General features: G+C 66.1%; 55 protein-coding genes (2 of these 55 running past the window's edge). 29 read left to right on the top strand and 26 right to left on the bottom strand.

The window, feature by feature from the left end; all coding sequences use genetic code 11:
• Nucleotides 1–776 carry the 3' portion of a zinc-binding alcohol dehydrogenase family protein gene (locus AXW83_RS26065; protein WP_066619383.1) on the top strand. It extends 238 nt beyond the left edge of the window, so 776 of the gene's 1,014 nt are visible here — the last part of the coding sequence; its start codon lies beyond the left edge, outside the window; the stop codon is at nucleotides 774–776.
• A 60-nt stretch (nucleotides 777–836) separates the two neighbouring features.
• Here AXW83_RS26065 and AXW83_RS26060 read toward each other — a convergent pair whose 3' ends face one another.
• Nucleotides 837–2,282: an aldehyde dehydrogenase family protein gene (locus AXW83_RS26060; protein ID WP_066619380.1), complete on the bottom strand. Its 1,446-nt coding sequence runs from the start codon at nucleotides 2,280–2,282 to the stop codon at nucleotides 837–839.
• A gap of 110 nt (nucleotides 2,283–2,392) precedes the next feature.
• Entirely contained in the window at nucleotides 2,393–3,046 is a 654-nt protein-coding gene (locus tag AXW83_RS26055) for a glutathione S-transferase family protein (RefSeq protein WP_066619377.1), read from the bottom strand.
• A gap of 176 nt (nucleotides 3,047–3,222) precedes the next feature.
• Here AXW83_RS26055 and AXW83_RS26050 point away from each other — a divergent pair, with 176 nt between their 5' ends.
• The gene (locus AXW83_RS26050) at nucleotides 3,223–4,437 is read left to right on the top strand and encodes a polyhydroxyalkanoate depolymerase (protein ID WP_066619374.1); all 1,215 of its coding nucleotides are present in this window, start codon (nucleotides 3,223–3,225) and stop codon (nucleotides 4,435–4,437) included.
• Nucleotides 4,438–4,450: 13 nt separating this feature from the next.
• On the opposite strand, the gene AXW83_RS27620 is transcribed toward AXW83_RS26050, so the two are convergent.
• Nucleotides 4,451–4,603 (bottom strand): hypothetical protein, encoded by a 153-nt coding sequence (locus tag AXW83_RS27620; protein ID WP_168166159.1) that lies wholly within the window; start codon nucleotides 4,601–4,603, stop codon nucleotides 4,451–4,453.
• A gap of 240 nt (nucleotides 4,604–4,843) precedes the next feature.
• On the opposite strand from AXW83_RS27620, the gene AXW83_RS26045 reads away from it, so the two are divergent.
• Nucleotides 4,844–5,332: a pyridoxamine 5'-phosphate oxidase family protein gene (locus AXW83_RS26045; protein WP_066619368.1), complete on the top strand. Its 489-nt coding sequence runs from the start codon at nucleotides 4,844–4,846 to the stop codon at nucleotides 5,330–5,332.
• 14 nt (nucleotides 5,333–5,346) lie between these two features.
• Here the strand turns inward: AXW83_RS26045 and AXW83_RS26040 are convergent, their stop codons facing one another.
• The 4 genes from AXW83_RS26040 to AXW83_RS26025 all read right to left on the bottom strand — a co-directional run bounded on the left by AXW83_RS26040 (nucleotide 5,347) and on the right by AXW83_RS26025 (nucleotide 8,572).
• Entirely contained in the window at nucleotides 5,347–6,027 is a 681-nt protein-coding gene (locus AXW83_RS26040) for a phosphatase PAP2 family protein (protein ID WP_066619365.1), read from the bottom strand.
• 65 nt (nucleotides 6,028–6,092) lie between these two features.
• On the bottom strand, nucleotides 6,093–7,025 hold the full coding sequence (locus AXW83_RS26035; protein WP_082767413.1) for a diacylglycerol/lipid kinase family protein: 933 nt from the start codon (nucleotides 7,023–7,025) through the stop codon (nucleotides 6,093–6,095).
• 27 nt (nucleotides 7,026–7,052) lie between these two features.
• A complete protein-coding gene (locus tag AXW83_RS26030; protein WP_066619361.1) occupies nucleotides 7,053–7,949 on the bottom strand; it encodes a transglutaminase-like domain-containing protein in 897 nt (298 codons plus the stop codon).
• A 245-nt stretch (nucleotides 7,950–8,194) separates the two neighbouring features.
• Nucleotides 8,195–8,572, bottom strand: a complete 378-nt coding sequence (locus AXW83_RS26025; RefSeq protein WP_066619359.1) for a PRC-barrel domain-containing protein — start codon at nucleotides 8,570–8,572, stop codon at nucleotides 8,195–8,197.
• A gap of 246 nt (nucleotides 8,573–8,818) precedes the next feature.
• Between AXW83_RS26025 and AXW83_RS26020 the strand changes: the two genes are divergently transcribed.
• On the top strand, nucleotides 8,819–9,082 hold the full coding sequence (locus AXW83_RS26020) for a glycine zipper domain-containing protein (protein WP_066619358.1): 264 nt from the start codon (nucleotides 8,819–8,821) through the stop codon (nucleotides 9,080–9,082).
• Nucleotides 9,083–9,142: 60 nt separating this feature from the next.
• Here the strand turns inward: AXW83_RS26020 and hutC are convergent, their stop codons facing one another.
• Nucleotides 9,143–9,898 carry a histidine utilization repressor gene (hutC, locus tag AXW83_RS26015; protein ID WP_168166158.1) on the bottom strand — a complete coding sequence of 252 codons (756 nt, stop codon included), beginning with the start codon at nucleotides 9,896–9,898 and terminating at the stop codon, nucleotides 9,143–9,145.
• 11 nt (nucleotides 9,899–9,909) lie between these two features.
• Nucleotides 9,910–11,277, bottom strand: a complete 1,368-nt coding sequence (locus AXW83_RS26010) for a formimidoylglutamate deiminase (RefSeq protein ID WP_066619354.1) — start codon at nucleotides 11,275–11,277, stop codon at nucleotides 9,910–9,912.
• A 100-nt stretch (nucleotides 11,278–11,377) separates the two neighbouring features.
• On the opposite strand from AXW83_RS26010, the gene hutI reads away from it, so the two are divergent.
• From hutI to AXW83_RS25985, 5 genes are all read left to right on the top strand, one after another.
• Nucleotides 11,378–12,601, top strand: coding sequence for an imidazolonepropionase (gene hutI, locus AXW83_RS26005; protein WP_066619351.1), 1,224 nt, complete (start codon nucleotides 11,378–11,380; stop codon nucleotides 12,599–12,601).
• Nucleotides 12,598–14,133 carry a histidine ammonia-lyase gene (hutH, locus tag AXW83_RS26000; protein WP_066619349.1) on the top strand — a complete coding sequence of 512 codons (1,536 nt, stop codon included), beginning with the start codon at nucleotides 12,598–12,600 and terminating at the stop codon, nucleotides 14,131–14,133. The genes hutI and hutH overlap by 4 nt, the downstream gene beginning before the upstream one ends.
• A 247-nt stretch (nucleotides 14,134–14,380) precedes the next feature.
• Complete coding sequence (gene hutG / locus AXW83_RS25995) at nucleotides 14,381–15,187, top strand: N-formylglutamate deformylase (protein ID WP_066619345.1); 807 nt, start codon at nucleotides 14,381–14,383, stop codon at nucleotides 15,185–15,187.
• Nucleotides 15,184–16,851, top strand: a complete 1,668-nt coding sequence (gene hutU, locus AXW83_RS25990; RefSeq protein ID WP_066619342.1) for a urocanate hydratase — start codon at nucleotides 15,184–15,186, stop codon at nucleotides 16,849–16,851. Before hutG ends, hutU begins: the two co-directional genes overlap by 4 nt.
• 35 nt (nucleotides 16,852–16,886) lie before the next feature.
• Nucleotides 16,887–17,438, top strand: a complete 552-nt coding sequence (locus AXW83_RS25985; protein WP_082767552.1) for a HutD/Ves family protein — start codon at nucleotides 16,887–16,889, stop codon at nucleotides 17,436–17,438.
• Between the two features lie 81 nt (nucleotides 17,439–17,519).
• Here the strand turns inward: AXW83_RS25985 and AXW83_RS25980 are convergent, their stop codons facing one another.
• From AXW83_RS25980 to AXW83_RS25970, 3 genes are all read right to left on the bottom strand, one after another.
• Entirely contained in the window at nucleotides 17,520–18,305 is a 786-nt protein-coding gene (locus AXW83_RS25980) for an ABC transporter ATP-binding protein (RefSeq protein ID WP_066621317.1), read from the bottom strand.
• Nucleotides 18,302–19,075 carry an ABC transporter permease gene (locus tag AXW83_RS25975; protein ID WP_066621314.1) on the bottom strand — a complete coding sequence of 258 codons (774 nt, stop codon included), beginning with the start codon at nucleotides 19,073–19,075 and terminating at the stop codon, nucleotides 18,302–18,304. The genes AXW83_RS25980 and AXW83_RS25975 overlap by 4 nt, the downstream gene beginning before the upstream one ends.
• A gap of 145 nt (nucleotides 19,076–19,220) precedes the next feature.
• Complete coding sequence (locus tag AXW83_RS25970; RefSeq protein ID WP_442855260.1) at nucleotides 19,221–20,180, bottom strand: ABC transporter substrate-binding protein; 960 nt, start codon at nucleotides 20,178–20,180, stop codon at nucleotides 19,221–19,223.
• 251 nt (nucleotides 20,181–20,431) lie between these two features.
• Between AXW83_RS25970 and AXW83_RS25965 the strand changes: the two genes are divergently transcribed.
• Genes AXW83_RS25965 through nudC form a run of 3 tightly spaced genes read left to right on the top strand, consistent with a single transcriptional unit; the run spans nucleotide 20,432 to nucleotide 23,903 of the window.
• A complete protein-coding gene (locus tag AXW83_RS25965) occupies nucleotides 20,432–21,988 on the top strand; it encodes an acetolactate synthase large subunit (protein WP_066619337.1) in 1,557 nt (518 codons plus the stop codon).
• 29 nt (nucleotides 21,989–22,017) lie between these two features.
• Nucleotides 22,018–22,905 (top strand): 3-hydroxyisobutyrate dehydrogenase, encoded by an 888-nt coding sequence (gene mmsB / locus AXW83_RS25960; RefSeq protein WP_066619335.1) that lies wholly within the window; start codon nucleotides 22,018–22,020, stop codon nucleotides 22,903–22,905.
• Between the two features lie 41 nt (nucleotides 22,906–22,946).
• Nucleotides 22,947–23,903 (top strand): NAD(+) diphosphatase, encoded by a 957-nt coding sequence (gene nudC, locus AXW83_RS25955; RefSeq protein ID WP_066619333.1) that lies wholly within the window; start codon nucleotides 22,947–22,949, stop codon nucleotides 23,901–23,903.
• A 4-nt stretch (nucleotides 23,904–23,907) separates the two neighbouring features.
• On the opposite strand, the gene AXW83_RS25950 is transcribed toward nudC, so the two are convergent.
• Both AXW83_RS25950 and AXW83_RS25945 read right to left on the bottom strand, forming a co-directional pair.
• The gene (locus AXW83_RS25950; protein ID WP_066619330.1) at nucleotides 23,908–24,762 is read right to left on the bottom strand and encodes a prephenate dehydratase; all 855 of its coding nucleotides are present in this window, start codon (nucleotides 24,760–24,762) and stop codon (nucleotides 23,908–23,910) included.
• Between the two features lie 5 nt (nucleotides 24,763–24,767).
• Entirely contained in the window at nucleotides 24,768–25,511 is a 744-nt protein-coding gene (locus tag AXW83_RS25945) for a 3-deoxy-manno-octulosonate cytidylyltransferase (protein WP_066619327.1), read from the bottom strand.
• A gap of 228 nt (nucleotides 25,512–25,739) precedes the next feature.
• Here AXW83_RS25945 and AXW83_RS25940 point away from each other — a divergent pair, with 228 nt between their 5' ends.
• From AXW83_RS25940 to AXW83_RS25905, 8 genes are all read left to right on the top strand, one after another.
• Complete coding sequence (locus tag AXW83_RS25940; RefSeq protein WP_066621310.1) at nucleotides 25,740–26,276, top strand: c-type cytochrome; 537 nt, start codon at nucleotides 25,740–25,742, stop codon at nucleotides 26,274–26,276.
• A gap of 177 nt (nucleotides 26,277–26,453) precedes the next feature.
• Nucleotides 26,454–28,322, top strand: a complete 1,869-nt coding sequence (locus AXW83_RS25935; protein ID WP_066619324.1) for an extracellular solute-binding protein — start codon at nucleotides 26,454–26,456, stop codon at nucleotides 28,320–28,322.
• Between the two features lie 121 nt (nucleotides 28,323–28,443).
• A complete protein-coding gene (locus AXW83_RS25930) occupies nucleotides 28,444–29,535 on the top strand; it encodes a microcin C ABC transporter permease YejB (protein WP_066619321.1) in 1,092 nt (363 codons plus the stop codon).
• Nucleotides 29,536–29,539: 4 nt separating this feature from the next.
• A complete protein-coding gene (locus tag AXW83_RS25925; protein ID WP_082767412.1) occupies nucleotides 29,540–30,721 on the top strand; it encodes an ABC transporter permease in 1,182 nt (393 codons plus the stop codon).
• A 35-nt stretch (nucleotides 30,722–30,756) separates the two neighbouring features.
• The gene (locus AXW83_RS25920) at nucleotides 30,757–30,993 is read left to right on the top strand and encodes a hypothetical protein (RefSeq protein WP_066619318.1); all 237 of its coding nucleotides are present in this window, start codon (nucleotides 30,757–30,759) and stop codon (nucleotides 30,991–30,993) included.
• A gap of 7 nt (nucleotides 30,994–31,000) precedes the next feature.
• Complete coding sequence (locus tag AXW83_RS25915) at nucleotides 31,001–31,519, top strand: type II toxin-antitoxin system VapC family toxin (RefSeq protein WP_066619315.1); 519 nt, start codon at nucleotides 31,001–31,003, stop codon at nucleotides 31,517–31,519.
• A complete protein-coding gene (locus AXW83_RS25910) occupies nucleotides 31,516–33,147 on the top strand; it encodes an ABC transporter ATP-binding protein (RefSeq protein WP_066619312.1) in 1,632 nt (543 codons plus the stop codon). The genes AXW83_RS25915 and AXW83_RS25910 overlap by 4 nt, the downstream gene beginning before the upstream one ends.
• Nucleotides 33,148–33,149: 2 nt before the next feature.
• Entirely contained in the window at nucleotides 33,150–34,367 is a 1,218-nt protein-coding gene (locus AXW83_RS25905) for a phosphopentomutase (protein ID WP_066619309.1), read from the top strand.
• Nucleotides 34,368–34,374: 7 nt separating this feature from the next.
• Here the strand turns inward: AXW83_RS25905 and AXW83_RS25900 are convergent, their stop codons facing one another.
• From AXW83_RS25900 to AXW83_RS27615, 6 genes are all read right to left on the bottom strand, one after another.
• Nucleotides 34,375–34,830 carry an arsenate-mycothiol transferase ArsC gene (locus AXW83_RS25900; RefSeq protein WP_066621303.1) on the bottom strand — a complete coding sequence of 152 codons (456 nt, stop codon included), beginning with the start codon at nucleotides 34,828–34,830 and terminating at the stop codon, nucleotides 34,375–34,377.
• A gap of 74 nt (nucleotides 34,831–34,904) precedes the next feature.
• On the bottom strand, nucleotides 34,905–35,393 hold the full coding sequence (locus AXW83_RS25895) for a UPF0262 family protein (RefSeq protein WP_066619306.1): 489 nt from the start codon (nucleotides 35,391–35,393) through the stop codon (nucleotides 34,905–34,907).
• 40 nt (nucleotides 35,394–35,433) lie between these two features.
• Nucleotides 35,434–36,726: a histidinol dehydrogenase gene (gene hisD / locus AXW83_RS25890; protein ID WP_066619304.1), complete on the bottom strand. Its 1,293-nt coding sequence runs from the start codon at nucleotides 36,724–36,726 to the stop codon at nucleotides 35,434–35,436.
• 83 nt (nucleotides 36,727–36,809) lie between these two features.
• Entirely contained in the window at nucleotides 36,810–37,256 is a 447-nt protein-coding gene (locus AXW83_RS25885; RefSeq protein WP_066619302.1) for a DUF2948 family protein, read from the bottom strand.
• 31 nt (nucleotides 37,257–37,287) lie between these two features.
• Nucleotides 37,288–38,577, bottom strand: a complete 1,290-nt coding sequence (gene murA / locus AXW83_RS25880; RefSeq protein WP_066619300.1) for a UDP-N-acetylglucosamine 1-carboxyvinyltransferase — start codon at nucleotides 38,575–38,577, stop codon at nucleotides 37,288–37,290.
• A 54-nt stretch (nucleotides 38,578–38,631) separates the two neighbouring features.
• Nucleotides 38,632–38,793, bottom strand: a complete 162-nt coding sequence (locus tag AXW83_RS27615) for a hypothetical protein (protein WP_168166157.1) — start codon at nucleotides 38,791–38,793, stop codon at nucleotides 38,632–38,634.
• 476 nt (nucleotides 38,794–39,269) lie between these two features.
• Between AXW83_RS27615 and AXW83_RS25875 the strand changes: the two genes are divergently transcribed.
• The 5 genes from AXW83_RS25875 to AXW83_RS25855 all read left to right on the top strand — a co-directional run bounded on the left by AXW83_RS25875 (nucleotide 39,270) and on the right by AXW83_RS25855 (nucleotide 46,567).
• Complete coding sequence (locus AXW83_RS25875; protein ID WP_066619298.1) at nucleotides 39,270–40,232, top strand: enoyl-CoA hydratase-related protein; 963 nt, start codon at nucleotides 39,270–39,272, stop codon at nucleotides 40,230–40,232.
• A gap of 135 nt (nucleotides 40,233–40,367) precedes the next feature.
• The gene (locus AXW83_RS25870; protein WP_066619294.1) at nucleotides 40,368–42,710 is read left to right on the top strand and encodes a putative bifunctional diguanylate cyclase/phosphodiesterase; all 2,343 of its coding nucleotides are present in this window, start codon (nucleotides 40,368–40,370) and stop codon (nucleotides 42,708–42,710) included.
• Nucleotides 42,711–42,810: 100 nt separating this feature from the next.
• Nucleotides 42,811–43,632: a TVP38/TMEM64 family protein gene (locus tag AXW83_RS25865; RefSeq protein ID WP_236841776.1), complete on the top strand. Its 822-nt coding sequence runs from the start codon at nucleotides 42,811–42,813 to the stop codon at nucleotides 43,630–43,632.
• Nucleotides 43,629–45,098 (top strand): dihydrolipoyl dehydrogenase family protein, encoded by a 1,470-nt coding sequence (locus AXW83_RS25860; RefSeq protein WP_236841775.1) that lies wholly within the window; start codon nucleotides 43,629–43,631, stop codon nucleotides 45,096–45,098. The genes AXW83_RS25865 and AXW83_RS25860 overlap by 4 nt, the downstream gene beginning before the upstream one ends.
• Nucleotides 45,099–45,109: 11 nt before the next feature.
• Nucleotides 45,110–46,567 carry a sensor histidine kinase gene (locus AXW83_RS25855; protein ID WP_066619291.1) on the top strand — a complete coding sequence of 486 codons (1,458 nt, stop codon included), beginning with the start codon at nucleotides 45,110–45,112 and terminating at the stop codon, nucleotides 46,565–46,567.
• A gap of 4 nt (nucleotides 46,568–46,571) precedes the next feature.
• On the opposite strand, the gene AXW83_RS25850 is transcribed toward AXW83_RS25855, so the two are convergent.
• Nucleotides 46,572–47,201 carry a S24 family peptidase gene (locus tag AXW83_RS25850; protein WP_066619289.1) on the bottom strand — a complete coding sequence of 210 codons (630 nt, stop codon included), beginning with the start codon at nucleotides 47,199–47,201 and terminating at the stop codon, nucleotides 46,572–46,574.
• Between the two features lie 165 nt (nucleotides 47,202–47,366).
• Between AXW83_RS25850 and AXW83_RS25845 the strand changes: the two genes are divergently transcribed.
• Nucleotides 47,367–47,711 (top strand): DUF952 domain-containing protein, encoded by a 345-nt coding sequence (locus AXW83_RS25845; protein WP_066621294.1) that lies wholly within the window; start codon nucleotides 47,367–47,369, stop codon nucleotides 47,709–47,711.
• The gene (locus tag AXW83_RS25840; protein WP_066619288.1) at nucleotides 47,708–48,799 is read left to right on the top strand and encodes a quinone-dependent dihydroorotate dehydrogenase; all 1,092 of its coding nucleotides are present in this window, start codon (nucleotides 47,708–47,710) and stop codon (nucleotides 48,797–48,799) included. The genes AXW83_RS25845 and AXW83_RS25840 overlap by 4 nt, the downstream gene beginning before the upstream one ends.
• On the opposite strand, the gene AXW83_RS25835 is transcribed toward AXW83_RS25840, so the two are convergent.
• The 3 genes from AXW83_RS25835 to AXW83_RS25825 form a co-directional block, all read right to left on the bottom strand.
• Complete coding sequence (locus AXW83_RS25835; protein ID WP_066619287.1) at nucleotides 48,800–49,069, bottom strand: DUF6460 domain-containing protein; 270 nt, start codon at nucleotides 49,067–49,069, stop codon at nucleotides 48,800–48,802.
• Between the two features lie 68 nt (nucleotides 49,070–49,137).
• A complete protein-coding gene (locus AXW83_RS25830; RefSeq protein WP_066619282.1) occupies nucleotides 49,138–49,818 on the bottom strand; it encodes a response regulator in 681 nt (226 codons plus the stop codon).
• 119 nt (nucleotides 49,819–49,937) lie between these two features.
• Nucleotides 49,938–51,572, bottom strand: coding sequence for a cisplatin damage response ATP-dependent DNA ligase (locus AXW83_RS25825; protein ID WP_066619279.1), 1,635 nt, complete (start codon nucleotides 51,570–51,572; stop codon nucleotides 49,938–49,940).
• A 122-nt stretch (nucleotides 51,573–51,694) separates the two neighbouring features.
• Here AXW83_RS25825 and AXW83_RS25820 point away from each other — a divergent pair, with 122 nt between their 5' ends.
• On the top strand, nucleotides 51,695–52,462 hold the full coding sequence (locus AXW83_RS25820; protein ID WP_066619276.1) for an SGNH/GDSL hydrolase family protein: 768 nt from the start codon (nucleotides 51,695–51,697) through the stop codon (nucleotides 52,460–52,462).
• A gap of 7 nt (nucleotides 52,463–52,469) precedes the next feature.
• Here AXW83_RS25820 and AXW83_RS25815 read toward each other — a convergent pair whose 3' ends face one another.
• On the bottom strand, nucleotides 52,470–53,531 hold the full coding sequence (locus AXW83_RS25815; protein ID WP_066619270.1) for a ligase-associated DNA damage response exonuclease: 1,062 nt from the start codon (nucleotides 53,529–53,531) through the stop codon (nucleotides 52,470–52,472).
• Nucleotides 53,532–53,554: 23 nt separating this feature from the next.
• Between AXW83_RS25815 and AXW83_RS25810 the strand changes: the two genes are divergently transcribed.
• Nucleotides 53,555–54,514, top strand: coding sequence for a class I SAM-dependent DNA methyltransferase (locus AXW83_RS25810; RefSeq protein ID WP_066619267.1), 960 nt, complete (start codon nucleotides 53,555–53,557; stop codon nucleotides 54,512–54,514).
• Nucleotides 54,515–54,653: 139 nt separating this feature from the next.
• Here AXW83_RS25810 and AXW83_RS25805 read toward each other — a convergent pair whose 3' ends face one another.
• On the bottom strand, nucleotides 54,654–54,824 hold the 3' portion of the coding sequence (locus AXW83_RS25805) for a hypothetical protein (RefSeq protein WP_236841774.1). Its footprint extends 888 nt past the window's final position; the window shows 171 of its 1,059 coding nt (coding positions 889–1,059); its start codon lies off the right edge, out of view; its stop codon occupies nucleotides 54,654–54,656.

Here is a 54,824-nt window from a genome sequence, read left to right as displayed (position 1 = left end):
CGTTTAAACCCGGCGACGCGGTGTTCTATGCCGGCGCCATCAACCGGCCCGGCGCCAATGCCGAATTTCATCTCGTCGACGAGCGGATCGTCGGGAAGAAGCCTTTAAGTTTATCCTTCGCCGAGGCCGCAGCCCTGCCGCTGACGACGATCACCGCATGGGAGATGCTGTTCGACCGGCTCAAGATCCGCGACGCAGTGCCCGGTTCGGCGAAGGCCGTGCTGATCGTCGGCGGCGCCGGCGGCGTGGGCTCGATCGCGATCCAGCTCGCGCGGCGGCTTACCGACCTAGCGGTCATCGCGACCGCTTCGCGGCCGGAGACACGAGCCTGGGTGAAAGAACTCGGCGCGCATCATGTCGTCGATCACAGTAAGGCGCTGTCGGAGGGGGTCTCCGCGCTGGGTCTAGGCGCGCCCGGGCTGGTCTTCCTGACGACGCATACGAGCCAGCATCTGCCGGAGGTGGTGAAGTTGGTCGCACCGCAGGGGCGCATCGGCGTCATCGATGACCCTGGCGTGCTCGATGTGATGCCCCTGAAAGGCAAGGCGGTGTCGCTACACTGGGAGATGATGTTCGCCCGTTCCATGCACCAGACGGCGGACATGCAGGCGCAGGGCGATCTGCTGAACGAAGTCTCTCGACTGGTCGATGCCGGCGAAATCCAAACCACGCTGGCCGAGACCTTCGGATCGATCAACGCCGCCAATCTTAAGCGCGCGCACGCGCTGATCGAGAGCAACCGCGCCAAGGGCAAGATCGTGCTCGAAGGCTTCTGATGCAAAAGGGCCGCGCCTTGCGGCACGGCCCCCCTTTCGAACGGCGATATACGCCCCGGTTCAAGACAGCGTGTAGGCCGTCTTCACCGTCGTATACATCTCCTTGGCGTAGGCGCCTTGCTCGCGCGGGCCGTAGCTCGAGCCTTTCCGGCCGCCGAAGGGGACGTGGTAGTCGACGCCCGCCGTGGCGAGGTTGACCATCACCATGCCGGCCTCGGCATTACGCTTGAAATGCGTCGCGTGCTTCAGCGACGTGGTGCAGATGCCCGAGGAGAGACCGAACTCGGTGTCGTTGGCGAGGCTGAGCGCCTCTTCGTAATCCTTGACGCGGATGACGTTGGCGACCGGGCCGAAGACCTCCTCGCGCGAGATGCGCATGGCGTTGGTGGTCTCGGTAAAGAGCGCCGGCTGGAGATAGAAGCCGGGCGTCTCGCGATTGAGCAATTCGCCGCCCCATGCGAGCTTGCCGCCCTCGTCGCGGGCGATCTGGATGTATTTCAGATCCTGGTCGAGCTGGCTCTGGTCGACGACCGGGCCGATATGGGTGCCCGCCTTCAAGGCATCGTCGATGACGAGGCCCTTCAGCCGCTCGATGCAGGCCTCGACGAAGCGGTCGTGGATGCCGGCCTGGACGATCAGGCGCGAGGAGGCAGTGCAGCGCTGTCCGGTCGAGAAATAGGCGCCCTGTACCGCGGCCTCGACGGCGATCTTCAAATCGGCGTCGTCGAGCACGACAAGCGGGTTCTTGCCGCCCATTTCGAGCTGGACCTTCTTCATCGGCGAGGAGGCGATGCAGGCCTCGGCGACCTTGCGGCCGGTCGCGACCGAGCCGGTGAAGGAGATCGCGTGGACGTCCTTGTGCTGAAGCAGCGCCTGGCCGACGACCGAACCGCGCCCCATGACGAGGTTGAGCACGCCCTTGGGCAGGCCGGCGCGCTGGATGATATCGACCAGCGCCCAGGCCGAACCCGGCACGAGGTCGGCCGGCTTGATGACGACGCAGTTGCCGTAAGCCAGCGCGGGCGCGATCTTCCATGCGGGAATCGCGATTGGGAAGTTCCATGGGGTGATCATGCCGACGATGCCGACCGGCTCGCGCGTGATCTCGACGCCGACGCCGGGGCGCACGGAGGGAACCATCTCGCCCCCCAGACGCAGGCACTCGCCGGCGAAGAAGGCGAAAACCTGGCCGGCGCGGCCGGCTTCGCCGATGCCCTCGGCAAGGGTCTTGCCCTCCTCGCGCGACAAGAGCCGACCCAGCTCTTCCTTGCGGGCGAGAATCTCGTCGGAGGCCTTCTTCAGGATCTCGTAGCGCTCCTGCGGCGTGCTGCGGCTCCAGGCCGGGAAGACGGCCTTGGCGGCGGCAACCGCGTTGTCGAGATCGGCGACCGAGCCTTGCGCGTATTCGCCGACGACATCGCCCGTATTGGACGGGTTGATGTTACGGGAGGCATTCCCGGCACTGGCCCATTCGCCGGCGATCAGGTTCTTGAAAATCTCGGTCATTGGCTTACTCCCACGACATCCTTGAGTTCGTGGGGGTGTAGCGTCTTTGGTGGCGAAAGACCAATGCCGCAACGGGATCGTACAAGTCCCAACGTGCATGATGGGAGAGTTCAGAACTCTGCGTCGAGTTCCTCGAGCTCCTCAGGCTCGGACTTCGCCGCCTCGACCCAGCTCTGCAAGAGCGGCCATTTCGCGATGGTCCGGCAATAGGCCTTGCTCACGGGGTCGAGCGCGATGTCGTAGGTCAGGAAGCGCAGGCAGACGGGCGCATACATCGCATCGGCCATCGTGACCTTGCCGAACAGATAGGGGCCGCCATAGGTCTCGATACAATCGCGCCAGATTTCGGTGACGTGGTCGATATCGGCCTGTGCGCCGGCCCAGACCTTGAAGCCGGGATAATGCGCCTTGAGGTTCATCGGCAGGGCGGAGCGCAGATTGGCAAAGCCCGAATGCATCTCGCCCGAGACGGCACGGCAATGGGCGCGCGCCTTAACGTCCTTGGGCAGCAGGCCGGCATCGGGCCTGATCTCGTCGAGATAGGCGGCGATCGCCAGCGTATCCCAGACCTTGACGCCGTCATGGGTGAGGCAGGGCACGAGGAAGGACGGCGACAGCAAAAGCAGTTCGGCGCGCGCCGACGGATCGTCGACCGAGAGCATGCGCTCCTCTACGTCGAGACCCGCCAGTGCGCAAAGCAGCCAGCCGCGCAGCGACCAGGAGGAATAGTTCTTGCTACTGATGGTCAGTGTCGCGGCGCTCATGGCGGATATCCTCGGCGGGAGCGTTGCGGGTAGCAAGAGGCATTCCATCCGCGAGCCAAGATTAGAACAATCTTGCGGAAAGGAGCTTTTGCAGTGCAACATGAGCCTGCGGCTGCAGGCACCGGCGGACATCGTCCATCGGCCGCCGCGTTTTGTCGTCTCGAGGTCGTACGCCGATGCTCTACGCTGCCTACCAGGCCCAGTCCGACCTGATGAACCCTGCCCGCATGATGGCCCAGGCCGCGCTGACGGCGCTGGGCGCCAAGGCGATCATGGGGCAGCCGGTCGATATCCGGGCCGCTTCCGCCGCCTATGAGATGGTGGCGCGGGCCGGCCTGACGCATGAGCGGCCGCCCTATGCGATCGACAGCGTCAGGGATGGCAACCGCGATGCCGCCGTCACCGAAGAGGTCACGCTCGCGCTGCCTTTCGGCAGCCTGCTGCGATTCCGAAAGGACAGCGAGGCACCGCAAGCAAAGGTGCTCGTCGTCGCGCCGATGTCGGGCCATTTCGCGACGCTGCTGCGCAACACGGTCGCGACCCTGCTGCGCGACCACGACGTCTACATCACCGACTGGCACAATGCCCGCGACGTCAGCCTCGAGGCCGGCCCGTTCGGCTATGACGACTATGTCGATACGCTGATCGCCTTCATCGAAAAGCTCGGCCCCGACACGCATGTCGTGGCGGTGTGCCAGCCCTGCGTGCAGGTTCTTACCGCCGCTGCCGTGATGGCGCAGGCCAACAGTGCGTTCCAGCCGCGCAGCATGACCCTGATGGCCGGGCCGGTGGACACGCGGATCAATCCAACGGCGGTCAACAAGCTCGCCAGCGACAAGCCGATCGCGTGGTTCCGCAAGAACCTGATCCATACGGTGCCGTCGCGCTATCCCGGCGGCGGACGCAAGGTCTATCCGGGCTTCATCCAGCTCGGCGCCTTCCTGGCGATGAACATGCAGCGGCACGTCAATGCCCATATCGACATGTTCACCCATCTCGCCACCGGCGAGACCGAACAGGCCGAAACGATCAAGAAATTCTACGACGAGTATTTCGCGGTGCTGGACCTGCCGGCCGAGTTCTATCTCGAAACCGTGCAGTGGATCTTCCAGGAGGCCCGGCTTGCGGCCGGGACGCTGACCTACCGCGGCGAAAAGGTCGATTGCGGGGCGATCAGGAAGACCGCGCTGCTGACGGTCGAGGGCGAGCGCGACGACATCTGCGCGCTCGGCCAGACCTCCGCGGCGCATGACCTGTGCAGTGGGCTGAAGCCGTTCCGCAAGCGCCACCACATGCAGGCCGGTGTCGGCCATTATGGGGTGTTCTCGGGTCGGAAATGGGACGGCCAGATCTACCCGATCGTTCGCAACATGATCCTGGCCAACAGCTGAACTGCGCGTCGGCTCACTTCTCCTTGATCGAGAGCCCGTTCTTCCCGACCGATATCTCGACGCCCTCGGGCTGCTTCTTTTCTTGGTAGAGCGCATAGCCGGTGGCGGCGAGCCCCGCGACGAGAACGACGACGAGGGCGATCAGCAGGTTACGCGAGGCGAGCATCAATGGGTCCTTGGACTAGGCACCGCCCATAGCGGCGGCCGGCCCATAACCCTTCGCACCGCAGAATGTTCCAGGGCCGACGCTCGATTTGCCAAAATGCCGAACCGGCGGATCGCGATGAAGGCCGGCCGGCGGCGCTGATCACCCGTTACGCAAGGAGCGGGAACGGGACGATACGACACGGCGTTATCCTTTCGCCGCCAGTCGCGTTACGATCGTTTCTTCGCCAGGAGGACACCCATGCACGATCGCGACATTCAACAGCGGATCTGGACGGCGCTCGAAACACAGCCGGTGTGCATGGTCTCCGCCTTCGTCGCCGGCGAGATCAGCACCCGCCCGATGTCGGGCCATGTCGACCGCGAAAACCATCGCATTCTGTTCGTTGCGCATCGCCATGGCGGCAAGCTCGAGGAGGCCGTCCGGTCGGGCCATATCTCGATCGCGATCAGCCAGGAGGATCGCAACTTCTACGCAGCGATCGCATGCGAGCCGGCCGAACTCGACGACCGCGAGTTGCTGAACCGGATCTGGACGCCGATGGCCAGCGCCTGGTTTCCAGGCGGACCCGGCGACCCCGATGCGGCGCTGCTGGCGCTGACTCCGGTTTCGGCCGAGATCTGGGACGGCCCGTCGAGCAGCGTGGTGATCGCCTTCAAGCTCGCGACCGCACGCATTCTCGGCAGACCCGCCGATCTCGGCGTCAACGCCACGATCGACATGCGCTGAGGCGGAGCGGCGCGTCAGCCGCTTACGGCGATGCCTGCGTTCGGCGGCTCGGCTGCCGCCATCTTCCGGCCGAGCCAGGCGATGGCGACGCTGGACCAGGCGATGCCAAGGCACCAGCCCGCGATGACGTCGGTGGGCCAGTGCACGCCGAGATAGATGCGGCTCACGCCGATCAGGACGATCATCGTCCAGGCCAGGATCATGCAGAGCCGGGTTATGTCCTTGCGCTGCGAGGCGAGTCCGATGAAGCCCGCGATGCTGAGCAGCGTCACGGCCGACAAAAAAGCGTGACCGCTGGGAAAGCTTGCGGTGAAGGTCAGCGCCGTATGCTCGACGATATCGGGCCGCTGACGACCGACCAGGATCTTCAGTCCCGTGCTGACGGCGGTCGCAGCGAGGACACTGACCGCCAGCCCGATCGCGAGATGGTGGAAGCGGCACAGCCACAAGGTGAGGCTTGCTGCGATCGTCATCATGCCGAGACCGACGAAGCTGCCAAGTGCGGTGACGTCGCGCATGGCCTCACGCAACCAGGGTGGGCCGAGCGGCGTCGAGGGGTCTCCGGTCACGCGCAGCAGGAGCACGAGGCTCGTATCGAAGGCAAAGCTGCGCCCGGACGCGATGAACAGGGCTAGTCCGACGAAGGCGAGGCCGGCGGCGAGCGGAATGAGTATGCGTGGTTTCAGCGACGACATCGTGGTTCCGGCGGATTCGGCTGCGCTGGAGATAAGGCCGGCGCGGCGCGTGTCAAATCGCTCGGTCAGATCGCCTGTGGACGCGCCGCGATAACACGGATCGCTTTCGGCAGCAGACGGTAGGCCAGCGTTCCGGCCTTGCGCTCGACCTCGCCGTCGAACGTAACATGGCCACGGCGCTTGTCGCGGCGCGTCAAGGTGATCTCCTCGCCGGTGAAGGATTCGAGATTGGTCGATTCCTTCCATTTGCCCGAGACGACCGAAAGCGCCGCCTTGCATCGCGAATAGAGCCCACCGGCATTCAAGATGTGGACTTCGAAGACGCCGCCATCGAGCCGGGAGCGGCGCCATTCGGGACCGTCGAAGCTGTTGATCGTGACCAGCACGGCGTCCGCCTCGACGACGCGCTGCTCGTCTCCGATACGGATATCGACGGTTATCGCGCGGGTGAAGAGGATCGAACGCGTCGCGGCGAAGACGAAGGCCACCGCGCGGCTGAACGGAAAGCGCCGGCGAGCCTGTTCGCGCTCGCGCGCCATCAGGCTGAAGAAGCCCAAGCCAGAAATCGAATGAAACAAGCGGTCGTTGACGCGCCCGATATCCATCGTCACCGGCTCGCCCTGGCACAGCGCCTCGATCTGGAATTCGAGCGTTCCATGCAGGCCAAGATCGCGGCCGAGCACGTTGACGGTGCCGAGCGGCAAGATGCCGACCGACCGGTCGGCGCTCATCAGGATGGGCAGAACGCCGTTGATCGTCCCGTCACCACCGGCGATCACCGGGATCGCGTCGGCATCCTCGATCGCCAGTGCGAGCGCGTCGTCGATCTCTCGGGGATGCACGAGCCTGACCGCCGCCGCGCAGCCATGAGCCTCGAAAGCCGCCGCGATGCGCGCTTCGAACGCTTCCGCGCCCGCCTCGAGGACAGTGCCGGCGCGGGCGTTGACGATGACGGTGTAACGCATGAGTGGAGGCGACATGACTTTCAGCGGAGCCATGGTTGAAGCCCGAAACCCACCCCGCGTCTAGAGGCCTCGGGCCATCGACTGCTCGTGCTGGGCACGACCGGCCGTCGCCATGGCGAGATCGGGAGCGGTCTCCTCGACCTCTTCGGTGATGACCTCGAAGCGCTGCAGTCCATGCGGGCCGAAGGAGTTCAGCATGGCGACATCGGTGGCATCCCGTCCCCTGGCGATCACGACGCGGCCGATGCGGGGCTCGTTATGCCTTGCATCGAAAGTGTACCAGCGACCGCCGAGGAAGACCTCGAACCAGGCGTTGAAATCCATCGGCGCCGGATCCTTTGGCACGCCGATATCCCCGAGATAGCCGTTGCAGTAGCGCGCCGGGATGTTCATGCACCGGCAAAGCGCGACGGCGAGATGGGCGAAGTCACGGCAGACGCCGACGCGCTCTTCGAACGCCTCGGCGGCGGTGCGGGTGCTGCGGGCGAAATTGTAACCGAAGGTGAGGTGGTTGTGGACGAAATCCACCACCGCCTGAATGCGCTGCCAGCCCGGCTCGATATGCCCGAAGAGGTTCCAGGCCCGGGCGGAGAGTTTGTCGGTCTCGCAGTAGCGGCTTCCCAACAGATAGACGAGCGCCTCTTCCGGCAGGCGCGAAGGCGGAACCTCCCCAGCGTGTGGGTGCACCGGATCATGCTCGCCGGAATCGTAGATGATTCCTTCCGCTTGCAGACTGACTCCGCCGACGGGCGCGATCAGCCTGCGGCAGATGTTGCCGAACTGGTCGAGGTACTGCGTCACAGGCACCTGCACCGAGGGATCGAACAGCGACGTGGCGACCATGTCGTCGGGCTGCGTCAGGTCGTGACGGCGCGACGGATGAACGTCGAGCAGGGTGATCAGCGGGAGTTCCTGCTGGCAGACGAGTTCGATGCGATAGCCGTAGCGAATCTGCATGGCATTCCTCCGGTGTCCCTGGCATCGCCTGGGCCGATGACCGGCAGTATCCGGGTCGGCCGTTCACGATGCGGTTTGCGGGTGTGATCGGGTCAGGCTGTAAAAGCCGGTCTGGATGACTTGACGCGCATCCCCGGCCTTAGGTTCCGCACAAAAAGAAGATGCGGGCCTTTCGGCCCGCATCCCGCCGCCACGACGGTTCGGCTGGGGGGATAGCAACCGCCGCGACCTGCGTTCGGGCAGCCCTACATCATCCAGTAGGGCATCGTTCCATAGTAGTCATGGACACGCTTGCCATAAGCCTTGTCGTCCCAGTCGGGCTCGCCCTCGCTGTCATACATCGGGGCGGCCTCGAGCTTCTCCTTGGTCAGGGGAACGATATACCCGCCGCGATCCGTGTCGTAGTCGAGCACGCTCCACGGGATGGGATGATACTTCTCGCCAAGTCCCAAAAAGCCGCCAAACGACATGATGGCGTAGGCGACTTTGCCGGACTGCTTGTCGAGCATGACGTCGTAGATCTCTCCGAGATGATCGCCCGCCGCGTTATAGACATCGGTGCCGGCGACACGGGCTCCGGCGATCAGCGGATTGGATGACATAGCCATCGTTTGTGCGGTCATGTGAGTTCCTCCGAACGGGCTGCGGTCTGGTCCACCGCATCATCGGGGGAAGAACGTAGCATCCCCCGCTAAAGTTCCGCCGCGATGCCATCGAAATCGAGCATCTGTCGACGGCGGAATTCGCGCATCGGGCATGGTGGTAGCCGGCATTCAGCTGGCCTTCAGATGCAGCAGCGGAACCTTCTGCGTGCCGGCCGGTTCTGAGCACAGGTTCACGACCGCTCACCCGGCTCCAAGGAGAACACCATGAAGAAGATCCTCATTCTCGCCGCCCTCGCCGCGTCCCTCGGCGCCTGCACCCAGCGCGAGCAGAATACCGGGACAGGAGCGCTCGTCGGCGCGGGCGCCGGCGCCGTCGTCGGCGGCCTTGCCACGGGGCGCGCAGGCGGCGCCCTTGCCGGTGCGGCCATCGGTGGCGCAGGCGGCGCCATCATCGGCAATGCCACGACGCCCGATCAGGTGTGCTATGATCGCGATGCGTATGGCCGACGGATCCGCTACGCCTGCTGATCGACCCGATCGACGAACATCGGGCCCGTCTCCCGCAAGGGAGGCGGGCTTTTTCTTGTCTCAAACTTGGCCGTATGGCCCGAAGCGGCCGACGAAGCGGTGGCGCGTGCCGGGATAGAGCAGACGCACCGCCGTGACGGGGGCGTCCTGGTTCCAGGTCCGGCGCTCGACCAGCAGGCAGGGCTCGCCGGGCGCGATCGCAAGCAGCTGTGCCTCCGCGCTATCGGCCGCGACCGCGCTGATGGCATGCTCGGCCTGCGACCAGAGGCTGTTCTGCAGCAGCCAGTCGCCCGGCGGCGTCGCCGCGAAGCGTTCCTGCGCTGCCGCCGGCACGGTCGCGAGGTGGATCACCCGCTCCTCCAGGACGTGCGGGCAACCGCCGCTCCTGTGCAGGGCGCCGAGGTGGACGATGTTGTCGCTTCGCTTCAGTCCAAACCTCAATGCGACCTCCGCGGTCGGACGCCCGTCACGTCGCGATAGAACATCAAAGGCGTAAGCCTGCCCCAGCCGCCTGACCTCGTCGGGGATCGAGAGAATGTCGAGCATGGCGTGGCTTGCCGGCGGGCTCGCGACGATGGTGCCGGAGCGGCGGCGGCGGGTGATCAGACCCTCGCGGGCAAGCTGGACCAAGGCGCGGTGCACCGTCATGCGGGAGGCGCCGAGCTGCTCCATCAGCGCGTGCTCGGGCGGGACCGCGGTTCCGGGCGTCCAGGCACCGCCGAGGATAAGGTCGCGGATGGCGCGGCGGATCTGGTCGTAAAGCGGACCCGCGCCATCGAGCCTCACCGCATCCAGCCTGGTTTCTGACATGGTCATCGCCGCCGCCATCAGCCGAGCAGTTTCCGCATCGTCCTGGCGAAACGCGTCCTGACCTGCTCGCGGGCCTGATGCCGCCCATCCGCGACAAGGCGCCGACCACCGACGAAGACCGCGTGCAGCGGCATTGCGTTGGTCGCGAAAATCGCGCTGTCGAGAGCGATCTCGCCAGATTTGCCGAGCAGCACCGGATGCTCCGCATCCAGCGTGACGAGATCGGCCCGACAGCCCGGCGCGATCTGCCCGATCGCGCGGCCGCAGGCCTGCGCACCGCCGGCACAGGCGGTCTGCCAGAGCGCCGTTCCGGTCGATGCCCCACGGTCGGCCATCAGGGCACGGCCCCGGTCGCGCAGGCGTTGCGAGTATTCGAGCTGGCGCAATTCGGCGCCAGCATCGATCTGGATGTTGGAATCGCTGCCGATACCGAAGCGTCCGCCGGCCTCGCGATAGCGCACGCCATCGAAGATGCCGTCGCCGAGGCTCGATTCCGTGATCGGGCAAAGCCCCGCGACAGCGCCGCTGCGCGCGATGCCATCGCGCTCGGCAGCGGTCAGATGCGTAGCGTGGATCAGGCACCAGCGCTCTGCGAGTTCGGCATGCTCCATCAGCAATTCGATCGGCCGGCGCCCGGTGATCGTCAGGCTGTCCTCGACCTCGCGCATCTGCTCGGCGACATGGATATGGACCGGCGCATCCGGCCGCAGCGCCGAGACCCAGGCCAGATCATCGAGCGCGACGGCCCGCAGGGAATGCGGGGCGACGCCGAGCTTGGCATCCGGCAGGTCACGGAGCGCAATTGCGCTCGCTTCGAGCAGACGCTGATAGCTCTCGCGGTCGTTGACGAAGCGGCGCTGGCCGTGGACCGGGGGCGCCTCGCCGAAATTGCCGTAACGATAAAGCACCGGCAACAGCGTCAGCCCGAGCCCGGTCTCCGCCGCCGCAGCGGCAATCGCGGCCGCCATCGCAGCGATGTCGGCATAGGGGCGGCCGGCCGTGTCGTGATGGAGATAGTGGAACTCGGCGAGCGCGGTGAAGCCGCCCTCCAGCATCTCGACGAAGGCCTGTGCGGCGATGGCCTGGACGTCGTCGGGATCCAGCCTGTAGAGGAAACGGTACATCACCTCGCGCCAGGTCCAGAAGGAATCGTCGCTTTCGCCGCGCCGCTCGGACAGGCCCGCCATGCCGCGCTGGAAGGCGTGGCTGTGGAGGTTCGGCATACCCGGCAGCGTCAAGCCGGACAGGTGAAGTGCGGAAGCCGGAGCAGCCTCGCCGACCGTGACGGATACGATAGTCCCCGAATCGACCTCCAGCGTCACAGCCTTTGCGAAACCGCCGGGCAGCAAGGCCTCATCGAGGTGTAGTGTCGTCCGGGCGGTCATCGCGGCTCCTCACTCAATTGCATATGCAATTGACGGCTGCCATTTGCATATGCAATTGATCAACTTAATCGGATCGAGAGCAAAGTCGAGGGGTCGGATCATGACGGGGAAGCCGTTGCGCTGCGACAAGGTTTGGACCGGGGCGCGCCTCGCGACCATGTCCGCAGCCTCTCCCCTCCCCTATGGCGCGATCGAGGATGGTATCGTCGCGGCCCGAGACGGACGCATCGTCTGGGCCGGGCCGCGCAGCGAGGCCCCGGCGTTCGATCCGGCCGAGACGATCGATTGCGGCAGGCGCTGGATCACGCCGGGTCTGATCGATTGCCATACCCATCTCGTTTATGGTGGCGACCGCGCGCATGAATTCGAGCTGCGGCTGCAGGGCGCCAGCTACGAGGAGATCGCGCGGGCCGGCGGCGGCATCCTCTCGACCGTGAAGGCGACGCGCGCGGCGAGCGAGGCTGAGCTTTTCGCCAGCGCCGACAGGCGTTTGGCCGCGCTAATGGCCGAAGGCGTCACCACGGTCGAGATCAAATCGGGCTACGGGCTGGAGATGGATGCCGAGCTGAAGCAGCTCGCTGTCGCGCGCCGGCTCGGACGCGAGCGGCCGGTGACGGTTCGAACGACCTTCCTCGGCGCCCATGCCGTGCCGCCGGAATTCAAGGGCCGATCGGGCGACTATGCCGATCTCGTCGCCGGGCCGATGCTCGACGCCGTCGCCGCGCAGGGATTGGCGGATGCGGTCGATGTGTTCTGCGAGGGCATCGCCTTCTCGCCAGACGAGACCGCCCGCGTTTTCGCTGCCGCCAGAGCCAGGGGGCTCGCGATCAAGATCCATGCGGAGCAATTGTCCAATCTCGGCGGCGCCCGGCTGGCGGCCGAGATGGGCGCGCTCTCGGCCGACCATCTCGAATATCTCGACGAGGCGGGGGTGATCGCGATGGCGAAAGCCGGGACCGTCGCGGTGATCCTGCCCGGCGCCTTCTACTTCCTGCGCGAGACGCAGAGGCCGCCGATCGACCTGCTGCGCCGGCATGGCGTGCCGATCGCGCTGGCGACCGACGCCAATCCGGGCTCCTCGCCGCTGACCTCGCCGCTGCTGGTGATGAACATGGCCTGCACGCTGTTCCGACTGACCCCGGAGGAGGCGTTGGCCGGGCTGACGCGCCATGCCGCGCAGGCGCTCGGCCTCCAGGACCAGATCGGCACGCTGGAAGCCGGCAAGGCCTGCGACCTCGCGATCTGGGACATCGAACGCCCGGCCGAGCTGGCCTACCGCATCGGCTTCAACCCGCTTCACGCCCGCATCCGGAACGGACAATGACCGCACCTCTCCTGCTTTCTCCCGGCCATGCCGCACTGACGCTGTGGCGCGACGTGCTCGACGGAGCGTCCGTGGCACTCTCCGGCGACAGCGTGGCAGCCACCGCCGCGGCACAGCGGATCGTCGACGACATCGTCGCCGCGGGAACCGTGACCTATGGCGTCAACACCGGCTTCGGCAAGCTGGCCAGCGTCCGCATCGCCGACGCCGACCTCGCGACGCTCCAGCGCAACCTGATCCTGTCCCACGCAGTCGGGACCGGCGCTGCCCTGCCCGACAACGTGGTGCGGCTGATCCTCGCCATGAAGGCTGCGAGCCTGGCGCGCGGCGCCTCGGGTGTGCGGCCGGTCGTGGTCGAGGCGCTGCTCGGCGCGCTCGCGGCCGATGCGCTGCCGGCCGTGCCGGCCAAGGGCTCCGTCGGCGCCTCGGGCGATCTCGCGCCGCTGGCCCATCTCACCGCCGCGCTGATGGGCGTCGGCGAGATCAGGTTGAAGGGCGAGTTGCTGCCGGCAGCAGAGGCTCTCTCGAGGATCGGCCAGGCGCCGCTCGCGCTGGGTCCCAAGGAAGGGCTCGCGCTGATCAACGGCACGCAGGTCTCGACGTCGATCGCGCTCGCCGGACTCAATGCCATGGCCCGTGTCTTCGACGCCGCGCTCGTCGCCGGGGCCCTGTCGGTCGACGCGCTCAAGGGCTCCGACACTCCGTTCGATCCGCGCATCCAGCAGCTTCGCGGCCAGCCCGGCCAGATTCGCGTCGCCGCCATCCTGCTAGAACTTATCGCCGGCAGCGAAATCCGTGACAGCCACCGCTTCGGCGACAGCAAGGTGCAGGACCCGTATTCGCTGCGCTGCCAGCCGCAGGTGATGGGCGCGGTGCGCGACCTGCTGGCCAATGTCGCAGCGACGCTCGCGATCGAGGCCAATGCCGTCACCGACAACCCCCTGGTGCTGGGACCAGGCGAGGTCGTCTCGGGCGGGAATTTCCATGCCGAGCCGGTCGCCTTCGCGGCCGACATCCTGGCCATGGGACTGTGCGAGATCGGCAACCTTTCCGAGCGCAGGATCGCGCTGCTGGTGGATCCGGTGATGAGCGGCCTGCCGCCCTTCCTGGCACGCGATGCAGGGCTGAACTCGGGCTTCATGATCGCGCAGGTGACGGCGGCCGCGCTGGCGTCAGAGAACAAGCAGAAGGCTCACCCTGCATCAGTCGATACCATCCCAACCTCGGCCAATCAGGAAGACCATGTCTCGATGGCGACGCATGGCGCCTATCGCCTGCTCGACATGGCGGCCAATGCCGCGAGCATCATCGGCGTCGAGCTGATGGCTGCAGCCGAGGCGATCGAGCATCACCGGCCGATGAAGACGAGTCCCCGGCTGGAGCCGGTGCTGGCGCTGCTGCGTGGCAAGATCGCGCCGCTGACGGAGGACCGCTACCTCGCGCCCGATCTGGCTGCGGCGACGGAGCTGGTGCTGTCAGGGGCAATCGGGACGGCGGCGGAGCTGGATTGCTTTACGGAGTTGGGACAATGAGGCGCGCGAACCACGACGCGCGCCCTCTCCCACCCAACTCGGGCTTGCCCGAGTTGGGACTATTCCATTGCCAAAGTCGGCAACGGCCGACTTTGGTGCGGGAGAGGGCTGGGGTGAGGGGTCGGGCTGCCCTGTCGATCCTCATAACCGTGAAAAATTGGACGGGATTCGACCACCCCTCATCCGGCGCTTCGCGCCACCTTCTCCCGCAAGGGGAGAAGGGAAGGCGCACTGGAGTACGGGGCCTATGACCGACATCGTCACCATCACAAGCGGCACCTCCCCGCTGATCCTCTCCATGCCGCATCCCGGCACCGGCCTGCCGGCGGAGGTGCATGCCGCGCTGAACGAGACCGGCCGCGCCGTTCCCGACACCGACTGGCATATGCGCCAGCTCTATGCTTTTGCCGAACGCTTCGAGCCGACGATCGTCGAGGCGCAACTCTCGCGCTATGTCATCGACCTCAACCGCGACCCGTCCGGCGTCTCGCTCTATCCGGGACAGGCGACGACCGAACTCGTGCCGACCACGACCTTCGACGGCGAGGCGATCTGGGCGACAACGCCGGACACCGGGGAAATCGCACGGCGGCGCGAGGCCTATTTTCAACCCTATCACGACGCGCTCGAAGCCGAGATCGCGCGGGTGAGGGCGGCCCATGGCTGGTGCCTGCTCTGGGATTGCCATTCGATCAAATCGGTCATCCCGCGCCTGTTTCCCGGCACGCTGCCGACGCTCAATCTTGGCACCAATTCGGGTGCCAGTTGCGCGCCGGCAGTCGAGGCCGCCGCCGTCGCTGCGATGGCCGGCCAATCCGTCACGCAGGTCGTCAACGGCCGCTTCAAGGGCGGCTGGATCACGCGGCATTACGGCCTCCCGCAGGATGGCGTCCACGCGATCCAGATGGAGATCGCGCTGTCGGCCTACCTGACCGCTGAAGCACCGCCCTGGAATTTCGACGGGGCCAAGGCCGCGACGCTGCAAGGCGCCCTCTCTCTTATCATCAAGGCTGCGCTGAACGCGGCCGCCACGCTCGACCGGAGCCCGTCATGACCCGCATCGACAACAGCCGCGTCATCCGCAGCCCGCATGGTTCGGAGCTTTCGGCAAAAAGCTGGCTGACCGAAGCGCCGCTGCGGATGCTGATGAACAATCTCGATCCCGACGTCGCCGAAAAGCCCGGCGAACTCGTGGTCTATGGCGGCATCGGGCGTGCGGCCCGGACCTGGGAGGATTTCGACCGGATCTGCGCGTCCCTGCGCTCACTCGAAGCCGACGAGACATTGCTGGTGCAGTCGGGCAAGCCGGTCGGCATTTTCCGGACGCATACGGACGCGCCGCGCGTGCTGATCGCGAATTCCAACCTCGTCCCCGCCTATGCCAACTGGGAGCATTTCCACGAGCTCGATAAGCTCGGGCTGATGATGTACGGCCAGATGACGGCCGGCTCCTGGATCTATATCGGCACGCAGGGCATCGTTCAGGGCACATACGAGACCTTCGTCGAGGTCGGCCGGCAGCATTTCGGCGGTTCGCTCAAGGGGAAATGGGTGCTCACCGGCGGGCTCGGCGGCATGGGCGGCGCGCAGCCGCTGGCCGCGACCATGGCCGGCGCCTCGATGATCGCGGTCGAGTGCAAGCCCTCCTCGATCGAGTTTCGCCTGCGCACCGGCTATCTCGACGAGAAGGCCGACAGCGTCGACGAGGCGCTCAAGATCATCGAGGCGGCTCACGCCAAAGGCAAGGCCGTCTCCGTCGGCGTACTCGGCAATGCCGCCGACGTGTTTCCCGACATGGTCCGTCGCGGCATCCGGCCCGATGTCGTCACCGACCAGACCTCGGCGCACGACCCGCTGAACGGCTATCTGCCAGCCGGCTGGACGCTTCAGGAGTGGGAGGAGCGCAAGGAGCGCGACCCGGCCGGCACCATCGAGGCAGCGAAGCAATCGATGGCAACGCATGTGCGGGCCATGCTCGATTTCCACCGGATGGGCGTGCCGACGCTCGATTACGGCAACAACATCCGCCAGATGGCCAAGGACATGGGCGTCGCGGACGCCTTCGACTTCCCGGGCTTCGTGCCGGCCTATATCCGGCCGCTGTTCTGCCGGGGCATCGGGCCGTTCCGCTGGGCGGCGCTATCGGGCGATCCGGAGGACATCTACCGCACCGACGCCAAGGTGAAGGAGCTGATGCCCGACGACGCGCATCTGCACAACTGGCTGGACATGGCGCGCGAGCGCATCAAGTTCCAGGGTCTGCCGGCGCGGATCTGCTGGGTAGGCCTCGGCGACCGGCACCGGCTGGGGCTGGCCTTCAACGAAATGGTGGCCAAGGGCGAACTCAAGGCGCCCGTCGTGATCGGCCGCGACCATCTCGATTCGGGCTCCGTCGCCTCGCCCAACCGCGAGACGGAGGCGATGAAGGACGGCTCGGACGCGGTCTCCGACTGGCCGCTGCTGAACGCGCTGCTCAACACGGCCTCGGGCGCGACCTGGGTCTCGTTGCATCATGGCGGCGGCGTCGGCATGGGTTATTCGCAGCATTCCGGCATCGTCATCGTCGCCGACGGCACCCCCGAGGCGGCCAAACGCCTGGAGCGCGTGCTCTGGAACGACCCGGCCACCGGCGTGATGCGCCATGCCGATGCGGGCTATGAAATCGCGGTGGATTGCGCGCGTGAAAAGGGCTTGAAGCTGCCGGGCATCCTGCGCTGACCATGCGCATCATCGCGCTTTCCGAATGCCGAACCATGCCGTGGAAGAACGGCGGCGGCAGCACGACCGAGATCGCCATTCACCCTCCCGGTGCGTCGCTCGACGAATTCGACTGGCGCATCTCGACCGCCCATGTCGGGCAGGACGGGCCGTTCTCGTCCTTCCCCGGCATCGACCGGACGCTCGCGGTGCTGAGCGGCATGGGCATCGCACTTGCGTTCGGGGACGGCGGAACGGTGCAGTTGAGCCCGAACTCGAAGCCCTGCGCTTTCGCCGGTGACCGGGCTGTCGAGGGCCGGCTCGTGGCTGGGCCGATCGACGACCTCAACGTGATGACGCGGCGCGGTCGTTGGCGGCACGACATGACACGGCTTGCCGGCCCCGGCCCGATCCATGTCGAACCGGGCGGCGACCTCATGGTGCTCGTCGCCCGCTCCGCCGGCTGGATGATCGTCGCAGGCCGTAAGCGCGAATACCTGGAAGCCGGCGACAGCGTCGTGCTGGAGCGTTCCGACCATGCGGTTCTGACCAGCGAAGGCGATGGCGAGGTCTTTGCGACTAATCTTTGGACCGACGGCAGCCGCTGAAAGCGGTGGGCGAGCTCGATCGAAGACGACGCCATAGTGCCGGGCGAGATTGCGCTCGCGACAGACCCGAACCACCCGCCTTCAATGCACCTCCGCCGCCAGCACCGCCTCGACCCTGATCTCCTCGACCAGGCGCTCTTTGAGCGCGACGAACTCCGGCGAGGTCTTGATGGTGTAGGGCCGCGGATGGGGCAGATCGACCCTGATGTCGGCCTTGATGCGGCCGGGCCTGGCGCTCATCACGACGACGCGCGAGGCCATGAAGATCGCTTCTTCGATGTCATGGGTCACGAAGAGCACGGTCTTCTGCTCGCGCTCCCATATGCCGAGCAGCATCTCCTGCATCAGGGCGCGGGTCTGGTTGTCGAGCGCTCCGAAAGGCTCGTCGAGCAGCAGGATTTTCGGGTCGTTGGCGAGCGCACGGGCGATCGCGGTGCGCTGCTGCATGCCGCCCGAGAGCTGTTTCGGGAAATGATCGATGAAGCTCGACAGGCCGACGCGGCCGGCCCAGTCACGGGCTAACTCCAGCCGTTCGCGCTCGGGCACGCCGCGTTCGCGCAGGCCGAAGGCAATGTTCTCGACCACCGTCAGCCAGGGGAAGAGGGTGTAGCTCTGGAAGACGAAGCCGCGATCGGCGCCCGGCCCGGTGACGGGCGCGCCGTCCAGCACGACCCTGCCCTCGCTCGCCGTCTCGAGCCCGCCGACGATGCGCAGCAGCGTGGACTTGCCGCAGCCGGACGGGCCGAGGATGGTGATGAAGTCGTTGTCTCCGACGCTCAGCGTCGTCGGCGTCAGGGCGCGCGTCGGCTGGCCGTGCGCTTGCGCCGGAAAGACCTTTCCGACGCCCTCGATGACCAGCTTGCTCATCGTTGCGCCCATGGAAACAGGCGCTGGTTGACCGCCTTGAAGAGGAAATCCGAGACCAGGCCGATCAGCCCGATGACGATGATGCCAAAGATGATCTGGCCGGTGTTGAGCAGCGCCTGGCTGTCGGTGATCATGTGGCCGATGCCGGAGGACGATCCGATCAGCTCGGCGACGATGACATAGGTCCAGGCCCAGCCCAGCACGAGGCGGAAGATTTCGGCGATCTCGGGCGCAGCATTGGGCAGGAGCACGCGGCGCACCACGGAGGTGTCGCTCGCACCCAGCGTATAGGCGGCGTCGACCAGATCGCGCCGGACCCCGCCGACCGCCACCGCGATCATCAGGATGAGCTGGAAGACTGAGCCGATGAAGATGACGAGCAGCTTCTGCGCCTCGCCGATGCCGGCCCAGAGGATCAGCAGCGGGATGAAGGCCGAGGCCGGCAGGTAGCGCGCAAACGACACGAAGGGCTCCAGGAACGCCTCAATGGGCTTGTAGGCGCCCATCAGAATGCCCAACGGCAAGGCGACGACGACCGCCAGCACGAAGCCGCCGACGACGCGCCAGATCGTCATGCCGATGTCGAAAGCGAAGCCGTATTGCGTGAGCAGGCTGTAGCCTTCGCGGACCATGGTCAGCGGATCGGCGAGGAACAGCTTTTGAACATAGCCGCCGAAGGTCGCGACCGACCAGAGCGCCACGAACAGCGCGAAGAAGGCGATGCCATAGGCGACGCGCGACGGCGCGGAGACCGGCTGGAGGGGTTTCATCGTCATCACATCCGCGCCGTCATCCCGGACAAGCTGCGCAGCAGCGCCGATCCGGGATGCATCATAGGGCGCGACAGAGCTCTACGATGGATCCCGGATCTCCGCTTCGCTGCGTCCGGGATGACGGCAGTGGGTTTCGGGAGCGTCAGTTGGAGGCGCCAACCACGTATTTGGTCTCGACCAGATCCTTCAGGTCCGGCTTGGACTTGATCAGGCCGATCTCCAAGAGCAGGTCGGCGGCCTTGGCCGAGAAGGCCTGCCACTCGCCGGAGAAGAACGTCTTGTTGCCGGCCGCATCCGACCAGCGCAGGAAGGCTGCCGATTTGCCGAAGGCCTCGCCGGTCTGCTTCACATCGGCGCCCATGATGCCGAAGGCCTTGTCCTTGTCGGCCTTGATCATCTCCAGAGCCTCGAAATAGCTCTTGGTCAGCGCTTTTGCAGCATCGTCGTTGGCGGCAAGGAAGGCCGGGGTGCAGCCGAAGGTGTCCATCACCATCGGATAGTCGAGCGTTGTGGCGATGATCTTGCCGGCTTCGGGCTTGTCACGCACGGCGGAGAGATAGGGCTCGTAGGTCAGCGCCGCGTCGTTCTGGCCGGCGATGAAGGCCTGCGCCGCCGGGCCGGGCTCCATGTTGACGACGGTCACGTCCTTCACCGACATGCCGTTTTCCTTGAGGAACCAGGCCAGGGCGAAATAGGGCGAGGTGCCCGGCGCCGAGGCTGCGACGGTCTTGCCCTTGAGGTCCTTGATCGAGGCGGTGGCGTTGCGCGTCACCATGCCGTCGGCGCCGTAGCTCTTGTCGAGCTGGAAGATCTGCTTGGTCTTGATGCCGGCACCGTCCCAGACGATCCAGGTCTCGACGGTGGTCGCGGCACACTGGATGTCGCCGGACGCCATGGCGAGGTGCCGGTCCTTCTGCGGGATTTTCTTGATCGTCACGTCGAGGCCATTCTTGGCGAAGATGCCGGCCTCCTTGGCGAGCGTCAGGGGCGCGAAGCCGGTCCAGCCGGAAATCCCGATAGCGACCTTGGTCTGCGCCTGCGCGGCGCCGGCCACGATGATGCCGGCGAGGCCGACGCCTGCCAATGCCGCGAAACGCTTCAAAGCCGTCATGGTAAAAACCTTCCCCTGGGTGATGTCGCATCGCTCGCGATGAGCGTCGCAGCGCATGGGACGCGCAGATGCAACCTTCGTTCCAAGCGAGGGTAAATGCATATGCAAATCCGTCAAGGCGTGGATCAGCGTTCTGAACGGAGACGATGAATTTCTCTCGTTTGACAGCGGGAGGAACATGACCTTCCCTTTCGCCGCCCGCGCGCGGCGCTTTTGTTTTCCAACTCCCAAGGACTGCCCGAATGAATGGCGCCGACCGCCTCTGCGACACGCTTCTCGCCAACGATGTCGATGTCTGCTTCGCCAACCCCGGCACGTCGGAAATGCATTTCGTCGCGGCGCTCGACCGCAAGCCACAGATGCGCTGCGTGCTCGGGCTGTTCGAGGGCGTGGTGACGGGGGCGGCGGACGGCTATGCGCGTATGGCGGACAAGCCGGCGGCGACGTTGCTGCATTGCGGGCCGGGCATGGCGAATGCGCTGGCCAACATGCACAATGCCAGGCGCGCCTGGACGCCGATGATCAATGTCGTCGGCGACCACGCGACCTATCATCTCCAGCACGATGCGCCGCTGACCAGCGACATCGAGAGCCTGGCGCGGCCGATGTCGCAATTCGTGCGCCGGATCGCGAGCCCGGAGGATGTCGGACCCGCGATCGGCGAGGCCTATGCCGCTTCGCTGTCGCTGCCGGGCGTCAGCACCGTGATCCTGCCGGCCGATTGCGCCTGGGGCAGCGTCGAGCCGGCGGAGGTTGTCGCGACGAAGGTTCCGGCTCTGAAAACGGTCGAGGATGCGACGCTGCGCGAGGTCGCAGCCGCCCTGCGCAAGCATGGCAACCGGGCCGCCCTGATGATGTCGGGCCTGTCGCTTCGGGAAGAGCCGATGGAGATGGCGGCCCGCATCTGTGCCGTCACCGGCGCCCGCATGTTCGGGCAGATGTCGAACGGCCGGATCGCGCGCGGCGTCGGGCGCGTGGCGCTGCCGAAGGTGTTCTACCCGGTAGACATGGCGCTGGAGCAGCTCAAGGACATCGACCTGCTCGTGCTGGTGGGTGCGCAGATTCCGGTCGGCTTCTTCGCCTATCCGGGCAAGCCCGGCCGGCTCGTGCATGATGGCTGCGCGATCACCACGCTGGCCAGGCCCGGCGATGATCTGCCGGCTGCCATCGCGGCGCTGGCGGACGAACTTGGCGCGCGCAAGGCCGAGCCCGCCTTCATCGCGCAGCCCCGGGCCGAGGCGGGCGCCCTGCCCTCGGGCACGCTCGACGCCGACAAGGTCTGCACCATCGTGGCGACGCTGCTGCCGGAGAACAGCATCATCTGCGACGAATCCGTCAGCTCCGGCCGCGTCTTCTATCAGCAGTGTCACGACGCGCCGCCGCACGACTATCTGCAGCTCACGGGCGGGGCGATCGGCGAGGGCATTCCGTTGTGTGTCGGCGCCGCCGTCGCCTGCCCCGACCGCAAGGTCATCGGCATGCAGGCCGACGGCTCGGGCATGTATACGGTGCAGGGGCTGTGGACGCAGGCGCGCGAGAACCTCGACGTCGTCACGGTGATTTTCGCCAACCGCACCTACGCGATTCTTCACGGCGAAATGCGCGCGGTCGGGGTTAATGATTTCGGCCGCAACGCCAAGCTGATGCTCAATCTCGACGAGCCGGCTCTCGACTGGGTCGCGATGGCACGCGGCATGGGCGTGGAGGCGGGACGCGCGACCACTGCCGAGGACTTCGCCAAGCTGTTCAAGGATGCGCTCTCGCGAAAGGGGCCCTTCCTGATCGAGGCGGTGATCTAGAGGCAGGATATCGAAAGGAGAGAAGGACCATGGCCATCATCGCTTTCATCGGGCTGGGGAATATGGGCGGGCCAATGGCCGGCAACCTCAGGAAGGCGGGCCATGAGGTGCGCGCCTTCGACCTGTCGCAGGTCTCGAAGGACGCCGCCGCGGAACTCGGCGTCGGCATCGCGGGGTCGGCAAGGGAGGCCGTCGCGGAGGCCGAGATCGTCGTCACCATGCTGCCTGCGGGCAAGCATGTGCTCGCGGTCTGGGCCGATATCCTGCCCGAGATCAGGCCGGGTACGCTGCTGATCGATTCCTCGACGATCGACGTCGACAGCGCCCGCAAGGCCCATGCGATGGCCGGCGAGCGCGGCTGCCTGTCGCTCGACGCGCCAGTCTCCGGCGGCGTCGGCGGCGCCAAGGGCGCGACACTGACCTTCATGGTCGGCGGCTCGGAGGAGGCGTTCGCGCTCGGCCAGCCGGTGCTCGCCAGGATGGGCCGGCGTACCGTGCATTGCGGCGCGGCCGGCAACGGGCAGGCTGCGAAGATCTGCAACAATATGATTTTGGGCATCTCGATGATCGGCGTGTCGGAGGCCTTCGTGCTGGCCGAAAAGCTCGGCCTGTCGCACCAGTCGCTGTTCGACGTGGCCTCGACCTCGTCGGGCCAGTGCTGGTCGCTCAACACCTATTGCCCGGTTCCGGGCCCGGTGCCGACCTCGCCCGCCAACAACGACTACAAGGCCGGCTTCGCCTCCGCACTGATGCTGAAAGACCTGAAGCTCTCGCAGGAGGCGGCCCAGGCGGCCGGAGCCAGCACGCCGCTGGGCGCCGCCGCCGCCCAGCTTTACGGCATCCACAATGCATGGGGCGAGGGCGGGGCCGATTTCTCCGCCATCATCCACCTGCTGCGCGGGCGGCCGGAGGTCTGACGCGCTTGCGTGGTTGCGCCTCGAACCGGTAGGACGGCAGCATGAACGATATCTCCCGCCGCCCCGAACGCTCGGCCCTGACCGGCTTCGCCACCAGCACGCTCGATCGCAGGGCCGATCTGCGCGACAAGCCCGATGCGGTCGCGGCTCTGCGGCACCGATCGGATACGCGCCTCACCGTCGTCGCCGGCGAGACGCCGGTGCTGAAGCGGCTCGATGACGAGACGCAGACGGTCTGGTTCAGCCATGGCGAGACCGAACTGCTGGGCGCGGGGCTGGAAGAAGCCTTTCTCGGGCTGGCGCCCGACGGCGCGCCGCGCTTCGCCCGGCTGATCGACAAGTCTCTGGCCGAGCCGCTGCGCGAACGCCCGGAACTGCTGCTGACCGATCTGCGCTCCGTCGCGCTGAAGCGGCTCGTGCCCGACGATCAACTCGGGCCGCTCGGCGAGGGTAAGGCGCTGCTCGACTGGCATGCACGGCATCGCTTCTGCGCGCAGTGCGGCGGGCCGTCAGAACTCGGCTCGGCCGGCTGGAAGCGGCAATGCACCGCCTGCGGCGCCCAGCATTTCCCACGTACCGACCCGGTGGTGATCATGCTTGCGACGCGGGCTGAGAACTGCCTGCTGGCCCGGCAATCGCGCTTCGCGGCCGGCATGTATTCCTGCATCGCCGGCTTCATCGAGCCGGGCGAGACCTTCGAGGACGCAGTCCGTCGCGAGACCTGGGAGGAAGCGGGCCTGCGGACCGGCACCGTGCGCTACATCGCCTCGCAGCCCTGGCCGTTTCCGGGTTCGCTGATGATCGGCTGCATCGCCGAGGCCCTGAACGACGACATCGTGCTCGACGGCACGGAGCTGGAGGCCGGGCGCTGGTTCTCGCGCGCCGAGGCGTTGCAGATGCTGGAGGGCCAGCACCCCGACAACCTGTTCTGTCCGCCGCATATGGCGATCGCGAATACGTTGCTGAAGGCGTGGGCGGTCGAGGGGGAAGAGGCGTGACGCCTTACTCCCCCGCCTCCGCCAGGCTGTCCCTGAAGGCGTGCGCCGGATAGACGCCGAGTATCTTCATTTCCCGCGAGAAATAATCCAGCTCCTGCAGCGCCCGCTTCAGGTCCGGATCGTCCGGATGGCCCTCGACATCGGCGTAGAACATCGTCGCCGAGAAATGGCCGTCGACCATGTAGCTCTCAAGCTTGGTCATGTTGATGCCGTTGGTAGCGAAGCCACCCATCGCCTTGTAGAGCGCGGCTGGGATGTTGCGGACGCGGAAAACCAGCGTCGTCACCGTCTTGCCGGCGCCCTGCCGGACGAATTCTGGATATTTCGACAGGATGACGAAGCGGGTGGTGTTGTGCGCCTCGTCCTCGATGTCCTCCATCAGGATTTCTAGGCCATAGACCTCGGCGGCGATGCGCGGGGCGATGGCGGCGAGGCTGAGGTCGCCGGCCTCGGCGACCTGCCGGGCAGAGCCTGCCGTGTCGGCTGCGACCTCGGCCTTGAGGCCGAGCTTGCGGATGATCTTGCGGCACTGGCCGAGCGCGTGGATATGGCTCTGAACCGTCTTCAGCGTGCCCAGCGTCGCGCCCTTTGCCGCCATCAGATGGAAGCGGATCGGCAGGAAATGCTCGCCGACGATGTGCAGGCCGGAGCGCGGCAGCAGATGGTGGATGTCGGCGACGCGGCCGGCGATCGAATTGTCGATCGGGATCATGCCGTAGCGCGCCGTGCCTTCACCGACGGCGGCCAGCGCGTCCTCGAAGGTGGCGCAGGGCAGCAATTCGCAGTCGGGGAAGGCCTGCAGGGCGGCCTGCGACGAGAAGGCGCCGGGCTCGCCCTGATAGGACACGATGACAGGCATTTGGATCAGGCTCCGGGGCGGGATTTCAGGATCACGCGGGCGCGGTCCAGATCGGGCGGCGTATCGACGCCGCGAGGGACGTGGTCGATGATCATCGCATCGATGCGCATACCGTCCTCGATCGCCCGAAGCTGCTCGAGGCTCTCGCGCTTCTCCAGCATCGACTGGGGCAGGCTGACGAAGCGGTCGAGCGCGGCGCGGCGATAGGCGTAGAGTCCGACGTGATGATAGAGCGGTCCCTCGCCATAGGGCGCGGTGGCCCTGGTGAAATAGAGCGCCCGCAGCCGGTCGGGCGCAACATGGCTGCCGATCAGCTTGACGACGCTCGGCGCGGACTTCTCCTCGTCCTCGGTGATCAGACCCACCAGCGTGGCAATATCGACCGCGGGGTCGGACAGGGGTGTAATCGCAGCGGCGATGGAGGCGGGCTCCAGCGTGGGGAAATCACCCTGCACATTGACGATGACGTCATGCCGACCCTCCGGATCGAGGATGTCGGCGGCCTCCTTGATGCGGTCGGAACCCGAGGGGTGGTCGTCGCGCGTCATGACGGCCCGGCCTCCGGCCGCCTCGATCGCAGCACAGATCCCGGGGAAATCCGTCGCGACCGCGACGGGGCCGATTCCGGCCGCGACGGCGCGCCGCCAGACCCGGACGATCATCGCCTCGCCATGGATGTCGGCCAGCGGCTTGCCGGGAAGGCGGGTCGCCCTCATGCGGGCGGGGATCAGGATCAAGGGCTCGGACATCGGATCGGCGGAACTCGTGGGTGGGCGGCTTGCGTGGCGGATGTGTCGCGTGCGGGCACGGCTGCAAGCGTCAAAAGGTCTCAAAGCGGAGGGTGCTTATACGAGTTGCATTGCAGCGCGCAAAGCGGCTAAGCAACGGCTTGAGGTTGGAGCCTTTCGAGACTCCGACTGATGCGCTGTCTTGCCTCCCGCGCCGTGAGCGCTGTCGGGGCCTGGGGTTCGAACACGATGGATATCGAAACCAACAAGATCGCCGGGGCGGTTCTCTCCACGCTGCTCGTGGTGATGGGCCTGAGCATGATTTCGGGGATCGTGTTCACCCCGCACAAGCCTGCAGTACCCGGCTTCGACCTGCCGAGCGAGGAACCGGCCGCAGCGGCAGGCGGCGCGGCCGCCGCAGCCGACGAGCCCATCACGGTTCGTCTCGCCAAGGCCGACCCGGCCAAGGGCGAAAAGGCCGTCGGCGCCTGCAAGGCTTGCCACACCTTCGAGCAGGGCGGCGCCAACAAGGTCGGACCGCATCTCTACGATGTCTACGGACGTCCCAAGGCAGGCGTCGAGGGCTTCGGCTATTCGGCCGCGATGAAGGCCAAGTCGGGCGAGAAGTGGGAGGCCGAGCAGCTCGACGGCTTCCTGAAGAACCCGAAGGCCTATATGCCCGGCACGATCATGGCCTTCGCCGGCCTCGGCAAGGCCGATACACGCGCCGACGTGGTCGCCTATCTGAACACGCTCTCGGGCTCGCCCAAGCCTCTGCCGAAATAAGCGCCTGCGTCCATACGGCGCGCCGCGACCATCTCAGAGCCGGGCCGTCCAGCCCGGCTTTTGCTTGCCGCGGCCATGCTCTTGCCGTCACCATGGCGGCAAGGTCGCGTCCGCTTGGTGACACCTGCTACAGGCGACATCATGCGGCAACGATTCGATAGCGGAGGCACTTGGACCATGGCGACGCGCATCACCCGCCGCAGGCTGCTAGAGGCAGGAGGGGCGCTGGCCGCCAGCGCGGCCCTCCCCGCTCAGGTGAGCAGGGCACTGGCGCAGGAGAGCGAGATTCATGGGCTCTCGACCTTCGGCGAACTGGGGCTGCCGGCCGACTTCCGGCATTTCGCCTATGTAAACCCGCAGGCGCCCAAGGGTGGCACGCTGACGATCCAGATCAAGCGCGGCAGCGGCAACCAGAGCTTCGACACCTTCAATACGCTGAATACCTTCGTGCTGCAGGGCGACGGCGCGGCGGGCATGGAGGCCTGCTTCGACAGCCTGATGGCGGGCTCCGGCGACGAACCGGGCTCGCTCTACGGGCTGCTGGCCCGGAGCGTCGCGATTTCGTCCGACAAGCTGACCTACCGCTTCCGCCTGCGGCCGGAGGCGAAGTTCCATGACGGTTCGCGGGTAACGGCCGGCGACGTCGCCTTCACGATGAACCTGCTCAAGGCGAAGGGGCACCCGTCGTTCAGGCTGGTCCTGAACGAGATGGTCTCGGCGACGGCCGAAGGCGAGGATATCGTCGTCGTCACGCTCTCGCCCAAGCGCAGCCGCGACCTGCATCTGGTGGTCGCCGGTCTGCCGGTTTTTTCCGAGAAATACTGGTCGACGCGCGATTTCAGCGCCTCGACGCTGGAGCCGCCGCTAGGCTCTGGCGCCTACAAGGTCGGGCGCTTCGAGCAGGGCCGCTACATCGAGTTCGAGCGCGTACCGGACTACTGGGCCAGGGATCTGCCGGTGAATATCGGCGTCAACAATTTCGACCGGGTGCGTTGGGAGTATTTCCGCGACCGCCAGGTGGCTTTCGAGGCGTTCAAGAGCGGCGTCATCACCTTCCAGGAGGAGTTCACCTCGAGGATCTGGGCGACGGGCTATGATTTCCCGGCGATCCATGAGGGCAAGGTCAAGAAGGAAGGCCTGCCGAAGACGGACCCCACTGGCTCGCAGGGCTGGGTGTTCAACCTACGCCGGGAGAAGTTCGCCGATCCGCGCATCCGCGAGGCGCTGGGCCTGTGCTTCGACTTCGAATGGACGAACAAGAACATCATGTTCTCGTCCTTCAGCCGGATGACCTCCTATTTCGAGAACTCGGATTCCAAGGCGGTAGGCAAGCCCTCGCCGGCGGAACTCGTGCTGCTCGAACCCTTCCGCGGCAAGGTGCCCGACGAGGTCTTCGACGAGCCCTGGCTGCCGCCGGTCTCCGACGGGTCGGGCAGCGACCGCAATCTGCTACGCAAAGCCGACGAGATGTTCCGTGCCGCCGGCTGCAAGCGCGACGGCAATATTCTGAAGCTGCCGAACGGGCAGCCCTTCGAAATCGAGTTCCTCGATTCCCAGCCGGCGCTGCAGCCCCATACCCAGCCCTTCCAGGCCAATCTCAAGCGGCTCGGGATCAACGCGACCTCGCGCATCGTCGATGCCTCGCAATATCAGCGCCGGCTCGACGAGTTCGATTTCGACATCATCAGCCGGGCGCTGGGCGGCAGCGCGATCCCCAGCGATTCGCTTCGCATCGTCTATGGTTCGGAGGCCGCCAAGACGCGCGGCTCGCGCAATTCGGGCGGCATCAGCGATCCCGCCATCGACGCCATGATCGAGAAAATCGGCCAGGCCGACAGCTATGCCGAGGTCGTGGTCGCGGCCAAATGCCTCGACCGACTGCTGCGGGCCGGCCGCTACTGGATCCCGATGTGGTGGAACCCGACCGAATGGCTGGCCTATTGGGACATGTTCGACCGGCCGCAGACCAAGCCGAAATACGCATCCGGCGCCCCTTCGATCTGGTGGTACGATGTGGAAAAGGCCAAGCGGATCGGGAAGGCTTGATGGTGGGCCTTCAGAACAAGCCGTCATTCTCGGGCGAAGCGAAGCGCAGACCCGAGAATCTCGCGCAAGAGATGCTCGGGTCAAGCCCGAGCATGACGCACGTACATGACCGGCGCTTCAGATGCTAAACTACATCGCCCGCCGCATCGCGCTGATGGTCCCGACGCTGTTCGGCATCTTGCTAATTTCGTTCGTGATCGTGCAGTTCGCGCCGGGCGGCCCCGTCGAGCGCGTGATCTCGCAGTTGCAGAACCCCAACAGCAGCACGAGCGACCGCGTCGGCGGTGGGCAAGGCGGCGACGGGCTGCAGGCGGGCGGCGACGCAAGTTCGGCCTATCGCGGCGCGCAGGGGCTCGATCCCGCCTTCATCAAGGAACTGGAAAAGCAGTTCGGTTTCGACAAGCCGGCGCATGAGCGCTTCGCGAAAATGCTGGGCGATTATATCCGCTTCGATTTCGGCCGCAGCTATTTTCGCGATGCGCCGGTGCTGCAGCTGATCAAGGAGAAACTGCCGGTCTCGATCTCGCTGGGGCTGTGGATGACGCTGCTCTCCTATGCGATCTCGATCCCGCTCGGCATCCGCAAGGCGGTGAAGGACGGCTCGCGCTTCGATACCTGGACGAGCGCGGTCGTCATCGTCGGCTACGCGATTCCAGGCTTCCTGTTCGCGATCCTGCTGATCGTGCTGTTTGCCGGCGGCTCGTTCTGGCAGGTCTTTCCCTTGCGCGGGCTCTATTCCGACAATTTCGCGCAGTTGAGCGTCTTCGGGAAGATCGCGGATTATCTCTGGCACATCGCCCTGCCGGTCACTGCAATGGCGCTGGGCGCGTTTGCGACCTCGACGCTGCTGACCAAGAACTCGTTCCTCGACGAAATCCGGAAGCAATATGTCCTGACCGCGCGGATGAAGGGGCTTTCCGAACGCGGCGTGCTCTACGGCCATGTCTTCCGCAACGCCATGCTGATCGTGATCGCGGGCTTCCCGGGTGCCTTCGTCCATGCGCTTTTCGCCGGTTCGCTGCTGATCGAGACGATCTTCTCGCTGGATGGGCTGGGGCTTTTGTCCTTCGAGGCGATCGTCAACCGCGACTACCCGGTCGTCTTCGCCAATCTCTACATCTTCTCGCTGATCGGCCTGTTCGTGCATCTCATCACTGACCTGACCTACACTTGGGTCGACCCCCGCATCGATTTCGAGACGCGGGAGACGTAAGGGCATGAGCGACACGCTGATCGAAGCGCCGCCGGCAGCCCTGCGCGGCATGGCCCCCGCACTCGCTCCCGCCGAGGCCGGACAGCAGGGGTGGTTGAAGCTTTCGCCGATCAACCGACGGCGGCTGAACAACTTCAAGGCCAACAAGCGCGGCTGGTGGTCGCTCTGGCTCTTCCTGACCCTGTTCGTGCTGTCGCTCTTCGCCGAATTCCTCGCGAACGACCGGCCGCTGATCGTGCGCTACAAGGGCGAGTGGCTGTTTCCTGTCGCGGTGAACTACCCCGAGGAGAAGTTCGGCGGCTTCCTCGCCACCACCGATTATCGCGACCCCGTCATCGCCAAGGAGATCGGCGCGAATGGCTGGGCCATCTGGCCGCCGATCCGCTATTCCTACCAGACGCACAACCTCGACCTGCCCGTGCCGGCGCCGGCCCCGCCGACCTGGATGCTCAAGGACGAGCAGTGCCAAGTCATCGCGCAGCGCAGCGGCGGCACGGGCTGCCGCGACTTGGAATGGAACTGGCTCGGCACCGACGACCAGGGCCGCGACGTCGTCGCGCGGCTGATCTACGGGTTCCGCATCTCGATCCTGTTCGGGCTGATCCTGTGCGGCATCTCCTCGGTGATCGGGATCGCGGCGGGCGCCATCCAGGGCTATTTCGGCGGCTGGACCGACCTGATCTTCCAGCGTGTCATCGAGATCTGGACCTCGATCCCGGCGCTCTATCTGCTGATCATCGTGGCGGCGATCATCACGCCGAGCTTCTTCGTGCTGCTCGGCATCCTGCTGCTGTTTTCCTGGGTCGCGCTCGTCGGCGTGGTCAGGGCCGAGTTCCTGCGGGCGCGCAATTTCGAGTATGTCCGGGCCGCCCGCGCGCTCGGGCTCTCCAACGCGTCGATCATGGTCAAGCATCTTCTGCCCAACGCCATGGTCGCGACGCTGACCTTTCTGCCCTTCATCCTGAACGGCTCGATCACCACGCTGACGTCGCTCGACTTCCTGGGCTTCGGCCTGCCGCCGGGCTCGCCCTCGCTGGGGGAGCTTCTGGCACAGGGCAAGTCGAACCTGCAGGCGCCCTGGCTCGGGCTCTCGGGCTTCGTCGTGATCGCACTGATGCTGTCGCTGCTGATCTTCATCGGCGAGGCGGTCCGGGATGCGTTCGATCCACGGAAGACGTTCGCATGATGGATGTGATAGGATCGCCGTCGAGGAGAGAGGCGATGAACAAGATCGTGCGAGAGCATTATCCGGTCGAACGGTTACCCGAGGATTTGCGGGCCGAACTCGGGCTCGTGCAGACTGTGACACTAGTCATCGAAACCGACGGCGAAAAATCGAGGAGCGTCGATAGGGCTGCCGCGATCGCCGAGTTGCTAGAACATCGCCGAACATTGCGGCCAAGCGCGGACGATTCGGTCGAACGGGTTCGCAAGCTCCGCGACGAATGGGACTCCTAGCGCAAAAATGGCGCTTGTTTACCTCGACGCCTGCGCGATTATCGACGCCAGAGAAAAACAGACGCCTGTAGGACAGGCGTTGGTAAACCTCATCGTCGATCACGCCAATGACGAGCCTCCGTTCATCACGAGCGACCTCTCGCTTGTCGAGGTTCTGAACAAGCCAATCCAAGGCTTGATCGATCGAAAGCCGGAACTCGAAGACCCTACTAAGCGAGCAGATCACGATTGGTATCTCGGCAACCTGATCCCCGAGGGACTACTCCTCCAGACGAAGCCTCTGCATCGCGACATATTGCTTCAAGCGGCAATTATGCGTGCGCGGATGTCATCGTTGAAGACACCCGACGCGATTCATGCGGCCACAGCATATCATTTCGGTTGCACGCATTTTGTTACGGGCGACACAAGGCTAGCACGGGGTCTCGATCGCGACGACGCGTGGCGCGCGTCGCCTCGGCGCTTCCATTTCGTGAAGATGACGGTTGAAGCCTTGGACGCCTTGAGAAACGAACTGAATTCTTGACCCCCTCCCCCCTCCTCTCCGTCGAGAATCTCTCTGTCGCCTTTCGCCAGGGCGGGCGCGAGACGCTGGCCGTCGACCGTGTCTCGTTCGAAGTCTCCAAAGGCGAGACGCTCGCCATCGTCGGCGAGTCCGGTTCGGGCAAGTCGGTCTCGGCGTTGTCGATCCTAAAGCTGCTGAATTATCCGTCCGCCTATCACCCGTCCGGCAAGGTGTTGTTCAACGGCCAGGACCTGATCGCGGCCGATGAGGACGCGATGCGTAAAGTGCGCGGCAACGACATCACCATGGTGTTCCAGGAGCCGATGACCTCGCTCAACCCGCTGCATACGATCGCGCGGCAGATCGGGGAGATTCTGGAGCTTCACAAGGGACTGCGTGGTGACAAGGCGCGCGCCCGGACGCTCGAATTACTGGCGCTGGTCGGCATCCGCGATGCCGAAAGCCGGCTGGAGGCCTATCCGCACCAGCTGTCCGGCGGGCAGCGCCAGCGGGTGATGATCGCGATGGCGCTCGCCAACGAGCCGGATCTTTTGATCGCCGACGAGCCTACGACGGCGCTCGACGTCACCGTACAGGCGCAGATCCTGAAGCTCTTGAAGGAGCTTCAGGGCCGGCTCGGCATGGCGATGCTGTTCATCACCCATGATCTCGGTATCGTCAGGCGCATCGCCGACCGGGTCTGTGTCATGCTGAAGGGCAAGATCGTCGAGCAGGGACCGGTCGCCGAAATCTTCGGCAATCCGCAGCACGACTATACGAAGCGCCTGCTTGCGGCCGAGCCGAAGGGGCGCCCCGGGCCGATCGCGACGGATGCGGCGACGCTGCTCGAAGCCGGGCCGATGAAGATCTGGTTCCCGATCAAGACGGGCTTTTTGCGCAAGACGACCGGCCATGTGAAGGCCGTGGATGGGATCTCGATTTCCGTGCGCGCGGGCGAGACGCTCGGCGTCGTCGGGGAATCGGGTTCGGGCAAAACGACGCTGGGGCTCGCCATCCTGAGGCTGATCTCGTCGGAGGGGCCGATCGTGTTTCTCGGCGACAGGCTCGACGGGCTGACGAGTTCGCAGGTCCGGCCCAAGCGCAAGGACCTGCAAGTCGTCTTCCAGGACCCCTACGGCTCGCTGTCGCCGCGCATGTCGGTGGCCGAGATCGTTGCCGAGGGGCTGACCGTGCAGGAGAGCGGGCTGAGCTATGGCGAGCGCCGCGAGATCGTCGCCCACGCACTGCAGGATGTTGGGCTCGATCCCTCCGCCATGGACCGCTACCCGCACGAGTTCTCGGGCGGCCAGCGCCAGCGCATCGCGATCGCACGCGCCATGGCGCTCGACCCCAAATTCGTCGTGCTGGACGAGCCGACCTCGGCGCTGGACATGTCGGTACAGGCGCAGATCGTCGATCTGCTGCGCGACCTGCAGGCGAAGCGGAAGCTCGGCTATCTCTTCATCAGCCATGATCTCAAGGTGGTACGGGCGCTGTCGCACCGGGTTCTGGTGATGCAGAACGGCAAGGTGGTCGAGGAAGGCCCCGCCGAGGAGATTTTTGCCCGGCCGAGAGAGGCCTACACGCAGGCCCTGCTGGCCGCAGCGCTCAATCTCGAACCGGTCGGCGTTGCCGCCGTCAGGGACTGACGGTGGCGCGCGCCATCCTGATCGTGCTCGATTCCGTCGGTTGCGGCGGGGCGGAGGATGCCGCCGCCTATGGCGATGAGGGCGCAGATACGCTCGGCCATATCGCGCAGGCCTGCATCGATGGGCGCGGCGACCGCGAAGGCCTTCGCCATGGCCCGCTGGCACTGCCCAACCTTGCCCGGCTCGGCCTTGCCCATGCTTGCGAAGCGTCGACGGGATCGCCGCTCGCCGGCGTCGCCAAGCCCGTCATTCCCACTGGCCAATACGGCTACGGCGTCGAGATCAGCCAGGGCAAGGATACGCCGTCGGGCCATTGGGAGATCGCCGGCTGTCCCGTGCCGTTCGCCTGGGGGTACTTCACCGCGCTGGAGAACTCCTTCCCACCGGATCTGACTGCCGCGATCATCCGGGAGGGCGCCCTGCCCGGCATTCTCGGCAACAAGCATGCCTCGGGTGTCGGGATCATCGACGAGCTGGCGTCGGAGCATATCCGTACGGGCAAGCCGATCTGCTACACATCCGTCGATTCCGTGCTGCAGATCGCCGCGCATGAGGAGCATTTCGGGCTGGAGCGGCTCTACGCGCTCTGCCGCACCGTACGCGTGCTGGTCGATCCGCTGCGGGTCGGCCGTGTCATCGCACGGCCCTTCGTCGGCAGCGAGGAAACCGGGTTTTCGCGCACCGGGAACCGCAAGGATTTCGCCATTCCGCCGCCCGACGAGACGATCCTCGACCGTCTGGCGGCACGGGGCCGCAGCGTCGTCACCGTCGGCAAGATCGGCGACATCTTCGCCCATCGTGCGACGGGCGAGGAGGTCAAGCGATTCGGCAATGCGGCGATGTTCGAGGCGGCGCTCGAGGCGCTGGAGCGCCTGCCGGATGGCGGCTTCTGCTTCGTCAACCTCGTCGATTTCGACACGGAGTTCGGCCATCGCCGCGACGTGCCGGGCTATGCCGCGGCGCTGGAGGCGTTCGATGCGATGCTGCCTCGGCTGGAGGCGGCGCTGAAGCCGGGCGATCTCGCGGTCATCACCGCCGACCATGGCAACGACCCGACCTGGCCGGGCACCGACCATACCCGCGAGAATGTGCCGATCCTGGCCTTCGGCCCCGATATCGCCGCAGGCTCGATCGGACGGCGCGCGAGTTTCTCCGACATCGCTGCCACGATCGGCCAATGGCTGGGCGTCGGGTCTGTCGGGCCGGGGCGGGCTTGGTAGAACGTCCTCAGCTCTTCAGCCGCTCCTTGATCCGCTTCATCAGCCCGTCGCGGACCTCGCGATATGCGTCGAGCATGTGCTCGCGCGATCCCTGCACCGCAGTGGGGTCGACAGTCGGCCAATACTCCACGTCGGCAGCGACGGTACGGGTCAGATCGAGCGCCTTGTGATGGGCTTCCGGCGAGAGCGAGACGATGAGGTCGAAGTTCAGACCCTCCCACTCCTCAAGCTCCTCGATCGACTTCGGCTTATGCTTGTGGGCGTCGATGCCGATCTCGTCGAGCACCGTCAAGGCAAAGCCGTCGATCTCACCCTTGCGGGCGCCCGCCGACTGGACATAGATCGCCTTGCCGAAGAAATGCTTGGCCATGGCCTCGGCCATCGGCGACCGGACGGCGTTCTGCGCGCACATGAACAACACGCTCTGGACCTTGCGCAGCGGCCTGGGGGCGTTCGGCGACATTTCGTCGTCCGTGCCGGGGCCCATGCCGCCCGGAGGCGTCTTGCCGCCTGGAAACGCCTTGGGCTCCACCCGCGTCAGCCCTTCCAGTGCAGGGCGTAGATCAGGGTGAAGAAGCGGCGGGCCGTGTCATGATCGACCTCTACCTTGGTGGCGAGGCGCTCGACCAGGATGCCGGCCGCCTCGTCATGGAGGCCGCGCCTGCCCATGTCGATCGCCTCGATCTGCGAGGGCGTCGCGGTGCGGATGGCGGCATAGTAGCTCTCGCAGACCATCTCGTAGTCCTTGATGATGCGCTTGAAGGGGGTGAGCGAGAGATGATGGGCAATGACGGGCGTGCCGTCGGCCTGTTTGATCTCGAAGACGAGCCGGCGTTCCACCAGCGCGAGATGGGCGAGATAGGGACCGCCCTCATGCTCGGGAAGTGCAAAGTGATTGCGCTCGATCAGGTCATAGATCGCAATCGCGCGCTCGTGCTCCTGATCGGGCGTGCCCCGGCCGAGCGAGGCTTCGTCGAGGGTGACGCCGATCAGGCACTGCCTGTCGGCTGGTGGGCTTTCGGACATGCGGTCTCCGGTCGGCGCTGAGCGGCGTTGCGGAACTGGCTCAGAGATTCAGCCTGATCGTCACGGAACGGCCATGCGCCTGCAAGCCCTCCGCTTCGGCAAGTTCCACGGCCGCAGGCGCCAATGCGCGCAAACCGTCGGGGCTGCATCTCAACAGCGATGTCCGCTTCATGAAGTCCGGCACGCCGAGGCCAGACGAGAAGCGCGCCGAGCGGGCCGTCGGCAGCACATGGTTTGGCCCGCCGACATAGTCGCCGATCGCTTCCGGCGTATGACCGCCGAGGAAGATCGCGCCGGCATTGCGGATCAGTCCGGAAAGCCGCTCGGGATCGGCCGTGATGATCTCGAGATGCTCCGGCGCCAATCGGTCGACCAGCGGAACCGCCGCCTCGAGATCGGCGACCAGGATGATCGCGCCGAAATCCTGCCAGCTTCGCGCCGCGATGGCCTGGCGCGGCAAGGTCTTCAGCTGTGCCTGCACGGCCTTCTCGACCTCTTCGGCGAGCGCGGCGTCGTCGGTCATGAGAATCGGCTGGGCCGAGGCATCATGCTCGGCCTGCGCCAGAAGGTCGGCCGCGATCCAGTCGGGATTGGCGGTCCTGTCGGCGATGACCAGCACTTCCGAGGGGCCGGCGATCATGTCGATGCCGACCTGGCCGAAGACGCGGCGCTTGGCGGCGGCGACATAAGCGTTGCCCGGCCCGACGATCTTGGCGACGGGTGCGATCGAGGCGGTGCCATAGGCCAGCGCCGCCACCGCCTGCGCGCCACCGATCCGATAGACCTCGTCGACGCCGGCCAGGCGCGCGGCCGCCAGCACAAGCGGGTTGGTCTGCCCGCGCGGGGTCGGGGCGACCATGACGATGCGGTCGACGCCGGCGACCTTCGCCGGCACAGCGTTCATCAAGACGGAAGAGGGATAGCTCGCGGTGCCGCCCGGCACATAGAGGCCGACGGCCTCGATCGCGCTCCAGCGCCAGCCGCTCTCGACGCCGAGCGCGTCGCGCTCCCAGGAATCGGCCGGCTTCTGGCGCCGGTGATAGGTCTCGATCCGCCCGCGCGCGGTCTCCAGCGCCGCCAACCTGTCCGGCGAGCAGGCTGTGATGGCAGCGTCGATCTCGGCCTCGCCGACGCGCAGGGTCTGCGGCGTGAGGTCGAGTTCGTCGAAGCGGCTGGTCAGCGCGACGACCGCCTTGTCGCCATCTGCGCGGACCTGCGCGATGATGTCGGCGGCGACCGCATCGACCTCTTCCGAGACCTCGCGCTTGGCCGTCAGCAGCGCGGCGAAAGCCTGAGCGAAACCGGCATCCCTGTCATCGAGCCTGATGGGCATCGTTCATTCCTGAAATCTGTCCATCCTGACGATCGCGAGGGCCTAAAGCCGTCCGATCGCCGATTTGCTTTGTCCCGAAGGGGTCAGGCGGCGTCCGGGTGGTCCGGAGCTGCGGCGGCTTCCCAGATCGGACCGAGGTCCTTCATCTGGGCCTCGACGCATTCGACCTCCAGCCGGATCGCGGCGCCATCCGAGAAATGCAGGGTGACGGCACCCGCCGGGCTCTCGGCCTCGACGAAGGTGATCGCCAACAGATTGAGCACCGCGTCGGACGCGGCCGGGTCGATCTTCGTGCTGCGCGCCGCGGTGACGCGCTCGAAATGCAGCGCGGTGAGGCGGCGGCGCTTGTGGCCGGTCTGAGCGCCTTCCCAGTCGAAGCGCCGCGCCGCCAGGGCGAAGCGACGCTCAGCCGGGAGGAAGACGAGGTCGCCGGTCTTCAGGACGGCATCCTGAAGATGCGTGGACAGGACCGCCAAGTCTTCGGCGTCGAACGCGATCAGCTTCAGCGGGTCTGCGACATCATCCGACATGGACGTGTTCTGGCGAGGCCTTCGGCGAACGTCAACCGCTGATCCGTTCGACCTGCGCACCGCAGCGCGTCAACTTGGCCTCCAGCGCCTCGAAACCACGATCGAGATGGTAGACGCGGTTGATCGTGGTGTCGCCCTCGGCTGCCAGCCCGCCGATAACGAGCGAGACCGAGGCACGTAGATCGGTCGCCATGACAGGCGCGCCGGTCAGCTTGGCGACACCCTCGACATGGGCGACGTCGCCGTCGAGCCTAATCTTCGCCCCAAGACGGGCCAGTTCCTGAACATGCATGAAACGGTTCTCGAAGATGGTCTCGCGGATGCGCGACGTGCCCTTCGCCCGCGTCATCAAGGCCATGAACTGGGCCTGCAGATCGGTCGGGAAGCCGGGGAAGGGATCGGTGTCAACATCGACCGCGTTCAGGCCGGCGCCGTTGCGGCGCACGCGGATGCCTTCATTGGTCGTGGTGATGTCCACTCCCGCCTGCCCCAGCACGTCGAGCGCCGATTGCAGCAGGTCGGCGCGCGCGCCCTCGAGTACGACATCGCCACCAGTCATGGCCACGGCCATGGCGTAGGTGCCGGTCTCGATCCGGTCGGGCAGCACGGCATGGTGGGCGCCGCCGAGCCGGGCGACGCCGGTGACGACGATGCGGGATGTGCCGGCGCCCTCGATCTTGGCGCCCATCTTGATCAGACAGGTGGCGAGATCGGTGACCTCGGGCTCACGCGCCGCATTCTCGATCACCGTCGTGCCGCGCGCGAGAACGGCAGCCATGAGCGCGGTGTGCGTACCGCCGACCGTCACCTTCGGGAAGACGATCTCGGCGCCGCGCAGGCCCTTGGGCGCACGGGCGATCGCGTAGCCGTTTTCGATGACGATCTCGGCGCCGAGCTTTTCCAGCGCCATCAAGAGCAAATCCACGGGACGCGTGCCGATGGCGCAGCCGCCGGGCAGGGAGACCTTGGCTTCACCCATCCGCGCCAGAATCGGTGCGATGACCCAGAAGCTGGCGCGCATGGTCGAGACCAGCTCATAGGGGGCGCAGGTATCGACGATCTGGCGCGCGGTCAGCGCGATCGTCTGGCCGGTCTCGGCCGACTGGCCGACGCGCTTGCCGGCTATCGACCGATCGACGCCCTGGTTGGAGAGGATGCGCGAGAGGGCGCTGACATCCGAGAGGCGCGGCACATTGGCCAGCGTCAGGGTCTCGTCGGTCAGCAGGCTCGCGATCATCAGCGGCAATGCGGCGTTCTTCGCGCCCGAAATCGGGATGCTGCCGTTGAGCTGCTGGCCGCCGGTGATGCGTATCCTGTCCATGTCATGTCCTGTCGGGCCGACGCGGCTGCAGCCGGCGGTCGTTTTGAAGGCGGGTCAGGACCGGGAGGAATCGGCCTGGGCTTGCGGAGCCGGCTCCTGTGCGAGCGCCTCATCCGCACGACGGGCACGAGCCTGAACCTTGCGGCGTTTCAGGTTCTCGCGCAGGGCGGCCGCAAGGCGCGCCCTCTTCTCGTCGTCGGCGGATGGCTGGCTCACGGCATCAACTCGGCACCATGGTTCAACGCCGGGATCGCGGCGAATTCGCGACGAAGCGTTAGCGCCGCGCGGCGGTTTGGACAAGCGGGCGGTCCGCGGCTCCGCATTGTGCCGCTTTGCGCCGGAGCGTTGTTCCTCGACGGCACAGGCCGTGGCGATTCTCGAAATCCCCAGAGAGCAGTCAGTGCCATCCAGACCAAACGCCGTGAAAGCACACTCCTGAAAGGAAATTATCCTACGTTTGGCTCTCTGACCACCGGTCTCGTCTCTTTTCGCCAGACGGCCTCGTCTCGCACGCCCTTTGCTTTGATCGCCTGCCTGCTTCTTCCGGTCGGCTCCAGACCCGCTCTATCGCATTGACGTTAGGGAATTTAAGTTAATGGAATTAACCATTTCCATCTGTTTTCGTTTACAGACCATTAACTTTGCCTAATTTGACGACGCGTTCCCGAGACGCGGCGACATTGGTGTGCGGCATGTTCCATTCTCTCGCTTCGATTGCAGAGCAGACGTCTCCGACCGCGCTCGAATCATGCGAGGTGATCGACGCGATCCGGCATGAGGCGGGCTTCCTGCCGGAGGTGCAGTTGGCCTATGAGCCGGAGATCAAGATCCTGTGGGTCACGATCAAACCGGAACTGAAGCCCGTCTTCACGCTCCAGTTGTTGGACAGTCTCGGCAAGATCCAGCTTGCGATCTTCGCGCTGTGGGGTGCACCGGACCAGTATCAGCGCGCGCCGGTGCGGTTCCTCGCCTTTCGCGGCACCGGGCCGTTCTTCACGCTCGGCGGGGATCTCGACTTCTATCTGGATTGCCTGGCCAAGAACGACCGCGCGGCCCTGGCCGAATATGCGCGGCTTTCCACCGAAGGCGCCGTCTGGAACGCGAGCGGACTGAACGGGCTCGTGATCACGATGTCGACCATCCACGCCAAGGCGATCGGCGGTGGCATCGACGCGCCACGCTCCTGCAACATCATGATCGCCGAGGAGCAGGCCTCGTTCGTCTATCCGGAAATCAAGTTCAACCATTTCCCGATCACGGCTGTCGCGGTTCTGTCGCGGCGCATGGGGGCCCGCGCGGCCGAGCAGATGCTGCTGTCGGGCGAGGAGATGAGCGCGCAGCAGTTCATGGATGCGGGCGGGCTGGAAGCGGTCGTCCCTGCCGGCGAAGGCGAAAACTGGATCCGTCGATACGCCAGCGAATCGCTGCCCGTGCACGCCGCCAAAACCGCGCTGTTTTCGGCCTTCAACCGCCGGGCCGGCGATCTGAGAGACGAACTCGACTATCTCGGCCAGATCTGGACGGACTGCATGCTGCGTCTGAACCCGAGCGCGATCTCCAAGCTGCAGCGCATCGCCCAGACGCAGGACCGGATGCTGGCGCGGATTTACCAGCGCTCCGCCGCACCGAAGGTAGACGGTATGCGGGTGAACTGACTCCGGGGTTCTCCCGCCTTCGAATAGCCTCCCTGATGACGAAACATTTACCTCTCCGGCCTTAATACATTTGAATCACACGGGTTCCGGCGCGAAGCGTCGATCTTCCCGTGTGCCGGCAGAGGACAGGACTGGATGGCAGGCGCTCTCAAAAGGGTGTTCAAGGCGCAGGCTGGCCATCCGGATGAAGGCTTCGACCTTCCCGGATACCGGCTGCTCGTCAGCTCGCTCTTTTCGTCGCCTGCCTCGATCGTGCCCGGCGGCGTCGCCGGCATCCTGACGCCCTATCTGTGCTGGCTCTCGACAGGCATGAGCCTGTTCATGACGCTGACCATCCTGGTCTCGCTGGTGGTCGCGCTGCGGATCATGACGGTGATCGCCTATCGCAGGCGCGATCATGCGGATGACAGCTTCCTCGTCACCAAGCGCTGGGACCGCGAATACTTCCTCGGCGCTACCGTATTCAGCATCGTGCTCGGATACAGCTGCTACCTCGCGCTGGCGCTGACCGACGACGCGGCTGCGCATATCACATCGGTCGCATCGACCATCGCACTGGCCTCGGGCTACGTCTCGCGCAATGCCGGCCGGCCGAAGTTCGTTGCCGTGCAGTTGATGGCCTTCTGCATCCCGATGGCCTTCGGACTGATCGAGGCCCATAACGTCTACTATCAGTATATCGGCTATTTCGCGTTCCTGTACGTCGCGGCCAACATCGCGATCACCAACTCGCTTCATCGCAACCTGCTGGCGCTGAGCGATGCGACGAAGCAGTCCAAGGCCTTGGCCTCGGCGCTGCACTCGCAGAACCTGACGCTGGATGCCGCTCTCAACACCATGATCCATGGGCTGGCGATGTTCGACCGCAACCTCAAGCTGGCGGTCAGCAATGCGCCCCATCATGCGCTTTACGGCGTCCCCGAGACGCTGGCGCTGCCGGGGACGCCGTTGACTGCTATCGTCCGGTTCCTGATCGAACGGCAGATCATCGATGCCGAGCAGGTCCGCGAGGTCAGGATCGCATTGGCCGGGGTGCTCGAAACGCAGCAGGCCGTCAGCCGCGAGTTGCAGACCCGAGGCGGACGGGTGCTGGTGATCACGATCGCACCTGCCGCGGAGGGCGGCGTGCTGATGCTGACCGAGGATGCGACCGAGCGGAAGGCGACGGAGGCGCGCATCGAGCAGATGGCGCGCTTCGACGAACTGACGGGGCTCGCGAACCGGTTCGAATTCAATGCCTATATCAGCGAATCCTTCGGGCGGCTGGAGCGGACGGGCGAGGCATTCGCCCTTCTCTATGTCGATCTCGACGGGTTCAAGCAGGTCAATGACAGCCTGGGCCATGATATCGGCGATCGCGTCCTGACCGATACGGCGAACCGGCTGCGGGGCGTCCTGCGTGCCGGCGACCTCCTGGCACGGTTCGGCGGCGATGAATTCCTGCTGATCCTGCCCTCGACCGATCACGCCACCGTCACGACGATCGCGCAACGCATGATCGACGCGATGGGGCGGTCCTTCCAGATCGACACCAAGACCGTGTATGTGACGGCGAGCGTCGGCATCGCCATGGCCCCCCATGACGGGGCGACCCCGGCGGACCTGCTGCGCCATGCCGACACCGCGCTCTACAAGGCCAAGGCGGCCGGCCGCAACACGCTGATGTTCTTCAATCCGGAAATGGCCGAAGAAATGCTCGACCGGCACGAGATCGAGGTCGATCTGCGCCAGGCCTCCGAGAACAGCGAGCTCGAACTCTATTATCAGCCGATCATCGACCTGAAGACGCAGGAGATCGTGACGCGCGAGGCGCTGATGCGCTGGCGTCACCCGACACGCGGCATGGTGCCGCCCGGCATCTTCATTCCCATCGCCGAGCAATCGGGCCTGATCGCCTCGATGGGCGACTGGGCGATCCGCCAGGCTTGCAAGGATGCCGCGGCCTGGCCGAATGGCGTCGGCGTGTCGGTCAACATCTCGCCGCTGCAGTTCCGCGAGCCGCAGCGCATCGTCGAGACGGTGAAGCAGTCGCTGATCGCCTCCCGGCTCGAATCGGACCGGCTGACGCTCGAGGTCACCGAATCGCTGCTGATCGAGGACAACAAGCTGACGCTCGCCGTCATCGACGACCTGCGCGCACTGGGCGTGAAATTTGCCCTCGACGATTTCGGCACGGGCTATTCGTCCCTGTCTTATCTCTCGACCTACCCCTTCGCCCAGGTGAAGATCGACCAGAGCTTCGCCCGGAACGTTCATTGCAACGAAGCCTCGAAGGCGATCATCGAGGCGGTCTGCCAGCTCGCGAGGCGGCTTTCGATGACGGTCGTCGTCGAAGGCATCGAGACCGAGCAGCAGCGGGTCGCGGTCCAGTTGCTCGGCGCGCAGCGGGCGCAAGGCTATCTGTTCGGCCGCCCCGAACCGATGTCGCAGTTCCATCCCAAGCGGATCACGCGCGCAAAGAGCCGAAACGTCGCCTGATCCGGCGAAACCGCTCACGAGGTGGTGACGAGGCGGTGCCAGCGCCTGTCCCTGCGCTTAGGTTCGCGTCACTTGCCCCGGGCATGGAATGACGCGTCTGATGAACGAGCCGATGACTGCCGACGACGGAACGACACCAGATGGCGGGCCGGAGCGGCCGGCCTGGAGGCGCTTCCTGCCGCTCGGCCTGCTCGCGCTCGCCATGGCAAGCGCTTATGCTGCAGGCCTCCATCGCCATCTCAGCCTCGATGCCGTGGTGCAGCACAGGGAGGCACTGAAGCAGTATGTCGAAGCCAACCGGACGCTGGCGCTGCTCTCCTTCGCCGGAGTCTACGCAGCCGCCGTGGCGCTGTCCTTTCCGGGCGCCGCCCTGCTGACGCTGCTCGGCGGCTTCCTGTTCGGCGGCGTGCTCGGCGGCATCGTCGCCGTCTTCGCCGCCACGCTCGGCGCCCTGGCCGTCTTCGTGGTCGCACGGTCGGCCTTGGGAGAAAGTCTCCAGCGCAAGGCCGGGCCAAAGCTCGGTCGTATTCTCGAAGGCTTCAAGACCGATGCGGCCTCCTATCTTCTCTTCCTGCGGCTCGTGCCGGCCTTTCCGTTCTGGCTGGTCAACCTCGCCGCCGCGGCCGGCGGCGTCGCGCTGCCTGTCTTCGCCTGGACGACGCTGGTCGGCATCATTCCGGGCACCTTCGCATTTTCGGTCGCGGGCGCGGGCTTCGATTCGGTGATCGCCGCGCAGCAGGCCGCGCGCAGTGCCTGTCTGGCTGCGGGCCGCGGTTATTGCGGGCATGGGCTCAACCTCAGGGCGATCCTGACGCCGCAGCTTCTGATCGCTTTCGCGCTTCTGGGCTGCATGGCCTTGATTCCGGCGATCTGGCGACGCATCAGCAAGCGTGGCGGAGCGGGTCAGGGAGGCACAGCGTGAGCGAAGCTGGAACGGCGGCTTCCGCGAAGGCGGCGCTGACGCCGGATATCTGCGTGATCGGCGCCGGTTCAGCCGGGCTGTCGGTCGCAGCGGCCGCTGCGATGTTCGGGGTGCCGGTCGTGCTCGTCGAACGCGACAGGATGGGCGGCGACTGCCTGAATGTCGGCTGCGTTCCCTCCAAGGCGCTGATCGCGGCCGGCGCTCGGGCGCAGGCGATCCGGGATTGCATTCCGTTCGGGATCTCCGCCGGCGAGCCAGTCGTGAATTTCGGCCAGGTTCACGCCCATGTGCATCGCGTCATCGCGGCGATCGCGCCCAATGACTCCGTCGAGCGCTTCACCGCCCTGGGCGTCAACGTGATCAAGGGCGAGGCGCGCTTCGTCAGCCGCAGCACCCTCATGGTCGGCGATCAGGCGATCAGGCCGCGCCGCATCGTGATCGCAACCGGATCGAGACCTGCGGCACCGCCGATCCCGGGGCTGGATCAGCTTCCCTTCCTGACCAATGAGAGTGTGTTCACGCCGAAGACGCTGCCCGAGCGTCTGCTGGTGCTGGGCGGCGGGCCGATCGGCGTCGAACTCGCCCAGGCGATGGCGCGACTCGGCAGTAGGGTGACGATCATCGAGGCGCGTGACCTGCTGTCGCGCGACGATCCCGAGGCCGCGGGCATCGTCCGGCGGGCTTTGCTGCGCGAGGGTGTCATCCTGCTCGAACAGGCCGAGGTGCTGCGTGCCGAAGGCATTCGCGGCGGCATCCGCCTCGTCCTGGCGGCGACGGCCGCAAACCCTGAAGGGACGGTCGAGGGCACGCACCTTCTGGTCGCGACCGGGCGCAGGCCGAATATCGAGGGGCTCGATCTCGAACTCGCCGGGATTTCCAGCGACGCCAGGGGCGTGATCGTTGACAAGGGCCTGCGTACCGCCAACCGCCGGGTCTTTGCGATCGGCGATTGTGCCGGCGGCGCGGCGGGCGGACTGCAGTTCACCCATGTCGCGAATTATCACGCAGGTCTCGTGGTGCGCAGCGCGCTGTTCCGGTTGCCGGTAAAGGTCGCGACGCCGGCAATCCCGCGCGTGACCTATTGCGATCCCGAACTCGCCAGCGTCGGCCTGTCCGAGACAGAGGCGCGCAAGGCGTCAGGCGAAATCAGGGTGCTACGCTGGCCCTATTCCGAGAACGACCGGGCGCAGGCCGAACGCGAGACGGAAGGCTTCGTCAAGCTCGTCACGGATAAGAAAGGTCGCATCCTCGGCGTCACCATCGTCGGGGCACGAGCGGGCGACCTGATCCTGCCCTGGTGCATGGCCGTTCAGAAGAAGATGGCGGTCAAGGACATGGCCGGGCTGGTGTTCCCCTATCCGACGCTCTCGGAAGTCTCGAAGCGCGCGGCCGTCTCCTTCTACGCGCCGCTGACGGCCAAACCGGGCATTCGCCGGCTGATCGGCTTTCTGCGCCGCTTCGGCTAGACTGCGAAAAGATGCAGCAACAGGACCTCGACACCAAGGCGCTCTCCGTCAGCGTTCCGCGCGGCCTGACCAGGCTTGGCCTCTCCGCCAAGCTGCTGGTGCTGACCGTGCTGTTCGTGATGCTGGCCGAAGTCCTGATCTACCTCCCGTCGGTGGCGAATTTCCGCCGCAACTGGCTGAACGACCGGCTGGCGGCTGCGCAGATCGCCGTGCTCGTCCTGGAAGGCGCGCCCGAGGAGCGCCTGCCGGAAGACAGCGAGAGCCGCCTGCTGACCGGCGTTGGCGCGCGCGCGATCGCGGCCCGCGTCGGGGGTGCGCGCCGCCTGCTCAGCCTCGATTCGATGCCGCCCGAAGTGGTGCGCACCGTCGATCTGCGAGACAAGAACTGGATCGTCGCAATCAAGGAGGCGGTCGAGGTTCTCGTCGCCCCGGCGCATAACATGCCGATTCGCGTCATCGGCCAGGCCACGGGTGGGGCGGATTTCGTCGAGATGGTGCTCGACGAGGCGCCGCTGCGGCGGGCGATGCTGGTGTTTTCACGCAACATCCTGCTGCTCTCGCTGGTGATCTCGGGATTGACGGCGGTCGCGGTCTATCTCGCGCTGAACTGGATGATCGTCGGGCCGATCCGGCGGCTCGCCGCCAATGTGATGGAATTCGAATTCGAACCGGAGAATCCGCGCCGGATCATCGAGCCGAGCCAGCGTGCCGACGAGATCGGCGAGGCGGAGCGGGCGCTGGCGCGGATGCAGATGACGCTTGCCGGCGAGTTGCGCACCAAGAAGCATCTCGCCGAACTCGGTCTCGCGGTCAGCAAGATCAATCACGATCTGCGCAACATGCTGGCGGCGGCGCAGCTGATGTCCGACCGGCTGGTCGATACGCGCGACGCCAAGATCAAGCGCTTCGCGCCCCGCCTGATCGCGACGCTCGGCCGCGCCATCGATTTCTGCCAGGCGACTTTGGCCTATGGCCGCGCGGCGGAGGCCGATCCGGTGTTGCGCGACGTCGCCCTGCGCCAGCTCGTCGCGGAGCAGGCCGAACTGCTCGGCCTGCCGGAGAACAAGCAGGTCGGCTTTGCCAACGAGGTTCCCGCCGAGCTGCTCGCACCCTGCGACCCCGAGCAGATGGCGCGCGTGCTGCTCAACCTGATGCGCAACTCGGTGCAGGCGCTGACCCAGGCCGGCGCGGAGGGTGGCAGCCGGCCGACGCTGGAGATCAAGGCGCAGCGTCTCGACGGTGTGGTGCTGCTGCGCGTCGCCGATAACGGTCCCGGCGTGCCGGAGCGGGCGCGGGCGAACCTGTTCCAGGCGTTTCGCGGTTCGGTCAGCCCCGGCGGGACCGGGCTGGGCCTCGCCATCGCGGCCGAGTTGGTGCGCCTGCATGGCGGCACGATCGAACTCGAACCCTCGGCGGTGGGTGCGGTGTTCAAGGTAACACTGCCGACGCGGCGGCAGTTGGGGAATTGAGACGCTACTGACTCGCCCAGATCACCCGCGCCATGAAGGCGATGTCGGTGAGGTTCAGCACCCGCTCGGGATGCTCGGGGTTGAGCGAGGCGAGTTCCACCGTTCGGGCCGTCTGGCGCCTGAGCTGCTTGGCCAGGACCTCGCCCTCGGTCGTCTTGACCACGACCCGGTCGCCTCGCCGGACCGTCGCGGTGGGAGAGACGATGATGGTGTCGCCGTCGCGATAGAGCGGCAGCATCGAGTCTCCTGCGATCTCCAGCGCATAGGCCTTCTCGTCGGCGACGCCGGGAAAGGCGACCTCCTCCCAGCCCGTGCCGACGGGGAAGCCGCCATCGTCGAAGAAGCCGCCCGAGCCCGCCTGGGCGAAGCCGATCAGCGGGATCGTGCGCGAGGGTGCCGGGCCACGCCGCATCACCACCGCCATGAACTCGTCGAGCGAAGCGCCGGTCGCCTGCAGGATCTTGGCGATCGATTCGGTCGAGGGCCAGCGCTCGCGCCCGTCGGGACCTATCCGCTTGGAGCGGTTGAAGGTGGTCGCGTCGAGGCCCGCCTTGCGGGCAAGCCCCGAGGCGGTAAAGCCGTAGCGCTGGGCGAGCGCGTCGATGGCGGTCCAGATCTGGTCATGGGACAGCACCGGAGAGGCCTCGTTCCTGATGTTGCCATTCGGCGGGGATAAAATAGGAAATATCGCCTATTCGATAAGACTTCAATCTGTTTTTCGCCATGACGGGGATAAAATTTGCTCAAGCCTCCTGACAGCCGCTATGTCGTGGCGCATCCAGAACCGCCGAGGCCCGCCTTGCCGCTCATCTACAAGATCTGTCCCGAAGCGCTCTGGCGCGAGGCCGAGGCTACCGGTCGTTTCGAGGGGGCGCCGGTCGATCTCGCTGACGGCTACATCCATTTCTCGACCGGCGGGCAGGTCCGCGAAACTGCGGCGCGGCACTTCGCCGGGAAGCGTAACCTGCTGCTGATCGCGATCGACGATGCCCGGCTTGGGCACGCCCTGCGCTATGAGCCGTCCCGCGGCGGCGCGTTGTTTCCCCATCTCTACGCCTCGCTCGATCCAAAGGCCGCACGCTGGATCGCGCCGCTGCGACATGCTCGCGACGGCACGCATCTCGTTCCGGAGGACGTGGCATGATCGGCGCCCTGTTTGGTCTCGCACGGCCTCTGATCCACAAGCTCGACGCCGAGACGGCGCATAGACTCAGCGTGGCGGCGCTGGCCGCCGCGCCGCGTCTGAAACCGGCCGCCGAGGACCCGGTGCTGGCGACCGAGGCTTTCGGGCTGTCCTTTTCAAATCCCGTCGGCCTCGCCGCCGGCTTCGACAAGCACGCCGAGGCGATCGATGGAGCGCTCGGGCTCGGCTTCGGCTTCGTCGAGGTCGGTGGAGTGACGCCCCTGCCGCAGCCGGGCAATGCGCGCCCGCGCGTCTTCCGGCTGGTCGAGGACGAGGCGGTGATCAACCGCTACGGCCTCAACAGCGACGGCATGACGGTGGTGGCGCAGCGGCTGGCGGCGCGGCGGCGGAATGGCGGGATCGTCGGCGTCAATCTCGGGGCCAACAAGGAGTCGGCCGACCGGGCGCAGGACTATGCCGTGCTGGTGCGGTACCTGGCGCCACATTCCGATTTCCTGACCGTGAACGTGTCCTCGCCGAATACGCCGGGCCTCCGTGACCTGCAGGCGGAAGCGGCGCTCGACGACCTGATCGCACGCGCAGTCGCAGCACGCGACGAGGTGCGGCCGCCGTCCGGCAAGGCGACGCCGCTTCTGCTCAAGATCGCACCCGACCTGACCCTGCCCGAACTCGACGGGATGGTCGGCGTGGCCCGCAGGCGCGGCATCGACGGGATGATCGTGTCCAACACCACCGTCGCGCGCCCGGAAAGTCTGCGTGCCGCAGCGAAAGCCGAGACGGGAGGGTTGTCCGGCCGACCTCTCTTCGAGCCCTCGACCCGGCTGCTTGCTGAGACCTTCGTGCGCGTCGAGCGGCAGTTCCCGCTGATCGGCGTCGGCGGCATCGACTCGGCTGCAACCGCCTTCGCCAAGATCAGGGCGGGCGCCGATCTCGTGCAGTTCTATTCGGCGATGGTCTACCACGGGCCGGGGCTGGCGAAGACGATCAAGGCCGGGCTGGCGACCGAGGCACGCAAGGCGGGCCTCGGACGGCTCAGCGCGCTGGTCGGGCGCGATGCGCGCGAGATCGCGCGGGGCGGAGGATTGTAGCTATCGCCGCGCGGCGAACAGGCGCGACAAAAGCCAGAGCGGCACCACGATCAGCGCGCCGGCGATGACCCATTGGCCGACCTCGCGCACCGCCCCGAAGCCGAGATTGCCGAGCGAGCGGAAGAAATGGATCACCCCGTCGTAGAGCGCCTGCGGCGAGAGGCCGAGGAAGGCCATGGCCGCGCCGACCAGAAGCGAAACGAAGATCAGCCGGACCAGAACGCCGAGCGGCGAACCGCCGAGAAAGCGTTCGAAAGTACCATTGGCCATTGAATCAAGTTCCCCAGCGAGAATTTCATTAAAGAGCGCGGCGCTTGAACCGGGGCTGAACGACGGCTTCACACCGTTGCGGAGGCGCCCGTCGTCGCCCAGGCGGTGCCGGCGATCTTGGAGGCGGCTATCACGGCCTGGGTGCGGCTGTCGACATTGAGCTTGGTCAGGATGGCCGAGACATGCGCCTTCACGGTCGCCTCCGAGACGCCGAGTTCATAGGCGATCTGCTTGTTGAGCAGCCCTTCCGACAGCATCATCAGGACGCGGACCTGCTGGGGCGTCAAGGTCGAGAGGCGGCGGACCATGTCGGCGACCTCGGCATCGACGGGAGACGACAGATCGACGCCGGGCGGCGTCCAGACGCTGCCGTCCAGCACGGCTCGGATCGCCTCGCCCATCTGCTCAACCTCGGCGGTCTTGGGCAGGAAGCCGAGCGCACCGAACTCGATGCAGCGCCGAATCACCGCCGGATCGTCATTGGCAGAGACCACGATGACCGGCACCTCGGGGTGGTCGGCCCGCAAAAAAAGCAGCCCCGAAAAACCCTGCACGCCCGGCATGGTCAGGTCGAGCAGGACGAGATCCGCATCGGCGCCCTGCGACAGCGCCTCGGTTAGCGCCTCCAGCGAGCCGACCTCGCGGATATCGGCGCCTTCGAGCGCCGTGCCGACAGCCTGTTTCAACGCGCCCCGGAACAGCGGGTGATCGTCCGCGATGACGATTCGCGTGATCGGTTGCCATGCCATGAAGCTCTCCGTCCCGCTTTTTCGATCTCAAGGGCCGTCGGCACCGCCTCGGGTCGTCCTGATGTGAAGCGCGGAGGCAACGCTGCTGTCAATGGCCGAGCACCTCCTTATCAGGCCAATCACGCTCCCGCCGGCAGCAGCTGTTCCAGCGCCTCGATGCGGTCGGCCTCGGCGGGCGGCTTGTCCCAGCGGATGCGGCTGATGCGGGGGAAGCGCATGGCCAGCCCCGATTTATGCCGGGTCGAGCGCTGCAGGCCCTCGAAGGCAACCTCGAAGACGAGGCCGCTTTCGACTGTATGCGTCACCTCGCGGACCGGACCGAAGCGGTTTTGCGTGTTCTTGCGGACATAGCGGTCGATCTCGACCAGTTCCTCGTCGGTGAAGCCGAAATAGGCTTTTCCGACGGGCACGAGTTCGTCGCCGCCCTCAGCCTTTCGCCAGACGCCGAAGGTATAGTCGGAATAGAAGGAGGAGCGTTTGCCGTGGCCACGCTGGGCATACATCAGCACGCAGTCGATAAGGCGCGCCTGCCGCTTCCACTTCCACCAGTAGCCCTTGGGCCGGCCGGGCAGATAAGCCGAGTCGCGGCGCTTGATCATGCAGCCCTCGACGGCCTCGGCATCGTCGCCGGCACCAGCCGAAGCCGGATCGGCGCGGGCGGCGGCGAGGTCGTCCCAGTTGACGAAGGGGATGATGGGGGAGAGATCGAAGCGATCGCTGCCGAGCCGCTCCAGGAAAGCCTCGAGCCGGACGCGGCGCTCGTCCAAGGGAAGACTGCGGATGTCCTGCTCTCCGTCGACGAGCAGGTCGTAGACGCGGATATGGGCCGGGAACTCCGACAGCATCTTCGATGTCACGGTCTTGCGGTTCAGGCGCTGCTGCAGCGTGTTGAAGCTCTGGACGGCGGTCTCGCGCATCACCAGCAATTCGCCGTCGAGCGCGCCGTCCTGCGTCATCGCCTCGACGAGATCGGGAAAGGCTCCGGCGATGTCCTCGCCGGTGCGGGAATAGAGCCGCGTCAGCCGCGTACCGTCGGGGCGCGTTCCGCTCACCGCCTGGACGCGGATGCCGTCCCATTTCCATTCGGCGCTGAAATCGCCGGGTGCGAGCTTGTCGAAATCGGCATCCTCCAAAGGATGCGACAGCATGACGGGCCGGAACGGAGCGGGGTCGGTCGCTTCCGGGCGCGGTCCTCTGCCTTCCAGCCAGGCGAACAGCGTCGCATAGGGCGGCTCAAGCCCGTGCCAGACCTGCTCCACCTCATCTGCGGGTATGCCGCCGAGACTTGCAGCCGCCGTTTTGGCGAGGCGGGCCGAGACACCGATGCGCAAGGATCCAGTGATGAGCTTCAGCAGCGCCCAGCGCCCGGTCTCGTCGAGCGCGTCGAGCCATGAGGCGATCAGGCGCGGGAGTTCGGTCTTGCCGACGGAGCGCAGGCCGGCGACGACATCGGGCAGATGGGGAACGGCGTTGGCGCCGTGCCTGGCCGGCCACATCAGCGCGACCGTCTCCGAGAGATCGCCGACATAGTCGTAGGACAGCGCAAACAGCACCGGGTCGGTGCGCTCGGCGATCAGCGCGCGGATCAATCCGGACTTCGCATTCTGGAAGACGAGCCCGCCGGTCATCGCCGCCAGCGCCAGCCCGCGATCGGGATCGGGCGTGGTGCGCAGGTAATCGGCGATCAGCGCGAGCTTCGCGTTGCGTCGCGGTTCGTAGGCGAGGCGGTCGAGCAGCCAGGCGAAGCGGTTCATTGCGGCGAGCCCCGATGATGCGGCGCGCCATGGTCTTGTCGGGAATTGCTGCACCGCATCGTTCAGGCGCCATTCATGAAGCGGAGGTTAATCGCCAGACAGTCTTCAGGAGAACGATCCCGATGCGCGCGGCCTTGCGGTTCACAGCCTTGAATCTCTTCGCAGCGCTGATGTTTTCGGGAACCGTCCAGGCGGCAGGGTTCGCCTGCCGCGAGACGCCGATCGTCCACTCCAATCTCACGCTGTCGGCCCTGACCGCCCCGCTCCCGCAAGGCCGCAAGCTTTCGATCCTTGCAATCGGGTCGTCCTCGACGGAAGGCATCGGCGCCAGCGCCCGGGACAAGACCTACCCGGCCCGGCTTCAGGCCCTGCTGGGGCAGGCATGGCCGAGGACGCCTATCGAGATCGTCAATGCCGGCATCGGCGGAGAAACCGCGCCGCAGACGCTCACCCGTCTCAAACAGGCGATGGCCGAGCGGCGCTACGACCTCGTGATCTGGCAAGTCGGCACCAACGACGCCGTGCAGGGCGGCGATCTCGACGCGTTCCGCGCCATGATCGCCGAGGGCATCGCCATGGTGAAGCAGGCCGGGCCTAGCCTCGCGATCCTCGATCCGCAGTTCTTCCCCGGCATTCGCGAGCCCGCCCGATATCGCCATTATGTCGATACGATCGCCGAGGTCGCGCGCAGCCAGTCCGTGCCGGTGTTCACGCGCTACGACGCCATGCTCGAATGGCATCGCGGCGACGCCGTCGCTTTCAAGGCCGCGCTCTCGACTGACGGCTTTCACATGAGCGATGCCGGCTACGATTGCCTGGCGCGCGACATGGCCGCCTCGCTCGTCGGCATGTCCACGGCCGCGCGCCCGGTGATGGCGCAAAGCCGCTAGCCCTGGCTCAGACCGCGGCATCGGCGTTCTCTCCTCCGGCAGGTTCGGCTTCTCCCTCGTCGCCATCATAGCCGACCAGATGCAACGGCTTGGCCTTGAGGCCAACCGTGCCGCACCAGTGCACCAGCGCCTCGGCCTCGCCATGGGTGACCCAGATCTCGCCTGCCTGAACCTCGCGGATGGTCGCCTGGAGATCGTCCCAATCGGCATGGTCCGAGATGATCAGCGGCAGTTCGACGCCCTTCTGCCGGGCGCGGGCCCTGACCCGCATCCAGCCCGACGCGAAGGCGGTGACCGGGTCGGGAAACTTGCGCGCCCACAGATCCTGGATCGCGCTGGGCGGGCAGATGACGATCTCTCCGCCGAGACTCTTGCGCTCGGCGGCGACGACCTTGCGGATATCGCCCAGCTTCGCGCCTTCCGCGATGTAGAAATCGGTCAGCTTGTCCATCGCGCCGTGGACATAGATCGGCCGCTCGTAGCCGGCCTCCCGGATCAGGGCCATGACGCGCTGCGCCTTGCCGAGCGAATAGGCGCCGACGATATGGGTGCGCTCCGGAAAGAGCCTGACGGATTCCAGCAGCTTTGCGACTTCGGCATGGGCCGGAGGATGGCGAAAGACCGGCAGGCCGAAGGTCGCCTCGGTGATGAAGATGTCGCAGGGGACAGGTTCGAAGCCGGCGCAGGTCGGATCGCGCTCGCGCTTGTAGTCGCCGGAGACGACGATGCGCAGGCCCTTGTGCTCGACCACGATCTGGGCCGATCCAAGCACATGGCCGGCCGGTACGAAGCGAAAATCGACCTCTCCGATCCGGGTCGTCTCGCCCGGCACGGCCTCCTGGCGCTCGCCCGTAAAGCCCTCGCCATAGCGCAAGGCCATGATGGCCAGCGTCTCGCGCGTCGCCAGAACGGCGCTATGACCGGCGCGGGCATGGTCGGAATGGCCGTGGGTGATGAGTGCTCTTTCCACGGGCCGCACCGGATCGATGTAAATATTTGCCGGCGGGCAGAAAAGGCCGGCCGGCGTCGGGATCAGCAGATCGGAAGGGCGCTGTCTGGCCAGGGTCATTCTCCTCAGATAGACCGACGCGCATGATCGAAAAGGGTTCCGCCACGCATTCCGCCAGTTCGGGCGATCCAACGCTGGATCGCCGCTATGCCTGGGCCGAGGCCGCGCTGAAGGATGGCGACGCGAAAGCCGCCGTCGATATCCTCGACCAGACCCTGGCGCAGGCGTACCATTTCACCGCCGCCTGGCATCTTTACGGGCTCGCCCAGGAGAAGCTCGGCCACAACGAAGAGGCTGCGACCGCCTGGCGGCAATGCCTGACGCTCGACCCCAACGACCATTTCGGCGCACGGCTCGATCTCGCCCGCATCGGCGCGATGTCGGCCGAGGAAGCGACCTCGGAGAACTTCTCCGGCGTGCTGTTCGACGGCTATGCCGAGCGCTTCGACAGCCATCTGGTCGAGGCCCTTCACTACAACGCCCCTGCCCTTCTGAAGGATGCCCTGTCCAAAATCCGTCAGGAGGCGGGAGCGCCATTTCGTTTCGAGACCGTCTACGATCTCGGCTGCGGCACCGGGCTGATGGGCGAGGCGATCCGCGAGGAGACAGGCTTCCTCGCCGGCTGCGATCTCTCGCCGCGCATGATCGAGCGGGCACGCAGCAAGCGCCGGGCGGATGACGGGCCGCTGTATGACAAGCTGGCCGTGGCGGGGCTGACGAGTTTCCTGGCAAGCCGGCCGGATGCCTCCGCCGATCTCGTGATCGCGGCGGATGTCTTCGTCTATCTCGGCGCGCTCGACGCGGTTTTTGCGCAGAGCGCGCGCGTGCTGGTGCGCGGTGGGCTGCTGGCGTTCACGGTGCAAAGCCACAAGGGCGAAGGCGTCGTGGTCGGAGCGGATCGCAGGTTTGCCCACGCAGAGGGCTGGTTGAGGCAGAGACTTCGAGAAGCGGGCATACGACCCGTACTCATGGAGCCCGCCAGCACGCGGCAGGACCGTGGCGCGGCTGTGCCAGGGCTGCTGGTTGTCGCTGAGAGGGGCTGAAGGGACAAACGAGGTCCGGAGGTTGGCCCGCCAGCCAAGCAGCCCGATACGCGCCGGCTCAGGATCTCGAGTTCCGCCTCCACACGCCGCGTCGGATGCGCCTATCTTCCGGCCAGCCGTGGAACGTTGCGCTCTTATCCTACCGCGGTGGAGCGCCGATGCCGCCGGACGCCTGCGGTCCGTGCGGATACTCCGGGCTGTGCGAATGGGTCGCCATGTCGGCGCTCGGCTGCCCCACCCGCCCCTCGGGTCCGTAGAGCGCGACGTGAAGGCCCCAATAGCCGGTTGCGAAAAGGACCAAGGCAGCAGC

Source organism: Bosea sp. PAMC 26642 (assembly GCF_001562255.1).
Taxonomy (GTDB): Bacteria; Pseudomonadota; Alphaproteobacteria; order Rhizobiales; family Beijerinckiaceae; genus Allobosea.
Note: the sequence above shows the minus strand (reverse complement) of the source record. Positions and strands in the feature narration are given on the sequence as shown.

What these genes read in the sequence shown, in the direction of transcription:
- AXW83_RS25820 (WP_066619276.1), top strand. Translation starts at nt 51,695, where the DNA reads ATGCGCGCGGCCTTGCGGTTCACAGCCTTGAATCTCTTCGCAGCGCTG.
- AXW83_RS25900 (WP_066621303.1), bottom strand. Translation starts at nt 34,830, where the DNA reads ATGTCGCCGAACGCCCCCAGGCCGCTGCGCAAGGTCCAGAGCGTGTTG.
- AXW83_RS26045 (WP_066619368.1), top strand. Translation starts at nt 4,844, where the DNA reads ATGCACGATCGCGACATTCAACAGCGGATCTGGACGGCGCTCGAAACA.
- AXW83_RS25980 (WP_066621317.1), bottom strand. Translation starts at nt 18,305, where the DNA reads ATGAGCAAGCTGGTCATCGAGGGCGTCGGAAAGGTCTTTCCGGCGCAA.
- AXW83_RS26060 (WP_066619380.1), bottom strand. Translation starts at nt 2,282, where the DNA reads ATGACCGAGATTTTCAAGAACCTGATCGCCGGCGAATGGGCCAGTGCC.
- AXW83_RS25865 (WP_236841776.1), top strand. Translation starts at nt 42,811, where the DNA reads ATGAACGAGCCGATGACTGCCGACGACGGAACGACACCAGATGGCGGG.
- AXW83_RS25935 (WP_066619324.1), top strand. Translation starts at nt 26,454, where the DNA reads ATGGCGACGCGCATCACCCGCCGCAGGCTGCTAGAGGCAGGAGGGGCG.
- AXW83_RS25855 (WP_066619291.1), top strand. Translation starts at nt 45,110, where the DNA reads ATGCAGCAACAGGACCTCGACACCAAGGCGCTCTCCGTCAGCGTTCCG.
- AXW83_RS26055 (WP_066619377.1), bottom strand. Translation starts at nt 3,046, where the DNA reads ATGAGCGCCGCGACACTGACCATCAGTAGCAAGAACTATTCCTCCTGG.
- murA (WP_066619300.1), bottom strand. Translation starts at nt 38,577, where the DNA reads ATGGACAGGATACGCATCACCGGCGGCCAGCAGCTCAACGGCAGCATC.
- AXW83_RS25930 (WP_066619321.1), top strand. Translation starts at nt 28,444, where the DNA reads ATGCTAAACTACATCGCCCGCCGCATCGCGCTGATGGTCCCGACGCTG.
- hutC (WP_168166158.1), bottom strand. Translation starts at nt 9,898, where the DNA reads ATGACCATGTCAGAAACCAGGCTGGATGCGGTGAGGCTCGATGGCGCG.
- AXW83_RS27620 (WP_168166159.1), bottom strand. Translation starts at nt 4,603, where the DNA reads ATGCTCGCCTCGCGTAACCTGCTGATCGCCCTCGTCGTCGTTCTCGTC.
- AXW83_RS25920 (WP_066619318.1), top strand. Translation starts at nt 30,757, where the DNA reads ATGAACAAGATCGTGCGAGAGCATTATCCGGTCGAACGGTTACCCGAG.
- AXW83_RS25925 (WP_082767412.1), top strand. Translation starts at nt 29,540, where the DNA reads ATGAGCGACACGCTGATCGAAGCGCCGCCGGCAGCCCTGCGCGGCATG.
- AXW83_RS25975 (WP_066621314.1), bottom strand. Translation starts at nt 19,075, where the DNA reads ATGAAACCCCTCCAGCCGGTCTCCGCGCCGTCGCGCGTCGCCTATGGC.
- hutG (WP_066619345.1), top strand. Translation starts at nt 14,381, where the DNA reads ATGACCGACATCGTCACCATCACAAGCGGCACCTCCCCGCTGATCCTC.
- AXW83_RS25875 (WP_066619298.1), top strand. Translation starts at nt 39,270, where the DNA reads ATGTTCCATTCTCTCGCTTCGATTGCAGAGCAGACGTCTCCGACCGCG.
- AXW83_RS25895 (WP_066619306.1), bottom strand. Translation starts at nt 35,393, where the DNA reads ATGTCCGAAAGCCCACCAGCCGACAGGCAGTGCCTGATCGGCGTCACC.
- AXW83_RS25810 (WP_066619267.1), top strand. Translation starts at nt 53,555, where the DNA reads ATGATCGAAAAGGGTTCCGCCACGCATTCCGCCAGTTCGGGCGATCCA.
- AXW83_RS25915 (WP_066619315.1), top strand. Translation starts at nt 31,001, where the DNA reads ATGGCGCTTGTTTACCTCGACGCCTGCGCGATTATCGACGCCAGAGAA.
- hisD (WP_066619304.1), bottom strand. Translation starts at nt 36,726, where the DNA reads ATGCCCATCAGGCTCGATGACAGGGATGCCGGTTTCGCTCAGGCTTTC.
- AXW83_RS25940 (WP_066621310.1), top strand. Translation starts at nt 25,740, where the DNA reads ATGGATATCGAAACCAACAAGATCGCCGGGGCGGTTCTCTCCACGCTG.
- AXW83_RS25815 (WP_066619270.1), bottom strand. Translation starts at nt 53,531, where the DNA reads ATGACCCTGGCCAGACAGCGCCCTTCCGATCTGCTGATCCCGACGCCG.
- AXW83_RS26010 (WP_066619354.1), bottom strand. Translation starts at nt 11,277, where the DNA reads ATGACCGCCCGGACGACACTACACCTCGATGAGGCCTTGCTGCCCGGC.
- AXW83_RS25830 (WP_066619282.1), bottom strand. Translation starts at nt 49,818, where the DNA reads ATGGCATGGCAACCGATCACGCGAATCGTCATCGCGGACGATCACCCG.
- AXW83_RS25985 (WP_082767552.1), top strand. Translation starts at nt 16,887, where the DNA reads ATGCCGTGGAAGAACGGCGGCGGCAGCACGACCGAGATCGCCATTCAC.
- AXW83_RS26030 (WP_066619361.1), bottom strand. Translation starts at nt 7,949, where the DNA reads ATGCAGATTCGCTACGGCTATCGCATCGAACTCGTCTGCCAGCAGGAA.
- hutU (WP_066619342.1), top strand. Translation starts at nt 15,184, where the DNA reads ATGACCCGCATCGACAACAGCCGCGTCATCCGCAGCCCGCATGGTTCG.
- hutI (WP_066619351.1), top strand. Translation starts at nt 11,378, where the DNA reads ATGACGGGGAAGCCGTTGCGCTGCGACAAGGTTTGGACCGGGGCGCGC.
- AXW83_RS25840 (WP_066619288.1), top strand. Translation starts at nt 47,708, where the DNA reads ATGATCGGCGCCCTGTTTGGTCTCGCACGGCCTCTGATCCACAAGCTC.
- AXW83_RS26035 (WP_082767413.1), bottom strand. Translation starts at nt 7,025, where the DNA reads ATGGCTCCGCTGAAAGTCATGTCGCCTCCACTCATGCGTTACACCGTC.
- AXW83_RS25870 (WP_066619294.1), top strand. Translation starts at nt 40,368, where the DNA reads ATGGCAGGCGCTCTCAAAAGGGTGTTCAAGGCGCAGGCTGGCCATCCG.
- AXW83_RS25965 (WP_066619337.1), top strand. Translation starts at nt 20,432, where the DNA reads ATGAATGGCGCCGACCGCCTCTGCGACACGCTTCTCGCCAACGATGTC.
- AXW83_RS26025 (WP_066619359.1), bottom strand. Translation starts at nt 8,572, where the DNA reads ATGACCGCACAAACGATGGCTATGTCATCCAATCCGCTGATCGCCGGA.
- AXW83_RS26050 (WP_066619374.1), top strand. Translation starts at nt 3,223, where the DNA reads ATGCTCTACGCTGCCTACCAGGCCCAGTCCGACCTGATGAACCCTGCC.
- AXW83_RS26040 (WP_066619365.1), bottom strand. Translation starts at nt 6,027, where the DNA reads ATGTCGTCGCTGAAACCACGCATACTCATTCCGCTCGCCGCCGGCCTC.
- hutH (WP_066619349.1), top strand. Translation starts at nt 12,598, where the DNA reads ATGACCGCACCTCTCCTGCTTTCTCCCGGCCATGCCGCACTGACGCTG.
- nudC (WP_066619333.1), top strand. Translation starts at nt 22,947, where the DNA reads ATGAACGATATCTCCCGCCGCCCCGAACGCTCGGCCCTGACCGGCTTC.
- AXW83_RS25945 (WP_066619327.1), bottom strand. Translation starts at nt 25,511, where the DNA reads ATGTCCGAGCCCTTGATCCTGATCCCCGCCCGCATGAGGGCGACCCGC.
- AXW83_RS26020 (WP_066619358.1), top strand. Translation starts at nt 8,819, where the DNA reads ATGAAGAAGATCCTCATTCTCGCCGCCCTCGCCGCGTCCCTCGGCGCC.
- AXW83_RS25885 (WP_066619302.1), bottom strand. Translation starts at nt 37,256, where the DNA reads ATGTCGGATGATGTCGCAGACCCGCTGAAGCTGATCGCGTTCGACGCC.
- AXW83_RS25950 (WP_066619330.1), bottom strand. Translation starts at nt 24,762, where the DNA reads ATGCCTGTCATCGTGTCCTATCAGGGCGAGCCCGGCGCCTTCTCGTCG.
- AXW83_RS25825 (WP_066619279.1), bottom strand. Translation starts at nt 51,572, where the DNA reads ATGAACCGCTTCGCCTGGCTGCTCGACCGCCTCGCCTACGAACCGCGA.
- AXW83_RS25835 (WP_066619287.1), bottom strand. Translation starts at nt 49,069, where the DNA reads ATGGCCAATGGTACTTTCGAACGCTTTCTCGGCGGTTCGCCGCTCGGC.
- mmsB (WP_066619335.1), top strand. Translation starts at nt 22,018, where the DNA reads ATGGCCATCATCGCTTTCATCGGGCTGGGGAATATGGGCGGGCCAATG.